Origin of the sequence: Vibrio sp. J2-3(2022) (assembly GCF_021725735.1) — a bacterium.
Classification (GTDB): domain Bacteria; phylum Pseudomonadota; class Gammaproteobacteria; order Enterobacterales; family Vibrionaceae; genus Vibrio; species Vibrio diabolicus.
The window spans coordinates 344982-402652 of record NZ_JAKKCK010000005.1 but is presented as its reverse complement, the minus strand read 5'-3'; the positions used below and the strand labels follow the sequence as shown (position 1 = coordinate 402652).

Here is a 57671-nt window from a genome sequence, read left to right as displayed (position 1 = left end):
TTGCATCTTTTAAAGCCACGATATTATCAAGCTTTGACAAGCGTGCCACTGTTTCTGGCTGCATATCAACAGCAGTACGGCCTGGTACGTTGTATAAAATTAGAGGCACATCACTCGCTTCAGCAATTGCCTTGTAGTGCAAGAACAAACCTTCTTGAGTTGGTTTGTTGTAATACGGTGTCACACTCAGGAAGCCAGCAATACCAGAATCAGCCAGTAATTTGCTAAATGTTACTGCCTCGTGGGTTGCATTTGCACCCGTGCCAGCAATCACAGGGATGCGACCGTCGGCAAACTCAACAGTTTTATTAACGACCTTTACATGCTCTTCAATGGTCAGTGTCGCTGACTCACCTGTTGTGCCTACTGCCACAATACCGTCTGTACCCGCTTCAACGTGGTACTCTACTAGCTTTTGCAGACTGTCAAAGTCTACTTCGCCATCTGCTTTGAATGGCGTAATCAGCGCTACGATACTTCCTGAAAACATGTTTATCTCCCTCATTTAACTCTTTCTGCATGGTACTGTAATGCGATTGAAAAACACAAGAGCGTAAACTCGCTTACAAAGTACAAATGAATGAATAATTATCAGTTGTTAGAGGTCTAGCAACTTAATTGCTCTATTTGGTTTGATTAGCGGCAATATTGATAATCGTGTTGGGCTTCGAGTGACTTTAGAATCTATCAGTGATTTGGAAAATACTGAAGTGCACAAGCCAGGAAAATATACTCTTGGGTTGCGCTCACCAAGTCAGACCTGAGTGAATAAAAAGACCAAACAATACGCAAGCACATCATGCAAACGTTTTATTCCCCCAAATCCCTCGTTTACTGCTTGCCTCCAATCGTTCACCTCAAGAGCCAACCTGCTTTTTTGTAAACTAAAAAAAGAACTGACTCGATATTTCTCCGCAATATCTGTGCTAACATCTCTCTATTGAAGAAAGGACAAGAAGCTCATTTATGAAGCAACATCTGGTACTTACAGCAGTTGGAACGGACCGTCCAGGCATTTGTAACCAAGTCGTACACCTCGTTACTCAAGCCGGTTGTAACATAGTCGATAGCCGTATCGCTATCTTTGGCAGCGAATTTACGCTAATCATGCTCCTAACTGGGAACGCCAGTAGCGTGACTCGAGTAGAAACGCAATTGCCCCTACTTGGCCAAGAGCATGACCTGATTACGATTATGAAGCGTACGGCAGCGCACGAATTGCTCGACAACAGCTACACAATGGAAGTGTTTATTGAGTCTGAAGACCGCCCAGGTCTGACTGAAAAATTTACTAAGTTCTTCGCGGATCAACAGATTGGTTTGGACTCTCTTAGCGCCCAAACTATCAGTAAGTCGAAAGTTCAACTCGATGCCGACCAATTCCACATTGCGATTACCGCATCAGTAAGTGCGGATTGTAACTTAATGCAATTACAAGAAGATTTCGATGAACTTTGTCAGTCGCTCAACGTACAAGGTTCTCTGAATTTCATTAAAAACACACTATAAAGTAAAGGAAATCACCATGAATACGCTGACAGCAGGCTCGCCAGCGCCAGCCTTCTCTTTGCTCGACCAAGACGGAAATACCGTTTCTCTTGAAGACTTTAAAGGCAAGAAAGTACTTTTCTACTTTTACCCTAAGGCGATGACGCCGGGTTGTACTACCCAAGCAAAAGGTCTTCGTGACATCAAAGCTGAACTCGATGCACACAACGTGGTGGTACTTGGCGTAAGCATCGACCCTGTAAAACGCCTAGGCAAATTCATCGAGCGTGATGATTTAAACTTCACCCTGCTTTCTGACGAAGATCATGCCGTTGCAGACCAATTTGGCGTTTGGGGCGAAAAGAAATTCATGGGTAAAGTATATGATGGTCTTCACCGCATTAGCTTCCTGATCAATGAAGAAGGCGTGATCGAACACGTGTTCAACAAGTTCAAAACCAAAGATCACCACGAAGTCGTATTAAATTACCTCAACGAAAACGCATAAGCGCGATCCGTTCTTCAAATAACAAAAAGCCCAGCAAACTGCTGGGCTTTCTTTTGAGCATTGTACTTTGGTAACGCCTACTCTTGTTCGACTGGTTCGTTTTCTTCCGCACTTGGTAAGGCATGCCATACGGCTTTAACTAGTGTCGCCAACGGAATGGCGAAGAATACGCCCCAAAAACCCCACAAGCCACCGAAGACTAACACTGCCACAATGATGGCAACTGGGTGTAAATTTACTGCCTCGGAAAACAGAACAGGAACCAACACATTACCATCCAGCGCTTGGATAATACCGTAAGCAAGCAGCAACCAATAAAACGGAGGTGCGAGACCCCATTGGAACAGACCAACGATGGCGACAGGCACGGTTACAGCAGCCGCGCCGATATAAGGAATTAACACAGATAGACCGACAGCTACGGCAAGCAGCGCCGAATAGCGAAGATCTAAAATGGCAAAAGTCACGTAACTCACGCCACCCACGATTAAAATCTCGAGCACTTTACCGCGAATGTAATTGGAGATCTGCTCGTTCATTTCATGCCAAACTTTATTCGCGAGTTTACGGTTTTTCGGCAAAACACCACTCGCGATTCTTAGCATCTCTTCTTTGTCTTTCAGTAAGAAGAAGATAAGTAGTGGCACTAAAATCAGGTATACCGCTAGCGTCGCAATACTGACTAATGACGCAAGTGAGCCTTTTACTACACTCTCACCAAGTCCCAACGCTTGGTTTTTGGCATTTGTCACCACGGTTTCTACAATTTCTAAGTTTGCTAACTCAGGATGACGTTCTGGTAGCGTGACAATAAACTTTTGTAACCCGTTGTACATGTTTGGAATATCGTTAATTAGATTACCGACCTGAGTCCAAATCGTCGGAACCAAACCAAACAAAGCGATCAACATCAATCCAACGAACATTAAGATCACGATGATGACCGACAAAGTGCGCGGCACGCCCATGCGACACATTTTTACGACTGGCCATTCAAGTAAATAAGCCAAAACGATCGCGACAAGCAATGGCGCAATCAAATGCCCAAAGAAGTAAATGGTGATAAAACCAAACAGCAAGATCGCGACGAGACTTACTGCATGAGGGTCTGAGAAACGTCGTTTATACCAACGACTAACCATTTCAAACATCTTATGCGGATTCCTTATTGAATACAGTCAATGTGTAGTGCTCTGATGTAGATTGGCAATCAACTGAGTACCCTTGGGCACTGAGATAGTTCACAATGTCTCGTTTAGAGCTGTTATCCACCACTTGAATAACAAGTTGATGATACTGCTGCGTTTCTCCTTGAAAGACTTCAGCAGCGTGACGCTTTGCAAGTAACAGTGCCATAGGGCAACGTTGTTCACGCAAATCAAGTAACATGGATTCCATTGTATTGCTCTGCACTTATGATAGGGTTGTATTGTAACGGCTTTTTGAGCTGGTGCTAGCACTTCTGACATGATTTAACCACATGCTGAAATGACTCGGATATAAAATAATTTACGAAACCAATTCATTTATTTCCGGTCTTATTGCTAGCTTATATCCTCGCGGATAACCAAAACGCATGTGGCGCTGTTGAGAGGTTCTCAGCCTCTAACCACATGCTTATGTATTTTGGAGAACCTTTTAAACGTATGTTAAAACGCACTCGCTCGCTAGTTTGCTTATGTCTTGCAGCTGCAATCAGTTCGCCGACAACTTATGCCAATAGCATTGACTTGCCAGACATTGGTACGGCTGCTGGTGGTACGCTCTCAATAGACCAAGAGTTGATTTACGGCGACGCCTATATGCGTATGCTCAGAGCCAGTAAACCTATCGTTAATGATCCTGTTATCAATGAATATATTGACGCTCTCGGGCACAGACTAGTAGCCAATGCGAACGATGTGAAAACGCCGTTTCACTTCTTTATGATTCGCGACCGCAATATTAACGCGTTCGCGTTTTTTGGTGGTTACGTAGCGTTGCACTCTGGGTTGTTTCTTCATGCGCGTTCAGAAAGTGAGTTGGCCTCTGTTGTTGCTCACGAGATTGCGCACGTCACACAACGCCACCTTGCGCGCAGCATGGAAGAGCAAGCACGTCGCTCTCCGGCCACATTGGCTGCACTCGCTGGCGCATTACTGCTTTCGATAGCCTCACCAGAAGCGGGGATGGCTGCAATTACGGCGGCAACCGCAGGTAACATGCAAAGCCAAATCAACTACACTCGCGCAAATGAGAAAGAAGCGGACCGCTTTGGTATTTCGACATTGGCAAAAGCTGGTTTTGATGTTCAAGCAATGCCACGTTTTTTTGGCCGTCTTGCAGATGAATATCGTTATGCGAGTAAACCGCCGCCAATGCTACTGACTCACCCACTACCTGAAGATCGAATTACCGATAGCCGTGCGCGAGCAAGGACCTATCCACCAATGCGAGTTGTGCCTTCAATAGACTATCACCTAGCGCGTGCGCGCATTGTTGCGCGGTACGCCGGCATTGACGGACAAGCTGCTTTAGGCTGGTTTGAGCGAACTCAAAAGAAAGCCTCTGCGGACATCACACCTGCTTTTGACTATGGGCGAGCACTCGTACATTTAGACAGCAAACGCTTGTCTCAAGCGGAACCTATTTTGAAAAAGTTGCTGGAGCAGGACCCAAGTAACCCGTTCTACCTGGATGCTATGACGGATTTATATATCGAGAAGAAGCAGCCAGAAAAAGCAACCGAGATGCTCCGTAAAGCGTTATCTCGGAACCCTCAAAATAAAGTATTGACCATTAACTATGCCAATGCGCTACTTGAGGACAATAAAAACGATCAAGCCACGCGAGTTCTTCAGCGATACACTCATGATTATCCTGAAGATACAAATGGCTGGCACCTAATATCGAAGAGCTACCACGCGCTAGGACGTAGTGATGAAGAGTTGGCTGCGCGAGCGGAAATTTTGGCGTTGCGAGCAAACTGGAATAAAGCGATTCAATATTATAGTGAAGCAAGTAAAATGGCCAAGTTGGGCAGCTTAGAGCAAGCTCGATACGATGCCCGTATTGACCAACTCATGATCCAAAGAGATCGATTCATGGCATTACAATAACGAAATGGAGAAAACCATGTCAGTCGTGATTTATCACAACCCTCGTTGCTCAAAGAGCCGTCAAACACTTGAACTGCTTGAGCAAAATGGTGTTACACCGGAAGTCGTCAAATACCTAGACACACCACTTAACGTAGATGAGCTAAAAGCGCTGTACGCACAACTTGGCTTTTCATCTGTACGTGAAATGATGCGCACCAAAGAAAGCGAATACAAAGAACTTGGCCTAGGCGAAGACTCTGTTAGCGATGAGCAATTGTTCGAAGCAATGGCGAAAAATCCAAAATTATTTGAGCGTCCGGTGGTAGTTGCCAACGGCAAAGCGAAAATTGGTCGACCACCAGAGCAAGTGTTGGATATTCTATAAATGGATTGCCAGATCCTTATTTTGTATTTCAGCCGTCACGGCTCGACAAAACAACTGGCAAGACAGATAGCAAGAGGAGTCGAATCGACTCCTCAATGCCAAGCAATTTTGCGTACAGTTGAAGAATTGTCACCTCACTCACACTCCCCTTCTGATCCAATTGTTACTCTAGAGGAACTGAAAACGTGCGACGGTCTAGCGTTTGGCAGTCCCGTCTGGTTTGGCAACATGGCTGCGCCTTTAAAGCACTTCTGGGATCAGACTACATCTTTATGGGTCAGTGGTGACTTAATCGATAAGCCAGCTTGTGTCTTTACCTCTTCCTCTTCGATGCATGGTGGTCAAGAAACAACGTTACAAAGCATGATGACCCCTTTGTTGCATCACGGGATGATGGTTTTGGGCATTCCTTATGCCGAACCAGAGTTACACACTACGCAGTCCGGAGGCACTCCGTATGGCGCCAGCAGTGTAGGCCATGAGGCAACCCTCAGCAGTGAAGAGATTCGTCTGGCACAACAATTAGGCAAAAGGCTGGCAACTGCAGCGTTAAAACTAAAAGTCTGTTAGTAAAATCAAGGATAGTTAATCGATGTCTGACTCTTTAGACCAAACACCACTCGGTACACAGGCTAAAACCTATCGTTACCTAGCTTTATTTGGCAACTTAGCCTTATTAGCCTGGGTCGCAATTTGGCAGCTTGCGTTGTCCCCTCACCCTCACCTCAGCAGCACAACACTTGCTATTGCTTGGTGTATTCCGCTATTACTTCCGTTGCCTGGTATTTTGGCTGGTAAGCCTTACACTCATGCTTGGGCTAACTTTGTTCTTATGCTGTATTTCTTGCATGCGCTGACCATCCTTTATGTGGATGGTGGAGAACGTTGGCTTGCGGCAGTAGAGTTGCTCCTGACTTCACTCGGTTTCGCTGGCAATATTTTGTTTGCTAGAGCGAGAGGCAAAGAGCTAGGTCTTAAGTTGAAGCGCCTCTCTCAAGTAGAAAAAGAAGAAAAAGCGAAATTCAATAAATAACGCCAATCGCAGTCAATCACTGATCATTGGTTCGAATACTAATTTAGAAAACAAAAAGAGTCGCTATTGCGACTCTTTTTTACGCTTACCACATTGGTGTTTGATCCTTGCGCTTGACGCCTGGAACGCTATCAACGCAATTACGATGCCGAGCGCCACTCGTAGATCAAGTCATACTGTTCTCGGGCAGGCTCCACAATCATCGGCTGAGTTGGGTGCGTTTCGTCCTTTGCTTCCGCCGCGATATCCGCAGGCACTTCAGACTGCACTTTTTCTACCATAGCTGTATCTTTAGCTTCATTCATCGGAGCAATTGGCTCTGCTTCTTGAGTTAAAGCTGGGGCATCAACTTCACCCAAAGGATCTTCAAAAACCATTAATTGAGAAATAGAAGAAGCTTCTTTCTCAAAAGCTTGTTGAGATGCCAAAAGATGGATGTTGAGCGTCAGCTCATCACCTTGGACACGCTTAATTTCCGTACCCGCAACCGAATTAAGTTGTTTTAACGCATTCTCTAAACGGAAGAAGTCCGTGGCAGACGTTACATTAAGGACTTTCACCGCCAACGCTTTTGAAGATTTTCCAGATACTACCACTGCGCTCTTACTCGCGTAGTAGTCAGCGATGCCATCAACCATCTCAGCAATGGCATTGGCGCCTGATGCGGAACCGTTACGCGGAGAGCGCTGTGCTTCAACAATTCTCATTGGTGATTGATCGTATAACGTCCAGCGAATTTGTTCACCTTGAGCGCGCACAACTAAAACGGCATCCGCTGGGTAGCGCTGGCTCGCTTGGCCAATTGGCTCAATAAAGCCGCCCCAAAGATCAGAAACATTAACACCAGTTACATCATCAAAATCACCAACTGGGATCGTAATCGGCAAGCCTCTCGATTTCGCAGCACTGCGAAGTGCTACAACGTTTGAAGATTCAGAATGTTCCCACGCGATGTTACGATCGTAACCCTGTTCTTCAACCATCCAAACTAAAATATTGGCACGATTTGGCGACCAAGATGGCAATTGTGCTTGTGTTAAAAGAGAGCTGATTTGGTCGCTGTTAAACAACATTTTTAAGCTCGCTTTTCCATCAACCTGCCCATAGCTCAGTTGGGAAATGTAACGCGCACTTGAACCAAGTGCCTTTTTAATCACTGGATTGCTTAAAGAGGATTGAGAACCGGTCGCTCGAACAATCACATCCTGCATACCTTGTTGACGAGCCAGAGACTCACCGTCGTTCTGCTCACTGTCGATAACCACTTCGGCACGATAGATATCCACCTGAGTTAATGCATATACTGGTAGGGACAACCAACCTATCAGTAAGAGAGCTAAATAGCGCATAGTTTTTATAATCCTCTGAACAAGAACCCGAATAATAAGCAACTATCAAATCTTGAGCAAGGCAAGTACTGAGTAAATTGTCTGTATTATGACCAGCTTTGTTAACTCGGGTCTCAATGAGCACTCTAGTGTTGTTTTTCATAATAAACTCATTGCTTATCCAGCTATCTCAACAAGTTAGACAGTTCGTTTTTCATCGTCACGCAAGACTCGTAAAAGAGGCCAATTTGCAAGCAACTAACTCTCAAAAACGCTATTTATGGGAAAGATTCAATCGAAAGTTTGATCCATGCAACGTTGTAAACGATTGCAGGATGATAGTATTCGCCGGATTTGTCTGCGTATCTTGAAAATAGGGAATTATTATGAAAAACGCGTTACAAGGCGCTCAAATGCTCTTTGTCGCTTTTGGTGCTTTGGTGCTTGTGCCGCTGCTAACTGGCCTTGATCCAAATGTCGCCCTCTTTGGTGCCGGTGTCGGTACTCTCCTCTTCCAATTAATGACTAAACGTTCTGTTCCCATCTTCCTTGCCTCTTCTTTTGCGTTTATTGCTCCTATTATGTTCGGTATCCAAACTTGGGGTATCGGCGCAACGATGGGCGGCTTAATGGCAGCGGGCCTGGTTTATGTGGCTCTAGGGGCGATGATCAAAGTGCGTGGTGTTGGATTTATCCATAAAATTCTCCCGCCTGTTGTCGTTGGCCCTGTGATCATGGTGATTGGTCTTGGCCTTGCTCCAACAGCAGTGAACATGGCGGTAGGTAAAACCGGTGATGGTGCTGCACAGCTTGTTAATGGTGATGCTGCGATCATCATCTCGGCGGTCTCACTGCTCACAACCATTGTACTAAGCGTGTTTGCAAAAGGCTTTTTGAAGCTCGTTCCAATTGTCGGTGGTATTCTTGCAGGTTACTCTGTTTCTCTATTCTACGGGGTGGTTGATTTCACTCCAGTAGCACAAGCGGCTTGGCTAGCTATGCCAAATTTCACCGCGCCAGAGTTCAACATAAACGCAATCTTGTTCATGATTCCTGTCGCTATCGCACCAGCAGTAGAGCACGTAGGTGACATGCTTGCTATCTCAAACGTTACAGGTAAAAACTACCTGAAAAAACCTGGCCTTCATCGCACAATCGCAGGTGACGGGGTGGCAACTATCGCAGCCTCGATGGTGGGTGCTCCACCAAACACCACTTACAGTGAAGTAACAGGAGCGGTAATGCTAACCAAAGCATTTAACCCTGTGATCATGACTTGGGCTGCGATCACTGCAATCGTACTTGCATTGGTAGGTAAGCTAGGCGCGGTTCTTCAAACGATTCCAGTACCTGTCATGGGCGGTATCATGATTCTGCTGTTCGGCTCTATCGCCACGGTAGGCCTCAACACACTGATCAAGAATAACGTTGATTTACATAAGTCTCGTAACCTAGTGATCGTTGCCGTAACACTTGTATTTGGTATTGGCGGTATGGCTTTCGGTATTGGTGAGTTCAGCCTACAAGGTGTGAGCCTATGCGGTATCGTGGCAATTATTCTTAACCTTGTGCTACCAAACGATTTAGGTGAAAACCACGTTGTAGATAACGCACAAATGGAAGAAGAGAACGCGAAATAGTGCGTCTGCGCTGCTTTACTGAGTGGCACATTTTATTCTTCTCGTATTATAGATATAAAAAAGGCTTGGTTTTCACCAAGCCTTTGTTTTTTCTGTTCAGTCGTAGTAATACATTAAAGAATTACTTAGTACCGAAGATCTTATCACCTGCATCACCTAGACCCGGTACGATGTAGCCTTTGTCATTTAGCTTCTCATCGATGGCCGCAGTGTATAGCTCCACATCTGGGTGTGCTTTTTCTAGCGCTTCAATACCTTCTGGAGCAGCAACAAGTACCAACACTTTGATTTGGTTACAACCTTTCTCTTTTAGAAGATCAATCGTAGCAATCATAGAACCACCCGTTGCAAGCATTGGGTCAACAACAAGCGCAATACGCTCATCGATGTTAGAAGCAAGCTTGTTGAAGTAAGGAACTGGCTCAAGTGTTTCTTCATCACGGTAAATACCAACAACACTGATACGTGCGCTTGGCATGTGCTCAAGAACACCGTCCATCATGCCTAGACCTGCACGTAGGATTGGTACTACGGTTACTTTTTTACCTTTAATTTGGTCTACTTCTACCGGACCGTTCCAACCATCAATGGTCACTTTTTCTGTTTCAAAGTCTGACGTTGCTTCGTAAGTAAGTAGGCTACCGACCTCAGTCGCTAACTCACGAAAACGTTTTGTGCTGATGTCACCTTCTCTCATTAGACCAATTTTATGTTTTACTAGAGGGTGCTTTACTTCAACAACTTTCATGTCCATCTCCGGCTATAGTTGGCAATATTTAAACAAACCTTCAGATTATACATGATTTTCACAGGGATATCAGGATAAATCACTAAAGAAAAAAACGGACGCAAACGTTTGCTATCTGTGTTTAAGCACTGTTAGAATAGCGCCGTTTTCATATCCAACTTAATACCGAGGACTTCCCTGTGAGTGGTAACAACTCTTCTCTTAGCTATAAAGACGCTGGTGTAGATATTGATGCAGGCAACGCGCTTGTGGATCGTATTAAGGGTGCGGTAAAACGTACTCGTCGCCCTGAAGTTATGGGTGGTATCGGTGGTTTTGGCGCGCTATGCGAATTGCCAACCAAATACAAACAACCTGTACTGGTTTCTGGTACTGATGGCGTAGGTACTAAGCTTCGCCTAGCACTGGATATGAACAAGCACGACACTATCGGCATCGACCTTGTTGCGATGTGTGTAAATGATCTTATCGTGCAAGGCGCAGAGCCACTGTTCTTCCTAGATTATTACGCAACAGGCAAACTAGACGTTGATACCGCAGCGGATGTTGTTTCAGGTATCGCTGAAGGGTGTGTTCAAGCAGGTTGCGCCCTAATTGGTGGCGAAACAGCAGAGATGCCTGGCATGTATGAAGGCGAAGACTACGATGTAGCTGGTTTCTGTGTTGGCGTCGTCGAAAAAGAAGACGTGATCGACGGCACGAAAGTCGCTGCTGGTGATGCACTTATCGCTGTTGGCTCAAGCGGCCCACACTCAAACGGTTACTCCCTTATCCGTAAAATCCTAGAAGTATCTGGCGCAGATAAGAACGAAGAACTAGCAGGTCGCACTATCGGTGAGCACCTACTAGAACCAACTAAGATTTACATCAAATCAGCACTTAAGATGATTGAGAAACACGACATCCATGCGATTTCTCATATCACTGGTGGTGGTTTCTGGGAAAACATCCCACGTGTTCTGCCTGAAGGCACAAAAGCAGTTATCGATGGTAACAGCTGGGAATGGCCAGTGATCTTCAAGTGGCTACAAGAGAAAGGCAACGTCGACACACACGAAATGTACCGTACGTTCAACTGTGGTGTGGGTCTAATCGTTGCACTACCTAAAGACCAAGCGGAAGCCGCGGTTGCTCTTCTTCAAGAAGAAGGTGAAAACGCATGGGTGATTGGTCAAATCGCGCAAGCTGAAGCGAATGAAGAGCAAGTTGAAATCCAATAATTTGCAAATCGAGCTCACAAGATAAAAAGAATGAGGACACTAGATGACTAGGTCCTCATTTTGCTATCTAGAACAATAAAAACCATTCTATTAGTAGGTAGTTTAGAAGCTACATAACTCTAACCTACCATACCAAGGCACTCTCGACATCATGAAAAACCATACCCTAAAAAACATTGTGGTCCTCATCTCGGGTAACGGAAGTAACCTGCAAGCTATCTTGGAAGCTTGCGAAAACAGCATGCCAAACGCACGAGTGGCAGCCGTGTTCTCTAACAAAGCAGATGCTTTTGGTTTAGAACGTGCAAAAAACTTTGATGTAGACGGTCACTTTGTCGACCCTAAAGCATTCGACTCGCGTAAAAGCTTTGATGCAGAGCTAATGAGTCAAATCGATGAATACCAACCAGACGTGATTATTCTGGCGGGCTACATGCGTATTCTGAGCAGCGAGTTTGTTTCTCATTACATGGGTAAGATGATCAATATCCACCCTTCTCTTCTACCAAAATATCCTGGGCTACACACACACCAGAGAGCAATAGATGCTGGCGACAAAGAACATGGTACGAGTGTGCACTTTGTAACGGAAGAGCTTGATGGTGGCCCTGTCATACTGCAAGCAAAAGTTCCGGTGTTCGAAGACGATAATGCTAGTGTACTTGCAGCACGTGTGCAGGCTCAGGAGCACCGAATCTACCCTATGGTGGCTAAGTGGTTGGTAGACGAGCGGTTGATCATGAAGGATGGTAAAGCCTATTTAGATGGCGCAGAACTTGGCGCACACGGCTACGCCTCCGATGAGTAGTCCTGAATACCAAACTCCAAACACAAAAGAGCAGCCTGAGAGCTGCCTTTTGTTATTTTGAAACATATAAAACTGATTCAAGAAAGCCGCAGTGCGACTAGAAACCTAAAACCCAACATTCTAAAAAATCCCATAACCACTTGAGTAACACGACACTCGGAAAGTAGATTCTGAATCTGGTTCGTTCCTCACCGTTCAGAATGACGTGGTGTTTTATGAGAAATTTCTATCAGTTCCATCTTTCCGGCAAGCCTTAGCGAGACTAGGAACCTAGAAAGTATGAGAGTTCACCAGTATACGCATTCGGTTAAAAAACGTATAAAAATAAAGCTCGCGATTAAGCGAGCTTTACGAGTTGTTCCGAATTAACCGCTATTCTAACGGCTCAGTTGGCGCCTGATTGCCCGGTTTCGCCGCTGCAAACGGCACATTCACCAGTTCAGAGGCATTGTTTTTCACAAGTTCACCTAGGTGAAACAAGCCGTATTCGCCAGGTTTCATCCGCTGCCAAGCTTCGTTACCCGTTAAAGGTTGAGTCGCGATCACAGAAACAATGTCATGTGGCGTTGTTTCTTCTTGGAAGTTAATTTCCACATCTTCATCAAGCAAAGCGGCTTTACCAAACGGTGCGCGTCTTGTGATCCAATACAAATGATTGGTGCAATACGTCATTACATACTCACCATCACTCAGAAGCATGTTAAATACACCCTTCTCTCTTAGCTCATCACAACATTTAGCAACATATAAGAATACCGATTCCATATCCTTTGGTGGCTCAGGATATCGATCTTCCATTTGCTTCAACAACCAGCAAAATGCCAGTTCACTATCTGTCTCACCGACAGGTCGGTGTCGACCCGTATGTAAGTCTTGATAGCCTGAGAGCTGACCGTTGTGCGCAAACGTCCAATACCTCCCCCACAGCTCACGTGTAAAAGGGTGAGTATTTTCTAAATTAACGCCGCCACGATTCGCCTGTCGGATATGGCTAACGACAGCGCGACTTTTGATGGGATAATTTTGCACTAACTCTGCAATTTGCGACTCACAACTTGGCTTGGGATCTTTGAAAGTTCGAAAACCTTTCCCTTCGTAGAAGGTAATTCCCCATCCGTCACGGTGTGGGCCAGTTCGACCTCCACGCTGCATGAGCCCGGTAAAACTGAAACAAATATCCGTCGGAACATTAGCGCTCATACCGAGCAATTCACACATGATTTAAAAAACTCCCTAACAACACAGCTCGAAAAGGTGGCCGTGAAACGACTATTCCATCTCTTTTTCAATCAACTGAATGATGATATGAATAATCTTAATATGAATTTCCTGAATGCGGTCCGCATAACCAAAGTGTGGCACGCGGATTTCAATATCGGCAAGCCCTGCCATTTTGCCGCCATCTTTGCCTGTTAGCGCAATCGTCTTCATGCCTTTCGCTTGCGCCGCTTCAATCGCTTTAAGGATGTTACCTGAGTTACCTGAAGTCGACAGACCAAACAGTACGTCACCTTTTCGGCCTACCGCTTCTACATAACGGGAAAACACGAAGTCATAACCAAAGTCATTACTCACGCAAGAAAGGTGGCTTGGATCTGAAATAGCAATACCAGCATAGCCAGGACGGTTTTCTCGGTAACGGCCTGTTAACTCTTCGGCAAAGTGCATCGAATCACAGTGAGAACCACCGTTACCACATGACAGTACTTTACCATCTTGCTTGAATGAGTCAGCAATCATTTTCGCCGCTGCTTCGATTTGCGCAATGTTATGGTCATCGCTTAAAAATTTGTTGAGCACTTCAGCAGCTTCGTTTAATTCACTTCTAATCAGATCATGGTACATAAGACGTTCTCTTTATTATTTCGGCTTCAGTCAGTCCTAGATTCACTGAGCAAATTGTTCTGATACCAATTTGGTATCGGACATTTCATAAACCTGAACTCGGGTTTGATTACTCTGAGTTTACCCACAAACGAGAATTAGTGTCGATAGTGAACCAACAGATTTAGATTGGTGATGGTAATAAACTTGTCAACTTGCTCATGAAACCATCACTCAAATCGCAACTTTAGAACTTTAACTCTACTTAGATCACTTTTTATCCAATCTTATGTTTTACATTTCCTTAATATTTTGATTACACTTAAACCAACTGGTTAGACCTCTTACCTAACATACAGACGTACAACACTTATAAAGTCTGAAAAGGAAAATACATATGGACATCTTGCTCTCAATCATCACGATGACGGTCGTGTTAGGCATTACGCTCTACCACCGCATGTCTCTCGTGAAATCTATTAGTTTACTCACAGCAGCTATGTTAGCGCTTACAGTAACAGGCGCGGTTGGCGTTACTGGTTGGACGATTTACGTTCTTGCTGCCGCTGTATTCGCGGTTCCTGGCGTACGTCAGTCTTTGATAAGTCGCAAAGCATTAGCGCTTTTCAAGAAAGTGCTGCCAGCTATGTCTCAAACCGAAAAAGAAGCGTTAGACGCAGGTACCGTCTGGTGGGAAGCCGAGCTATTTAAAGGCAAACCAGAGTGGCAAAAGCTTCACGCAATTCAAGCACCTAAATTAAGTGCAGAAGAACAAGCCTTTTTAGACGGTCCAGTGAATGAAGTGTGTGCCATGGTGAGCGATTTCCAAGTGACTCACGAACTCGCAGACTTACCGCCAGAAGTATGGCAATACCTGAAAGATCACAAATTCTTCGCCATGATCATTAAGAAAAAGTACGGTGGTCTGGAATTCTCAGCATACGCGCAATCACTAGTACTACAAAAACTAACGGGTGTTTCTGGCGTTCTATCGTCTACCGTTGGTGTTCCTAACTCTTTGGGTCCTGGTGAGCTACTGCAACACTACGGTACTGAAGATCAGAAAAACCATTACTTACCGCGCCTAGCTGAAGGTAAGGAAATCCCTTGTTTCGCCTTAACGAGTCCAGAAGCAGGCTCTGACGCTGGCTCTATTCCAGATTACGGTGTGGTTTGTAAAGGCGAATGGGAAGGAAAAGAAGTACTGGGTATGCGCCTGACTTGGAACAAGCGCTACATCACCCTAGCGCCAGTCGCAACGGTACTAGGCTTAGCATTTAAACTTCGCGATCCTGAAGGTTTGCTAGGCGACAAAGAAGATCTTGGCATCACTTGTGCGCTTATCCCAACTGATGTCAAAGGTGTTGAGATTGGTAACCGACACTTCCCGCTCAATGTGCCATTCCAAAATGGTCCAACGCGCGGTAAAGACATCTTTGTTCCTATCGATTTCATTATCGGTGGTGAAAAAATGGCGGGCCAAGGTTGGCGTATGCTGGTTGAGTGTCTATCGGTTGGTCGTGGTATCACGCTACCTTCAAACTCAACAGGTGGCATCAAAACTGCGGCAATGGCAACGGGCGCTTACTCACGCATTCGTCGCCAGTTCAAACAACCTATCGGTCACATGGAAGGCGTAGAAGAGCCATTGGCACGTCTTGGTGGTAATGCTTACGTGATGGATGCAGCAAGCAACTTAACCGTGGCAGGTATCGACTTAGGTGAAAAGCCATCAGTAATCTCAGCTATCGTGAAGTACCACTGTACTCATCGCGGTCAGCAAAGCATCATCGACGCAATGGACATCGTAGGCGGTAAAGGTATCTGTATGGGACCTTCTAACTTCCTAGCGCGTGGTTACCAAGGTGCGCCAATCGCGGTAACGGTTGAGGGTGCAAACATTTTAACACGCTCAATGATCATCTTTGGTCAAGGTGCGATTCGTTGTCACCCTTACGTTCTTGAAGAAATGAACGCAGCATATTCTGACGCTGGCGATGCAGTTGAGAAGTTCGATAAAGCGCTTGCGGGTCACGTGAGCTTTACCATGAGTAACCTCGTACGCAGTATCTGGTTTGGTTTGAGCGACGGTTTAGGTTCTTCATCACCAACCAAAGATGCAACCAAGCGTTACTACCAACAATTGAACCGTTACAGTGCAAACCTTGCTCTGCTATCGGATATCTCAATGGCAGTGCTAGGTGGCTCTTTGAAGCGTAAAGAGCGTCTATCAGCGCGTCTTGGTGACATTCTAAGCCAGCTATATTTAAGCTCTGCGACGTTGAAACGTTTTGAGCAAGATGGCCGCCCAGTCGAAGATTTACCATTAGTACACTGGGGTCTACAAGACAGTTTGAAACAAGCGGAAGTGGCGGTAGACGAATTCTTAGCAAACTTCCCGAACAAAGTGATTGGTCGTGCACTGCGCGTGTTAATCATGCCATTTGGTCGTGTACGCAAAGCGCCAAGCGATAAACTAGACAGCAAAGTGGCACGCATTCTACAAACGCCAAGTGCAACACGTTCACGCATTGGTCGCGGTCAGTACCTAGAGCCAACAGAGCACAACGCAGCAGGTAAGATTGAGCTTGCATTGTCTGTGATTCTTCAAGCTGAGCCTGTGTTTGACAAGGTATGTAAAGCGCAAGGTAAGCGTCGCCCATTCTTACGTTTGGATATAATTGCTCAGGAAGGGCTAGAGCAAGGCTTCATAACGCAAGAAGAAGCCGATCTACTCAGAGAAGCGGAACAGCATCGTCTAGATACAATCAACGTTGACGACTTTGAGCCGGAATTGCTCGCCGCAAAGCCGCTATACCCTCAGATGGATAGCGTTGCCTAACTCTCTAATCTGAAACCATAAAACGGGAGTGACAACTCCCGTTTTTTATTGCTACCAGAATAGCCTTCATAACACCTCACACCACGAAGAACCTCTGCGCAAGCGCAATAAAATCCACGCACTCCGAACCTTCCCCCGATTTCCAGTGATAACTAACTCACAGACGTTCCAAGCAAGCGGTGTATACTTTTAAGTAACTCACTCACATATATGGTAAATCCGTTGGCTAAAATATTATTCGCACAGTGGTTCCCTGGGCTTGTTCAGCTTAAGCATTATCAAAAAGAATGGTTTGTTAACGACTTTAGAGCCGCCTTTTCTGTTGTCGCGGTTGCCCTGCCAGTTGCCATTGCTTATGCACAGCTAACCGGGGTATCTGCAATTGTCGGTCTGTACTCGTGTGTACTGCCAATGTTGGTATACGCCATGATGGGCACATCTCGACAACTCATTGTCGGACCTGATGCAGCAACCTGTGCAGTGATTGCCGCCGTTGTTACGCCGCTTGCCGCGGGTGATCCTACAAAACATTGGCAGTTAGTCATGACCATGACAGCGATGACTGGTATTTGGTGTGTACTGGCCAGTCGTTTCAAGTTAGGGGTGTTTGCAGACTTCCTTTCTCGCCCGATTCTTTTGGGTCTACTCAACGGTGTCGCTCTCACAATTATCGTTGGTCAGTTTGCCAAAGTGGTCGGTTTGAAATACGAACAACGTTATTTGCTGGAACGCTTATGGGAGGCTCCACAACGATTAACCGAGCTTCATTGGCCTACCGTAACTCTGAGTATCGTGACGGTTGTCGTTTATTTACTCACCAAACGCTACCGACCAACTTGGCCTGCTGCCATGCTGGCGATACTCGTGACTACCGCGTCAGTTTGGTTTTTCCATTTACAAGAGATGGGCGTATCCGTAGTTGGGCTCACTCAAGGTGGTTTCCCTCAGTTTCAAACGCCGGAGTTTGAGCTAGGTGAAGTTCGTGAGCTAGTGGTCCCGGCGCTCAACCTTGCGATTGTCAGCTTTGTTAGCATGATGCTCACCGCGCGCAGTTTCGCCGCTAAAAACGGTTATGATATTGATGCAAATAAAGAGTTTCAGGCGTTGGGCTTTGCCAACATTGCCTCAGCGTTTTCGCAAGGTTTCGCGATAAGCGGAGCTGACTCACGCACAGCGGTAAATGATGCAAATGGCGGTAAATCTCAATTAGTTTCGATTGTCGCCGCAATCACCATTGCCATTATTGCGGTATTTATTTATGAGCCTTTACAGTTTATTCCCATCGCATCACTTGGTGTCGTGTTGATCATCGCATCCCTGTCGCTGCTCGATCTCAAAGCCATTTGGAAATTAAAATCTCGTGACAAAGATGCGTTCTATCTAGCAATCATCACTTTTATTTCTGTTTTGATCGTAGGCGTAATACCGGGGATCACTTTGGCGGTACTGCTAGGGCTGTTTCAATTTTTACGTATTGTCATGCGACCGAGTGATCAGCTACTTGGCTTGGATGAAAAAGGCACCATTCGGACCATCGACGACTCAGGAAAAGCTTCGCCTATTCCTGGAATGGTGATTTACCGCTTTAACTCGCCGCTGACTTACTTCAACGCACCTTACTTTAAACGCCGAGTGTTAGAGCAAGTAGAACATCACAAAGACGCAAGTTGCGTTGTCATCGACGCCGTATCGAGCTTTACTCACTTAGATCTCAGTGTGATGGCAACACTGGCAGATATTCACAATACTTTAAAAAAGAGAGGCGTACGCTTAATCCTCGCAGGAAGGAAACGACGCTTACGTCAATGGTGTGAGCTTACTGGTATCAGCACCAGTGAAGGAGGCATCTTACTGCGAGCCGATATGTACCTTGCCATTAAACTTAGTGGCTGTTACATCAGTGCTGTGGGTGAGGGACAAATTCCTACTGTTCAAAAAGAGCCTGATTTAGAGCAGCCACCCAAACCAATTCCAGAAGTGGCTTAAATGGAAATTTAATATAGAAAACAGGAGATTAAACTCCTGTTTTCAAGTGCTTATCTTCACAGCTGAATACGTATTACGCCTTCGGCTTAAACTTTTTTGTCATCCCTTGGCTTTTAGGAGCCACCAGCCTATAACCAAGCTTTTCGTAAAAGACCGGCTCATCAGCAATCATAGAAACGTAAGAGCCTTCAAGTGCAACAGAAGAAAGATAACCGTCGATGTATTCCATGACTTTTCTACCTAAACCGTTACCTTGATAATCAGAATCAACGGCAACGTCGACAATTTCGAAGTTACACGCCCCGTCACCAACAACCCGACCCATTGCAATGAGCTTTCCCTCATCCCGAACAGATACACCATATAACGAATTGGGTAGACCAATTTCAGCAGCTTTCAACGATTTGGGTGATAGCCCGGCTTTGACGCGCATATCACAGTATTCTTTCGGGCTTGGCACGTGTTCTTCATATCTTATTGTCATTATGTACGACTCCTTTGTATCACCTTGGAGCTTACATAACCAAACTGTATAAATAAACAGTTAAACGTTGAAAAGATGCTCCCATTAAGCACACAAAGTATCGGGTCTGGAAAAGAAGCCACCGACAACTCTGACGCCATAATAGATATAAGTTGCTCTGAAGCTAGACATTCCTTTTTCTAAACATGTTTCTCTCAACAACGTATCCGCATGCTTTCGAGCACTTTGTGGCAACACCTCTTCCCTCATGAGTTGGTAAAGAGCATCATGCACTAAAGAAGCTTTCATAATGTTTTTTGTGTCTAACGCTGGCCCACTCGCTCCATCCCATGCATAGCCCTTTTTAATCGTTAACACGCCTTGTTTGGACAAACTAAGAAAAGGGCTGTCATACACCTGACTCACTGAAATGCGAGTCTCAATCTTTTCTTCAGAGTGGAGAGTGTATTTGTACTTCTGACGCTTTTTGTATTTCATAACCTAACAGCCTAGCTAACTTCAGTGGGAGGAACGGAGATGACTCTCAAATTAGAGTTTCTCAGAGAGTTTTTTCAAGTAGGACTTAGCAAGCTCATGGTTATCTCTACTCAACCACTTAATACAATCAAAGAGTTCCCAGATCAGGCCTTGATCACCACTGGTATAAACTGGGAAATCTTCATGCTTTGGCGCAGGTTCATCAGTAACCATGCCCGCAATCACATCAGCTTTATCAAATAAAGTCTTAAATGGCTTAGAAAGTTTGAAGGGCTCACAGAGATCTAAACAATGAATCTCTGCACTGGTTAGGTCATTAAAAATGTATTTTTTGAAACACGCATTTTCGTTGTGCTCTCCCTCAAGGCGATAAAAAATGTCTTTATTAGCTTCAAACTGGATAAAACAAAGCTCTGAGGCTTTATGGAAGTTGTTTTGAGTAAAGACAACAACATCAGCGTCCGAAATACGGTCACCTTTTCCTGATGACAATGAACCAAGCAATACCGCAGCAACAACGTCTTTTTCAGAATAAAAGGCATCATAAGCAGACTCAACCAAGGCCTTTTGTCGTGGTAAATGCTCTAGTTCTAACGCTCCAATTGTCATAACTCACTCCGTCGATACGCACTAAAATCAAGTCGAAACGTAAAGAGTATCATGCGAGCTTTATTATGATTAATCAACGTTAAATCATTGTGTTACTTTAAAATAAAGTGATTAATGACCATAAGAAACATCAAATTCTGTCTCAAACTTAAACTGAAAAAAAACGGAGCCGATTGGCTCCGTTTCTCGCTTTATGTGTTACTACTATTTCTTTGGCACTTCTAACTGCATCTCTGGCATGGCATCGCGTTTCGCTTTAATTTTGCGCCAGACTATCCATGCAATGATCACAATCAGCAGCATTATCACGTTACCCACCGCGATAATAATCATGCTGCGCTTACGCTCAGCCTCCCGCTCAGCGATAATTTGCTTTTCCATTTCAATACGGTGCTGCTCGGCTAATTCAGCTTCTTTTGCAATTCGAGCGGCTTCTAGATCAACTTCATCAACAACACTGAAGGTTTGCTCTGGAATAGGAAACACTAGTGGACGTTGCGTCGCTAAATCAGTGGCAAAGATCTCGCCGCGCCATGCGTACTTACCAAGCTCAGCGTCGTTATTGAGATTCAGCGTGGTTCTCATTCCATCTTTAGAAACCTGCCCTTGGCTGTAGATAACGAAGCCATCGGGTGCATCTTGTTCCACCGTGACTGCGATTGAGCCTGGCGCGATCATACCTTGCTCACCACTCACCACCAATTGGTGTGGTTTGTCAGGATTGCGCGCCTGAATAAAAGTACGAGAAATGGGGTTCGGATAAACCAAGATGACTTGCTCTTGCGCTCGTAAGAATACGCCATTACCAGAGGTGATTCGCGCACGGTACTTACCGGGCTCAACGTCTATTGGTAGTTGGACAGTGAACACACCATCCCCTGCTTTTTCATCCAAGCCGCGGCCATCATCAGCAAACTCACCCACAACCATCGGCACTGGACGTGCTTCTTTGATCAACTCATCTTCATTTTCGACAAACTTGGTAAATGTCACGCGTAGATTCACGCGGTCAAGGAAGTCGCGCAGTACAAGAGGTTTGTCGTCGGAGGTTAGGCGAGCTGTAAACTTAAGCGCTTCCCCATTATATAACCGGTTTGGGAACACATCCGTGCTGAGCTTTAAGTGAGAAATTAAGCGGATGTTATTTTTAGGAGTGACTTTCCCCACAGCCTGCCATGGGCCTGGCATAGGGTTGTCAACGGAGATAATATCGAGTGAGGCTTCTTGGTACCAACGTACATTGTCGTAGGCGTCCCAAGCATAGTACTTTTTACCGTCAGGGCGGACTAAAACAACTGGCTGAGAACTTTGCTCACGATAAACTAAAAAAGTGATCTGCTCGATGGTTGGATCCACTCGAAAGCGATTGTCTAACAAAGACATAGCAGATTCACTCGATGCACTCGATGCACTCGATGCACTCGAGAGACTACTCCATATCGCTAAAAACGCGACCAACAAAGCCCTCAGCATAGCTTCTCCTATTGATGCCAAATACAGTCGTTCACCAACTCTAATCTTTTTTGGTGAGCTTCTAGTTCATCGGCACTTGCGCGCAAAACCTTTAGCGCTTTTCTTCCTTCAATACGACGAATGGTTTCTACCCCACCCTCTTGTTTATTCGCGTTAAATTCTAGACTCGTTTGACCACCCGTCATAAAGAGGTAAACGTCGGCTAGAATCTCCGCATCGAGCAAAGCTCCGTGGAGTGTACGGTGCGAGTTATCAATACCGTAGCGTTCACATAAGATATCAAGGTTGTTTCGCTTGCCAGGGAAGATTTTCTTCGCCATAGCAAGGGTATCGGTCACCTTGCAGTAGTCGTCCGTTTTGCCGATGTTGGGATCGAGCATGCCAAACTCGTAATCCATAAAGCCCGTATCGAAGGGTGCGTTGTGGGCAACAAGTTCTGCGCCTTTAATAAACTCAAGAAACTCTTGGTGCACGCTCGCGTATTCCGGTTTATCAACCAAGAATTCATCCGTAATACCGTGAACTTCAACCGCTTCTGGTTGGATTTCACGATCGGGTTTTAAATAAACGTGGAAGTGACGACCAGTCAGCTTACGGTTGATGATCTCCACGGCACCGATTTCAATAATGCGGTGTCCCATGTAGTGAGGACCACCCTCGCGGTTCATACCTGTGGTTTCGGTATCGAGAACGACAATGCGGTTATATTCAGAATTGCTGCTGGTATTCATAAGGTTATGTATGTCAGACTATGCTTTATTAAATGTTTCGGCTAATAGTACCAAAAAATATGACCAAACACGTTGAGATTTTCACTGACGGTTCTTGTTTAGGTAACCCAGGACCAGGTGGTTACGGCATTGTATTGCGTTACAAAGACGTAGAAAAGACGCTTTCCAAAGGCTACACGTTAACCACCAACAACCGTATGGAAATGTTGGCGGCTGTCGTCGCGCTGCAGACGTTAAAACAACCTTGCAAAGTCACTTTAACGACTGACAGCCAATATGTGCGCCAAGGTATTACTCAGTGGATCCATAACTGGAAGAAGCGTGGCTGGAAAACAGCGGATAAAAAACCCGTGAAGAATGCCGATCTATGGCAAGCTCTAGACAAAGAAACCGCACGCCATCAAGTTGAATGGCATTGGGTAAAAGGCCACGCGGGCCATCGTGAGAACGAAATTTGTGATGAGCTAGCCCGTACTGCTGCAGAAAACCCAACTGAGGAAGATACTGGTTACCAACCCTCTTAACGAGATTCTTTCCTCATAGTATTGCCCTCTCGATTCATCACCCCTAGTGGTGTGAGCTTTTTCTTCAAACGCCAATGCGGTTTGATAGGCTTGAGAGGGTATGTTCGTTTCCTTGCCACAATGTAATACAAACTCCCTGCAGGTGACGCCCAATCACCGAGACTGTTTTCCAACCATGTCCACATCGTGCGGTAGCGCTTCATCGGAAACAGCGCGTAACGGTCGCAATGAATCACTTGATAATTAAGTAACCCTAACCAGTCGTTGATGCGGTTCGACGTAAACATTCGTCCACTCCAAGGCAAATTATGTTTACGCCAAGGAAGCAAACTCGCTAATCCAGTCAAACTTAGTGGGTTAAATCCAGTGATTATCAAATAACCATCATCCATCATCACTCTATCGACTTCCCGTAGCAAACGGTGTGGATCGCTTGCATAGTCGAGCTGATGAGCGAGAATCACAACATCAAAGCTTTTTTCCAAAAAGGGCAATTCGTAACCATCTGCAATCACATTATGCAACGGGTTCTGGATATCTACGTTGACTTGGTGTTGAATGTTACAATTACAGCTGGTTAGCTCACAGCTCAACCCGCCCAGTTTGAGCATATGGTAACCGAAGAGTTTCGGACACCATTCATCAAGTCGGGTCTGGATTGACTCAAGCACCCACGGACCGTTGTTCATTGCTGACCAAGTCGACGGGTGTGGTATAGTTTTGTTGCTGAGTGCTGGTTTCATTAACCACCTGACTAAAATGGGTGACGGAGAACGAATCGTGTTAGAGATCAAAAGCATACCCGCATTTAATGATAATTACATCTGGCTGATACAAAATAGCGATAAACGTTGCGCAGTCGTTGATCCGGGCGATGCGAAGCCAGTGTTAGAATACTTGCAGGCTAACGAATTAACTTTAGAAGCGATTTTAATTACGCACCACCACAACGATCACATTGGTGGCGTTCCAGACTTAGTGCGTGCCTTTCCTGAAGTCGCCGTTGTGGGCCCGAAATCTGAACCAATTCCAACCCTAACCACCCCCATGGAAGAAGGCGACAAACTGGAGTTATTTGGCGAAATCTTTTTGGTGCTAGGTTTACCAGGCCATACCTTAGGTCATATCGGTTACGTTGGAGACGGAAAACTGTTTTGCGGTGACGTGTTGTTTTCCGCAGGCTGCGGTCGTATTTTTGAAGGTACGCCAGAGCAAATGTTTGAGTCACTAAACAAGCTAACGTCTCTACCAGAAGAAACTCAAGTCTTCTGCGCGCATGAATACACCGCGAGTAACGTGGCGTTTGCTTTAGCGGTTGAGCCTGATAATGAGCAGCTCCGTCAATATCGCGATGATGTAAACCGACTGCGAGCTCTAAACATTCCGACACTTCCAACAACAATACGCAAAGAAAAGTGGATTAATCCGTTCTTGCGAACCACCAATCCTGACGTGGTTCAATCTGTTGCTAGTCGCATTAAAAATAGCGATCCATGCTCGGTTTTTACTGCTTTGCGTGAGTGGAAGAACGAATTTTAACCATTTTCTGCTTGTAAGTTTGCAAGACCCCAGTATTATCAGGGGCTGATTTTTCGAGAAGCGCCACCGGCGCTTCTCTTACGTTTGGGGTTGATATAAATCTATTTGAATTTCTCCCCATTGCATAATTTAGAAGCTCTTTGCCTCTATTAATTAGTTAGTGTTTAAAAGATGTCTATTATCTTGCGACTGCCACGCACATTGTGTTGCGCGACAGGCAGGTGAAGATAAAAAGGCCCTAAATAGGCTGAATCCATGCGTTTGAAGTATACCTGGGCGTTGGCGTTGTTATTATCTGGCTGTCAATTGACTCAGTCAGACTCAACGTCTTCTACACCAGAAACCAATAAATCTGAGCAGACTGCAAAACAAAATGCAGCGAAGACTCAACCGGGCAACACATCGTCTTTAGCAAAAAAATCCGCTAACGACGCGCCTAAAGTTCTTTCCCCTCAGGAACAAGAAGATGTATGGCAACGTATCGCCATGCAACTTGAAATGGATATCCCAAACCATAAGAAAGTGGACTACTACCGTACGTGGTATCTAAAGCACCCGAATCACCTTTACACAGTGTCTAAGCGTGCGACTCCTTTTCTATACATGATCACAAAACGTATCGAAGAGCGTGGACTCCCAATGGAGCTTGCTTTGCTTCCTGTGGTGGAAAGCTCATTCGATGCCTTTGCCTACTCACACGGTAGCGCGGCTGGATTGTGGCAATTTGTCCCTGGCACCGGAAAGATGATGGGACTAGAGCAAAACTACTGGTATGACGGTCGCCGAGATGTGGCAGCAGCAACGGATGCCGCACTGGACTACCTTGTACAACTAAACGAGCGTTTTGATGGTAGCTGGGAGCATGCAATTGCTGCTTACAACAGTGGTGGTGGCCGTGTTTCTAGCGCAATTCGTAAGAATAAAAAGCTCGGTAAACCTACCGATTTCTTCTCATTGGACTTACCAAAAGAGACCAGCAGTTACGTACCTAAGCTGCTAGCTTTGGCTGATGTCATCGCAAACCAAGACAAGTACGGACTTAATATTCCTGCGATTCCAAACAAGCCTGTTCTAACGCTTGTCGATCCGAAAGAACAGCTTGACCTGGCCATTGCAGCAGATTATGCCGGCATTGGTGTGAAAGAGTTACAAAGTTACAACCCTGCATACAACCAATGGTCGACTGCGCCTGAAGGTCCGCACCAACTTTTGATTCCGGTAGAGAAAAAAGAGACTTTTCTCACTAAGGTGGAGAAAAACCGTGGTAAAGGGATGAAGGTCGCTCGCTACAAGGTGAAGTCTGGTGACTCTTTAAGTGTGCTAGCTAATAAATACGGCACAACCACAAAAGTGATTCGACGTGCAAACGGCCTGTCGAATAACAATATTCGTATTGGCCAATACCTACTGATTCCGACGTCAACAAAAGACGATGCGAAATACGCACTAACGGCACAAAATCGATTAAGCAAGACTCAATCACGTGCTCGTGGACAACTTAAGCTCACTCATGTCGTTCAGTCTGGAGAAAGTTTGTGGTCAATCGCACGTGAAAATAAAGTGTCGTATAAATCGTTAGCAAAATGGAATGGCATGGGCCCTAAAGATCCATTGCGTGTGGGTCAAAAGCTCGTGATTTGGAAGGACTCAGACAAAGGTGCTGTGATCCGTACCGTTTTCTACAACGTTCGCTCCGGTGACACCATTAGCGGCATTGCAAGCAAGTTCAAAGTAAAAACAAACGACATCGTAAAATGGAACTCGCTACACAAGAAAAAATACTTACAACCAGGTCAAAAACTTAAGTTGTACGTTGACGTAACGAAGGTAAGTGTATGAACCCATCAAGCAACCCACTTGTGATGCTGTTGGACATTTTTCGTTCTCCAACATCTTGCTTTCTAGCGCTTTACCAACGCGGCGGATGGGGATGGCAACCGTTCATCTTCTTGATGCTTAGTCCGTTTTTATTCTGGGGCGCTTACTTTTCGAATGTCGATTTCACGTGGCTTAGTGACCAACTAGCCGCGCAGTTTCAACAAATCGACCCAAAGCAGATTGAGCTATTAGAGCCAAACACGCTAATGGCAAGTGCGATCATCAATGATGTATTCAACCGCTTTGCCACCTTACTGTTGCTTGCGCTTTGGTTCTTTCTTGCAACGAAGGCAAGCAAGCAACAATATGGTTACTGGAAGTGGTTTGCCGCGTCGTGTGCAATCTTATTCCCAGCAGTATTGGGCGATATCGCAAGCTACGCGAGTCTGTTACTCAAGCATGGTCAGGTGATGACTTACGCAGCAGATTTAAACAGCCTCAATGGTCTATTAAAACTGCCGCTTACCAGCGAGTGGTCGCATTTTGCCAGCTCACTACCACTACTGCTGCCTTGGTATATTGTATTGGGCTACGGTGTTGTGCTTACTTGGACTGAGTTTGAACGTGGGCAAGCCTTGGTGATTGCAAGCCTGCCATGGGTATTCTTCTACGTTATTTGGGCGCTTTATATTGTAGTGACCTAAGCTAGTCATCTAACGTAAATGACAGTAACAATGGGTTATGATCGGAAGCGTCGCTCTGCGGCGCTTTCGCGTATTTGAGGGTCAGCCCTCGGTAAAATACGTGATCCAACGGTAATCCCGTTATAAATTGGACTCGATGATCAGGCGAGAACGTCACTTCTTGCAAGTCCGCGGCTTTTAAGGCCTGTCGCATCGCATTAACGCGAGATTCACTCCAACTATTGAAGTCTCCAGCGAATAGGATCGGCCCTGTATGATGCTTTAAAAGCATTTCAAGAGCCGTTAACTGAGAGACATACTCTTGCGTGCCAACCGTGAAGTTAATTGCATGTACATTCACCACAGCGAGTCTCTCGCCATTGCTTAATTGATATTGGCTGTATAGTGCAGACTTGGGTAAACGCAGCCAAGGCTCTTTAGACGTATAAGCACAGGCTTTTTCTGGTTGCCCTTGAGCGATACTAATCACACCCGCACCGCTGCCCAGCGCCTTAAAGGCACTCACTTGGTTGCTGACCCAGTTGCCATCCACCAACCATTGCTTAAAAGATGGTGTCATGCTGGCTTCTTGCAATAACAGCAGCTGCTTATCAGCAGAGAATTCATTGAGTGCGCTTTGCCAATTATTCCGGTTCTGTTTGTAGATATTCCAGACAAGTACATTGATTTCACCGCCCTGATCCAGAGCTTTTGAGCCGCTAAATTCGATACACCTAATATCCTGCGTCAGCTCTGAACCTGTTTGAGTAATGATTTGCGGCTGATCTGGTACGGTGAAAATAACCTGGAAGCCGACCAATACCGCCATAATAAGAAAAGCTAACGCCAGAAAAAAACGCTTAAACATACGACAAACCTGAATATACGCACCCTAAAACTGGAACAACCAACCTCGGGTTATTTGATTTCACTGAAAGTAAAAAACAAAAAAGGAGCCACTTGGCTCCCTTTTAGCATAATAAATACGAGACAGGTAACAAGAAACCTTAGATCGCGTCTTCGTCTTCTTCACCAGTACGGATACGAACCACACGCTCAACATCAGTAACAAAGATTTTACCATCACCAATTTTGCCGGTTTGCGCGGTTTCAATGATCGTCTCTACGCATTTATCAGCCACATCTTCCGTTACAACGATTTCGAGCTTCACTTTAGGCAGAAAGTCCACCATGTACTCTGCACCACGGTAAAGCTCGGTGTGACCTTTTTGGCGACCAAAGCCTTTCACTTCAGAGACGGTCATCCCTGTAATGCCAACTTCAGCTAGCGCTTCTCGAACATCATCCAATTTAAATGGCTTGATAATCGCTTCAATTTTTTTCATGTTCATCCCTTAAGCTTCAATCGATTGCGCTTATTATCGTTTAGCGTTTCGCAACATTCAATGTTTGTCTCTGATCCACCAGCGAAAATCCAGATTGAGCAAATTAACATGGCGAATATCGTGAGTTGATAAAACCCCAATGAGGACTGCTCAATGCCCAATCGTCCAAGCTTTTTCAGACTCGCGTTTACTTCAAACTTGCGTAGTAAGCCGCTAGATTAGCGATGTCTTCATCAGACAACAGTGAAGCTTGAGCTTGCATAACAGCAGCAAGACCACCTGTTCGCTCTTTGTTTTTATAGGCTTTAATTGAACTGATAATGTATTGCTCGTTTTGCCCTTTCAGGTTTGGGTAACCCGGAATGACAGCAATGCCGTCAGCGCCATGACACGCAGCGCATACTCCTGCCTTTGCTTGACCTGCTGTGGCATCTCCCGCAGCTAGAGCCTGCCCACTGAGCATGGTTAGCGCCACCATTGCGCCCATGATTGTTTTCTTCATTGCTTCACCTAATCAATTATTATTTAAGGATTTTTATATTTTATAATCGACATTGTGGCATGAATTTTCATTACCTGCGCCAAATAAGTTCACAATCTTGACCATTAAACGCCTGATCAACGAACAGATCTGCCACAGCAACGACTCGGTCTTGATACATCAAAATCGGAATTTGACGACGCAGCCAGCTTGGCACGTTGTATTCTTGGAACAACTTCTTCAGTTTTCGACTGTGATTACGCGTGGTTGGATGCGCTGATAAGCCTTCCGGATTGAAGGTCACGCGAAGCAATTCTGGCTGACTCGGAAGCGCAATCGTTGCGTTGCTAGAACTCGTCGTTAAGGTCAGCTCCCCTAGCCGCTCTGGAAGCGATAAAACGGTATCGACTTGAATCGTACTTTGCCACTCAGTGACGTCAGCGATTTCCGTTACCCAATAGAGACGATTTCGAAAACGGCGCACTTCACCTTGCTTAAGTTGTAGTTTGGGGTTGGCATCTTGCTGAGCTAATGCGACTTCATTCCAGATAAGATTGAGTTGTACCTGAGTCGGCATACTAGTATTAAGCTTAGCCAGCCACATACGAATCAAGCGCGCACGCGCTAATTCACTGTGCTTAGCCAGTTCTTCAATACTCAAACTTAGATCCGTTTGTAAAGCGCGTTCAAACACCGCGCTCAATAGTTCATCCAATAGCGCTTCTTGTTGAGCACATAAGCTTGCACTGCGCTGAACCGCTTGATGGATACTAGGCCAGCGACCAGACAATTCAGGGATAACACAATGACGAAGAAAGTTACGATCATAACGAGTATCTTGGTTGCTTTCGTCTTCCACCCACTCCAAGCCTAACTTAGTAGCCGCGTCTTCGATGGTCTTCCGCTTGATAGTAAGCAATGGTCGAACTAGGGATCCGCCAGAAAACGGCATACTCTCCGCCATCGAAGATAACCCTTTTGGCCCGCTGCCTCGCTTAAGAGCAAGGAGAAAAGTCTCTAGTTGATCATCAGCATGTTGGCCGGTCAACAGTATATCGCCTTCTTGAATGTACTTAGTTAAGGCTTGATAGCGAGCTTCACGAGCAAGAAGTTCAATACTTTCACCATTGCTTATGTCTAAGCTCACTCGCTCAATCGAGCATGATATGCCCACTTGTTTTGCCCAAAGTAAGCATTTATCGGCCCAATCATCGGCATTCGAGCTCAAACCATGGTGCACATACACAGCGTGACACTCTATCGAATGCGCTTGTTGATAGCGACTGAGTAATTCGAGTAAAAGACGTGAATCCACTCCTCCGCTAAACGCCAAGACAACCTTAGTGCCTGATTGATAGTAGCGGCCGAGAACTTGAGCAAAATGCGGGTAAAGCGATTCCATAAGCGATCCGATAGGTACAAAAAAGGGCTGGACTCTCATCCAACCCTTTCTATTTTAACTGTTATCACTTGAGATATCAGCTAACGCTTAATAGCAATCACCGAAATTAACAGTAACCGTAGCTCATTAGGCGCTGGTAACGACGTTCACGTAGCGTCTCTTCATCCAATTGTTCTAGATCTTCTAGCTGACGAAGTAGTGTTGCTTTCATATTCGCTGCCATTTGAACATGATCGCGATGAGCGCCGCCTAGTGGCTCTTCAATGATTTCGTCGATCAGTTCAAGCTCTTTAAGACGAGGAGCAGTTAGACCCATCGCTTCTGCAGCTTGCGGTGCTTTGTCAGAATCACGCCATAAGATTGAAGCACAACCTTCAGGAGAGATTACTGAGTATGTAGAGTACTGAAGCATGTTCACGTAGTCGCCTACACCAATTGCTAGTGCGCCGCCTGAACCACCTTCACCAACAACGTTACAGATTACTGGCACTTTAAGACCAGACATCACTTTTAGGTTTTTCGCGATAGCTTCAGATTGACCACGCTCTTCTGCGCCCACACCTGGGTACGCGCCAGCCGTATCGATAAATGTGATGATCGGCATGTTGAAACGCTCAGCCATTTCCATCAAACGTAGCGCTTTACGGTAACCTTCTGGTTTTGGCATACCAAAGTTACGTTTCACTTTCTCTTTGGTTTCACGACCTTTTTGGTGACCAATGATCATCACAGGGCGGCCTTCAAGGCGAGCCATGCCACCCACAATCGCTTTGTCGTCTGCAAACGCGCGGTCACCCGCTAATTCATCAAACTCCTCAAAAGCGTGTTGGATGTAATCCAGCGTGTAAGGACGTAGTGGGTGACGAGCCAGTTGAGCTGTTTCCCATGCGCCTAGGTCGCTGAAGGTTTTTTTCTTCAGCTCTAAGCTTTTCTTCTCAAGCTGTTCGATTTCTTTATCCAGGTCAATCGCAGAATCACCACCGTGACGAGAGACATCACGTAATGCTTCAATTTTCGCTTCTAGTTCTGCAATTGGCTTTTCAAATTCAAGAAAGTTTAGGCTCATCTATGAATCCTTGTTTACTCAGCGTCTAACATATTGCGCTGAATTTTTAGTTAAATTCGAGTTCTACCTGGCTTTTGCCAAGCAACTGTTTTAAATCGTCGAGTAATGTATCACTTGGCGTTACTCGCCACTCGGTGCCCAATGTTAACCGCGCTCTGGCGTCGGCACGCTGGTAGTATACATTGACGGGTACGGTTCCGGCTTTGTGCGGTTCTAAAATACGGCTGAACTGCTCAAAAAACTGATCGTTGATCTGATTTGCATCTATCGATACCGACAAACCACGAGCGTATTTCTCGCGCGCACTGCCGAGATCCATAACTTCACGCGCCGACATTTTAAGGCCACCGTTGAAGTCATCAAAGCTGACCTGTCCAGAAACGACCAAAATTCTGTCTTTTTCGAGAAGTTCAGCGTATCGATCCAGCGCATCGGAGAACAACATCACTTCCATGCGACCACTTCGGTCATCCAGTGTCATAATACCAATTCGTGTACCACGCTTGGTCGTCATTACACGAGCGGCAATAACCAAGCCGGCTACCGTGACAGATTGATCGCGGCGAGTGGGCGTTGCGTCTTTTAGTCGACAACTGGTGTATTTGTTTAGTTCCTTTACGTAGGCGTTAATTGGGTGCCCTGTCAAATATAGACCTAGGGTATCACGCTCGCCCTCTAACCACACTTTTTCTGGCCAAGGCGGAACCTGCGTATACTTATGCTCTACTTCTTCAGGTGCATCCGTTAGCACACCAAACATATCCGTTTGACCAAACGCCTCAGCTTGGTGATGTTGACTTGCTGCTTTTACCGCATCATTGAGTGACGCCATCATCGCCGCGCGGTGTGGGCCTAGTCGATCCAACGCGCCCGCGTAAATCAGCTTCTCTATCACTCGTTTATTGACGCGTTTTAGATCAACTCGAGCACAGAAATCAAATAGGTCTTTAAAGTGACCACCTTTATTTCTCGCCTCAAGAATCGCATCGATAGGACCTTCACCTACCCCTTTTATCGCACCAATACCGTAAACAATTGCGCCATTTTCATCAACATTAAAGCGATATAGGCCAGAGTTGATGTCTGGTGGCAGCACGGTGAGCTTCATACGGAAACACTCATCGACCAAGCCAACGACTTTTTCCGTGTTATCCATATCGGCTGTCATTACCGCAGCCATAAATTCGGCAGGATAATGTGTTTTCAACCAAAGAGTTTGATAAGAAACCAATGCATAAGCAGCAGAGTGCGATTTATTAAAACCATAACCAGCGAACTTCTCTACCAAGTCGAAGATTTTCATCGCCAACTCGCCATCGATACCGTTCTTTATCGCACCTTCTTCAAAGATAGCACGTTGTTTTGCCATCTCTTCTGGCTTTTTCTTACCCATTGCACGACGGAGCATGTCCGCACCACCTAGCGTGTAACCCGCTAAGATCTGCGCAATCTGCATTACCTGCTCTTGGTACAGGATGATGCCGTAGGTTGGATCAAGCGTCTCTTTTAGCGACTCGTGTTGCCACTTTTCATCTGGATAAGAGATCGCCTCTCGGCCATGTTTACGGTCGATAAAGTTATCTACCATGCCCGATTGCAAAGGACCCGGACGGAAGAGTGCTACCAATGCGATAATATCTTCGAAACAGTCTGGCTGAAGTCGTTTGATCAGCTCTTTCATGCCTCGAGATTCAAGCTGGAATACTGCTGTCGTTTCAGAGTTTTGCAACAAACGGAAAGAGGCTGGGTCTTCTAACGGTATGGATTCAATTTGAACCGGTTCTTTACCTTCTCGCTCTAGACGTGGGTTAATCAGCCCTAACGCCCAGTCAATAATGGTTAAGGTACGTAAACCCAAGAAGTCAAACTTAACTAGGCCAGCGGTCTCAACATCGTTTTTATCAAATTGAGTAACCGGAAAGTGACCTTCAGCGTCTGCATAAATTGGCGCAAAATCGGTAATTGTTGTAGGTGAAATTACAACACCACCAGCGTGTTTACCGGCGTTTCGCGTACAGCCTTCCAAAATATGACACATGTCGATGAGTTCTTTAACTTCCTCATCGGCCTCATACAATTCAGGTAGTGCAGGTTCAGCTTTAAACGCCTTATCTAGCGTCATGCCTGGATCGGGCGGGATCAGCTTTGAAATACGATCAACAAAACCAAATGGATGGCCCAATACGCGGCCAACGTCACGGATTACCGCTTTTGCCGCCATGGTACCAAACGTGATGATCTGAGACACCGCGTCGCGACCATACATTTCTGCAACGTGGTCAATAACCTGGTCACGTTTATCCATACAGAAATCGACGTCGAAATCGGGCATCGAAACACGTTCTGGGTTCAAGAAACGTTCGAACAGCAAGTCGTATTCTAGTGGATCCAGATCGGTGATTTTTAATGCGTAAGCCACCAAAGAGCCGGCACCGGAACCACGTCCAGGACCTACAGGAATTCCATTATCTTTTGACCACTGGATGAACTCCATTACGATCAAGAAGTAACCAGGGAATCCCATTTGGTTGATAACATCTAGCTCTATCTGAAGACGTTCATCATATTCAGGGCGGCGACGTTTCCTCTCTTCCTCATCTGGAAATAGGAACTCTAAACGCTCTTCCAAGCCCTCTCGGGATTTCATGACTAAGAACTCAGTCTCTTTCATCCCTTCAGTTGGGAAGGCCGGTAGGAAGTATTCCCCTAGGCGCACAGTCACGTTACAACGCTTCGCTATCTCGACACTGTTTTCTAACGCTTCAGGAATATCAGCAAACAGCTCGCACATTTCTTCTTCTGTACGAAGATATTGCTGCGGACTGTAGTTTTTTGGCCTACGCGGATCTTCTAATGTGTAACCATCGTGAATCGCTACGCGTATTTCATGAGCATCAAATAGGTCTGGACTCAGGAATACAACTTCATTGGTCGCCACTACTGGCAAGTCTTGCTGCTCTGCCAATTCAACTGCAAAGTGAAGATAAGTTTCTTCATCTGGACGACCGGTACGAAGTAACTCAAGATAAAAGCGATCTGGAAAATACTGTTTATAAAAATCAACACACCCTTGCACTATTTGACGGTTGCCTTTCAAAAGGCCGCGACCAATTTCCCCGCTTTTACCGCCGGATAATACAATCAAGCCTTCAGACATTTCAGCCAACCAGGCTTTATCAATCACAGGGTGGTGTTGAACATGTCCGCGTAAGTACGCTTTTGATATCAATAACGTCAGGTTCTTATAACCCACATTATCCGCCGCAAGCAAAGTCACTTGTGTCAGCTCTTCACCAAACTCGTCCGACTGCATTTTAAAGTCAGCACCAATGATCGGTTTAACACCACTGCCATGCGCCGTACCGTAAAACTTCACCAAACCACATAGGTTGGTAAAGTCGGTCAACGCCATTGCGGGCATGCCGAGCTCAGCAACTTTCTTTACGATTGGCGGAACTTTGTTGAGGCCATCCACCATCGAGAAGTCACTATGAACACGCAGGTGGATGAATTTGGGATCTGACATTAACAGGTACCGTGTAACTCTATTTTGTTGGGGATTCTAACCTAAAGAGGTTGGGTTTATAACACCAATTAGATCGTTTGATTATTCTATGCCTAACGCTTTTTTTACTGGTTTGAAACTCTTTCGGTGTTCACTGATCACTCCGTGTTGCTCAATCGCTTCAAAGTGCGCTTTAGTTGGATAACCTTTGTGCTTCGCGAAGCCAAATTGTGGATGAAGTTTATCCAACTCTTCCATCTCTTGGTCACGCACGACTTTGGCAATAATGGAAGCCGCACTGATTTCGGCAACGCGTAGATCGCCTTTTACTACAGCTTGAGCATCCATTGTCAGCTCTGGACAACGGTTACCATCAATCAACACCAAATCAGGTTGAACCTGTAACCCCGCCACTGCACGCTGCATCGCAACCATGGTCGCCTGCAAAATATTCAGTTGATCAATTTCTTCAGGAGAACAACGCCCGACCGCCCACGCCAATGCTTTTTCTTTAATTTCAGGAAGCAGCGCCATGCGTTTCTTTTCGGTCAATTTTTTTGAATCGTTCAATCCTTCAATAGGATTGTTAGGATCAAGGATAACCGCAGCGGTGACGACGTCTCCCACCAAAGGGCCACGTCCTACCTCGTCGACTCCGGCCACAAGCTGATAACCTTGCGGATATTCAAACGGAGGGAGTTCAACTTTGGTTTTGGTCGCTTTTGGTTTAACAGCCATGATAAATCTCTATTTCTCAATCAATTTTAGAACCGCGTTTGCGGCTTGTTGATCCGCATCTTTACGGATCCAATGATGCATTTCCGTAAACTTATCTAACATCGGTTTATTGTCGCTTTCCAATAAGCGAGAAACCTCAGTAAACAAATTGTCTGGTGTGCACTCATCTTGTAGATATTCTTTGACGAGCTCATCATCCGCTAAGATATTCGGCAATGACACATACTTCGTTTTCAATAGACGTTTAGCTAAGAAAGCAGTAAATGCATTCACACGATAACCCACCACCATTGGACGCTTGAGAAGCATACACTCCAACGCTACGGTACCAGAGGCCAGCATCACGGCATCGGATGCGGTGATGACGTTACGTGCGGTGTCATCAACTAACTTGAAGTCCAACTCTGGTGCGAGCTCTTTCCATGCTTGTTCAAACTGCTCACGGCGTTTTTGATTAACAAGTGCGACAACAAACCCCAAGTCTGGAAATTTTTTATGAAGTAACTTGCAGGTTTCAATAAATGGCTCAGAGAGCATTTTTAACTCGCTACCACGACTGCCTGGCAGGACAGCAAGCCACTTTTTATCTTGTTCTAAACCAAGCAACTCACGTGCAGGCGCTTGTTCTGATTCAAGTGGGATGGAATCAGCCAAGGTATGACCAATGAACTCGCAAGGTACATTAAATTTGTCGTAGAACGCTTTCTCAAACGGAAGAAATGCTAGCACCAAGTTCGTTGCCGCTTCTATTTTAAAGATGCGCTTCTGACGCCAAGCCCAAACAGACGGACTCACGTAATGAACGGTTTTAATGCCCGCTTGCTTGAGGTCAAGCTCCAGGCGCAAGTTGAAGTCAGGAGCATCTATCCCGATGAAAACATCAGGCGGATTCTGAGTAAAATACTGAACGAGCTCAGCTTTCACTTTAAGAAGTCTCGGTAAGCGGCCTAAAACCTCGACTAACCCCATCACCGCAAGCTCTTCCATATCAAACAGAGACTCGCAACCTTGGGCTATCATTTTCGGACCGCCAATGCCTACGAACTCTGCGTCTGGATATTGCTGCTTTACTGCTTTGATAAAGCCTTCACCTAGCGTATCGCCAGACAATTCTCCGGCAATGATGCCAATACGTAATGGTCTTTCCATATCTACTTCGCTATTTTTCCTGTGCGCTATGGATAACGGTTTGCCTTATCCATAAAACACAAAAAGATCGTAACCTCAAATTCGGTCACGATCTTTTTATTTATTGGTTCATTCGCCAATTAACGAATAATGCCACGTTCCGTCGTTTCCAGAATATCTGAGAAACGCTTCACAGCCGGCCACTCTTGAGCCATTTCTGCAAGAATCGGTTTCACTTCTTCTAGCGTTTTACCAGAGCGGTAGATTTCTTTATACGCTTTTTGCAGCGCACGAATCTCTGGTTTCTCAAAACCATTGCGCTTCAAGCCAACTAGGTTCAAACCAAACGGCGTAGCATGGTTACCTTGAGCAAGAACGTAAGCAGGTACGTCCTGAACAACCGCAGAACAACCACCAACGTATGCATAAGCGCCTACCGTACAGAATGGGTGAATCGCAGACAGTGCCATCACACCGGCATAATCATCAACAGTAACGTGACCACCAAGAATCGAGTTATTACCGATATGAGTGTGGTTACCAATAACAACATCATGCGCAACGTGTGCATTCACACACAATAAGTTGTCATCACCAATGATCGTGGTTGCTTTGTCTTGCACTGTGCCACGGTGAACTTGGACCGCTTCACGAATGACGTTACGATCACCGATAACCACAGTTGTGTCTTCACCACCGTATTTTTTGTCTTGGTTTTCTTCGCCAATGACAGCATGCGGGAAAATACGGTTATCTTTGCCAATAGTCGTGTGACCTTTGATCACAACGTGAGACATCACTTCTGTGCCTTCACCAATTTCAACCGTAGAGGTGATGTACGTAAAAGGACCTACTGTTACGTTAGCACCAATTTTGGCGCCCTCTTCTACCACCGCTGCCGGGTGGATTTTAGCGGTTTCATGAATCATATTAAAACTCTCGACGAGCACACTTCAGTTCTGCAGAACATACCACTTCGCCGTCAACTTTTGCTACACCGCTAAATGCAGCAATGCCGCGACGTTCTTTCAGAAATTCTACCTCAATAACCAATTGGTCGCCCGGAACCACTGGTTTACGGAATTTCGCGCCGTCTACGCTTGCAAAGTAGTACAGTTCATTTTCTGTTGGTGCACCAAATGATTTAAATGCAAGTAAGCCTGTTGCCTGAGCCATTGCTTCTAAAATCAAAACACCTGGGAATACTGGTAGTTGAGGAAAGTGACCTGTGAACTGAGGTTCGTTAACCGACACGTTTTTAATCGCGTGAAGGTACTTCTCTTCTTGGAAGTCTATCACTCGGTCGATCAATAAGAATGGGTAGCGATGAGGTAGTAGCTCTTGAATTTCAGAGATGTTCATCGTTTTCTTTTCAGTAGTCAAAGTCGTCTTCCTATATCAATTTTTTGCCGCCAAGATGGCAAACGTGGCAACAGGTCGTAAAGCCGAATCGCTTTGCAATATACTAGCAAAATACGCACCATCTTGGAGTTAAATCTACTTAGAGCGCGTCATTATAGAAGAAAAAGACCCGCATTTCGCGAGTCTTCGTACAGAATATGGAACTAGAGCCTGTTAGCTTTCACGTTAAATACAGAGCGAAAGATAACTTGTTCTAACTTTCTTCTTTCTGTTCCAGCTGTTTTTCAACCGCTTTCAGGCGCTTATTCATCTCATCAATACGGTGAACTCGAGTTGCAGTTTTACGCCACTCTCTGTTCGTTTGTAGTGGAATACCTGATGAGTAAAGGCCTTTTTCTTCGATACTGCGCATTACCATGCCCATACCTGTAATCGCCACACCATCTGCGATAGTGATATGGCCATTCAGAACAGACGCGCCGCCAATCTGGCAGTACTTACCAATTTTTGTACTGCCCGCGACAATAGTACCACCAGGCATCACGGTACCATATCCGATCTGCACGTTGTGCGCGATTTGAAGTTGGTTATCCAGAATGACATTGTCTTCAATGATAGTATCTTCGAGTGCACCGCGGTCAATCGTAGTACAAGCACCAATCTCAACGCGGTTACCGATACGCACTGAACCAAGCTGAGGAATTTTAATCCACTCGCCTTTGTCATTCGCATAACCGAAGCCATCAGAGCCAATGACGGTGCCCGATTGAACAAGACAGTCATCACCCAATGACACTTCATGATAGATAGTGACATTAGCCCAAAGCTTGGTGTTATTCCCTAGCTTGGCGTTCTTACCGATAAAACAACCAGCGCCAACGCTTACGTTGTCGCCGAGTTCCACGCCCGTTTCAATCACGGCGTTAGCGCCGATTGTAACGTTCTCACCCATCTTAACGTCAGCGGCAATCACAGCACTTGGTGCAATATCGTCTGCCGGTTTTGGTGTGGTATCCATCGCTTGGACCACACGAGCAAATGCGACATAAGGGTCCGAAACCACTAGCGCATTTCCAACGCATTGCTCTTTATGCTCAGCCTTTACCATAACAACGGTAGCTTGGCACTCAGAAAGGTGTTTTGCGTATTTTGGGTTAGACAAGAAGGTTACATCACCTTCTTGTGCTTTATCCATTGGGGCAACACGGCTTACAACGAGAGACTCGTCACCAAACAGCTCACCCCCGGTAATTGTCGCCAATTCGGCTAATGTTAATGTCTTCATAACTTCTTATTTTAGAGCTTTAATTACGTCTTCAGAGATATTGTACTCTGGCTTGCCGTACTGCAAAGCAGAGATATCAATCACAAGATCGTAACCATTTTTGTCTGCGACTTTCTTAACTGCATCTTGAATCGTTTTGAAAAGCTTCGCTTTTTCTTCAGCTTCACGACGCGCACTTGCTTTTTCAAGTGCTTGTGCTTTCACTTTGTACTCGCTGTCTAGCTTCGCGATATCGATACGTAGCTTTTCAACTTCGTCTTGACCCAAAAGCTCGCCGTCACGTTGTAGCTTCTCAATCTTTGTTTTAGCTTGTGCTTGGATTGACTTCAGTTCATCAGCTTTGCTTTTGAAGTCTTTCTGCATTTTTTGTAGTACAACTTCACGTTGAGGAAGAGCTTGGAAAACTTGAGCTGTATTTACGTAAGCAATTTTCTGTGCAGCTTCTGCCGCATTTGCAAACATTGAAGAGCTCAGTACAAGAAGGCCAATCCCAGCCGCTTTGATCATTTTATTCAAAATATTTTCCTCTTTAGAAAGTTCTACCGATAGTGAATGTGAAGAACTCTTCATCATCGCCATCAAATTTCTTAATTGGTTTCGCTAGTGAGAAGACTAGTGGCCCCATTGGAGACATCCACTGCAACGCCGCACCGTAAGAAGAGCGGTAGTTGGTTGGATCTGAGTAATCGTAGTAGTAACGGTCACCATATTCCGCACCTGAATCGCGGTAGTCAAACTCCGTATCCCAAACACTTGCCATATCAAAGAAGATACTGGTACGAATTTGGTTTTGTACTTCTTCTGATGCAAATGGTGTTGGGACAATCAACTCAACACTTGCTAGCGCTACGGCGTTACCACCAACAGAGTCATCTGTTGCTGTATCTGCGCCATTGTTTGAACCAGATGTATCACGGTAAACCGCTTTAGGACCAACAGAGTTTGAGCCAAAGCCACGAAGCGATGTAAAGCCACCTGCGTAGTAGTTTTCGTAGAATGGGAACAAGTTATCGTTACCATCCGTTTGACCGTAACCATTACCGTAACCTAAGCGGCCACGGAACAAGAGGGTAAACTCGTGCTTTTTAGTCAATGGCACATACTGACGAACATCGTACTGCATTTTGAAATATTGAACGTCAGAGCCAGGTACGGTCATTTTATAGAATGCACGTTGATGGTTACCTGCTGTTGGGAAATAGCCACGGTTTAAGTTATTACGTGTCCAAGAGATATTGAAGTCGAAGTCGTTTGTGTTCAACGCTCCACTAGAATCAATGTTGTCTGCTTGTGCTCGTAAGAACTGCTCTACCTGCAAGTAAGGCGATAAGTTACCGATCTTGTTGTGCGTATAACCGACACCGAATTCAAAACGGTTCAACTCATCGAATGGGAAGCCCCACGTTAAGCTCGCGCCATAGCTTTCGTTGGTATAGTCAACGATATTGGCTTCTTTCGCTTCAAATTCGTTATAGAAAACCTTACCACCCAAGCTTACACCGTCTAAGTTCCAGTACGGATCACGGTAATCAAGACTGATGTTTTTCTGGTAGTCATTCATCATCGCGTTGATACCAACACGGTTACCACTACCAATGAAGTTATCTTGTTGCAGGCCAACCTGGAAGCTCACACCCGATTCTGTGCCGTAGCCAACACCGAAGTTAACGCTACCAGAGTTTGCTTCTTTGACAGAGTAAACTAGGTCAACTTGATCATCACTACCAGGAACTCGAACCGTCTGTACTTCAACATTTTCAAAGTAGCCCAAACGATTTAGACGAGTTTTACCCGTTTCAATCGATTTCGAGTTCAACCAACTGCCTTCCATCTGACGCATTTCACGACGAAGGACTTCATCTTTGGTTGAGTTATTACCCGTGAAGCGAATGTCACGAACATAAATTCGGTTACCCGGATCTACGTTAACGACCAAAGAAACTTCTTGATTCTCGTCGTCAAACTCAGGAATGGTATTCACTTGAGGATAAGCATAACCGGACTCACCAAGCACACGCTTAATCCCTTCTTCCATTGAAGTAACCAACGAGCCGTTGTATGTCTCATTGTCTTCAAATGGCACAAGTCTTTCGAACGTCGCTTCCTCGCCAATCAAATCACCACGGAACTTCACGTCCTTAACGGTGTAAACCTCGCCCTCTTCTAGACCAAGAGTAATGTATACCCCTTTCTTGTCAGGAGAGATTGCAACTTGTGTCGAATCAACGTTAAATTTTAAGTAACCACGATCCAGGTAGAATGATTTGAGTGCTTCAATATCACCTGCAAGGACTTGCTTTTGATACTTTTCATCAGAAAGGAAATTCCACCACGGCACATCAACATTTAAGTTAAAGCGCGAAAGCAGCTCTTCATCACTGAACACTTCATTACCGATAAAGTTGATTTGCTGAATTTTTGCCGACACGCCTTCAGTAAAGACAAACTTTAGGTCAGAACGGTTACGTGGCAGTGGAGTCACCACAGCTTTTACTGTGGCGTTGTATTTACCTACGCTGTAGTAAAAGTCTTCTAAGCCTTTTTCAATGTTGCTTAGCGTGGTGCGGTCAAGCGCTTCGCCTTCACGAACACCAGATGCGTTCAGGTTTTCTTGTAGCTGCTCGTCCTTGATTGCTTTGTTACCAGAAAATGAGATGCTGGCAATGGTAGGACGCTCTTTGACTTGAACCATCAGAACGCCGCCGTCACGTAACACTTTCACATCTTCAAAGTTACCAGATGCATACAGTGCACGGATAATCTCTGCAACATCGCCTTGGCCAATGGTATCACCGACACGAACAGGCATTTTCAACAACGCAGCACCCAGTGCTACACGCTGCAATCCATCGATTTCAATATCTTGAACTACGAAGTTCTCTGCTCCATTTGCAGATACACTGGTCGCCAGTAAACTTGCAAATAGAATTCGCTTAATCGCCATACTTGTTCTAATTATTCCTTGCTACTGCTTTTGTCTCTGAACTATCACAGACGAGTAAAATCATTAAATAGCGCTAACGCCATGAGCGAGAAGATGATCGCACCACCAATTCTAAAGCCCATTTCCTGCACTCTCTCAGGAACGGGACGTCGAATGACTGCTTCAATTGCAAAAAATAACAAATGACCGCCATCCAACATTGGTAAAGGAACGAGATTAATAATACCTAGGTTAACACTAATTAGAGCGAGAAAACCTAAAAAGTAGACCAAGCCATAATCAGCCGTCGCACCTGCGCCTTTGGCTATTGATATTGGACCACTCAGATTATTCAGACCAACGTCACCAACAATCAGTTTCTTAAGCATGCTGATTGTCAAGCCAATGACTTGGCCGGTTTTGTCTACCGCCTTACCTACTGACTCGAATACACCAAACTGAAGGTCGAAGCGATAACTTTCTGGCCATTCTGCGACTTTAGGTGCAATACCTGCAAAACCAACGACTTCTTTGTTAGCTAGCTCACGGCTACCAGGCGTCAGCGTTAATGTTTGCTCATAGCCCTGACGCAATACCGTTAATTCAATCGGTGTATCAGGATTAGAGCGAACCGCTTCAACAACCTGCTTCCACTCCGTGACGCGTTGTTCACCAATAGCGACAATCTCATCACCTGGAAGCACACCTGCTTTTTCCGCCGCTCCACCTTGCGAAACCTGTTCGATAACGCGATACACCTCCGGTGTATACGGCGCAAAACCTAATGACTGCATCGCAGACTGAGTTTCAGGGTCGAACTCCCATTCGCGCAGATCGAGCGTTTTCGTTACTTCTGAACCAACTTCATTCGCTGACGTCAGTGTTACTGTCATCAAATCATCGCCAATATGAGAAATCAATCCCATATTTACCGATTCCCAATCCGGAGTTTTGATACCAGATATCGATTTAAGTTCCATTCCTGATTCAATTCCTGCTTCTGCGACGATCGAATTGGGCGTAACTTCACCAATTACTGGCTTAACTGCTGGGATACCAATAAGAAATACGAGCCAATAGGCGAAAATTGCGAAAAGGAAATTAAAGATAGGGCCTGCCGCAACAATAGACGTTCGCTTCCATAGCGGCTTCTTATCAAACGCTAAATGCTTCTCATGTTCTGGCACCTCATCAACACGGCTATCAACCATTTTTACATAGCCGCCGAGAGGGATCATTGAAATACTGTACTCCGTTCCGTCTTTGCCTACCTTACTCCAGATAGACTTGCCGAAACCGATTGAAAACTTTTCAACTTTCACGCCGCAACGGCGAGCAACCCAAAAGTGCCCAAACTCGTGCACAGCGACAAGAATGCCCAGTGCGACGATAAAAGAAATGAGATTCCACAATATACCAGTCATCAGCTACGCTCGCGTATGGTTTCTAGGGCAATAGTTCGTGCCATTCTATCTAGCTCTAACAAGCTTTCCAAGCTATTCGCATTCTCAGCTTTGCAGCTTGCATTGATTTTATTCAACACAGACTCATTGATGCGAGCGATATCCGTAAAACCTAGGCTGTTATTTAAAAATGCATCAACAGCGATTTCATTCGCTGCATTCAGTGCCGTTGTTGCATGTTGACCTTCATAACAAGCGTCAATTGCTAGTTTTAAACATGGGTAACGAGCAAAATCAGGTTGCAAAAACGTCAATTCGCCAATTTGCGTGAAGTCTAGTGGCTTAACCCCAGCTTCAACTCTTGATGGGTATGACATAGTCAGTGCAATAGGGGTCGCCATATCCGGCTCACCCATTTGTGCCAAAACCGAACCATCGCGGTATTGAACCATTGAATGAATAACAGACTGCGGATGAATAATAACCTTTAGCTGCTCGCGAGCCGCATTAAACAACCATTTAGCTTCGATATACTCTAGGCCTTTGTTCATCATCGTGGCTGAGTCAACGGAAATCTTTGGTCCCATCGACCAGTTTGGATGAGCGATCGCCTGTTCAGGAGTCACCTTTTCCAGTTCTGCGATGTCAGTGTAACGGAAAGGACCACCAGAACCAGTCAGCAAAATATGAGAAATGCCATGTTCTTGTAAATTACAACGACCTAAATTGGTTTGTACTTGCTGTGGTAAGCATTGGAAAATAGCATTGTGTTCACTATCGACGGGAAGTAGCTCCGCACCAAACTCTTCTACGGCATCAATAAATAACTGGCCTGACATTACCAGCGCTTCTTTATTTGCCAACAATACTCGCTTACCAGCTTTCACAGCAGCCATGGTAGGCAGTAGACCAGCCGCTCCGACAATAGCAGCCATCACACTGTCAACTTCGTCCAATGAAGCAATATGGCATAGAGCATCCACACCACCTAATACTTCGGTGTTTGGAGAAACCAAATGTAACTCAGATTGGAGTTGAACCGCTGCGGCTTTGTCCGCCATGACCGCGTATTTAGGTTGCCACTGACGACATAGCCCGATCATCTTTTCAACGTTGGTGCTTGCCGCTAAGGCAACGACAGAAAACAGCTCTGGGTTTTGTTCGACCACTTTAAGCGTGCTTGCACCAATGGATCCAGTAGCACCAAGAATCGTTAACTTTTGCATGTTGTAAGACCGTTAGAAAGCTCAGGAGCGACAATGCCGCTCCTGATAAATTAGAATACGTAGTAAAGAAGAGCAAAAACTGGGAATGCTGCGGTTAGGCTGTCAATACGATCGAGCACACCGCCATGTCCTGGGATAATGTTGCTGCTGTCTTTAATGCCTGAGACACGCTTGAACATACTTTCCACCAGATCGCCGAGCACTGATATAACAACAGTAACCAACGTAATCAACACCATATGGACAGGACTGGAGAACTGAATATCAAACCAATCAGCAAATGCCCACGCCACGATCAATGCCGTGATAATGCCGCCAATAAGCCCTTCAATGGTTTTATTCGGACTGACATGTGGCGCCATTTTACGTTTGCCTAAGCTTTTGCCTGCAAAGTAAGCACCGCTATCTGCAGCCCATACCAAGAAACAAACGTATAACACGAGCTTTGCTCCGTGGTATGGATCTACCGTAATGTCATGAGCTCTAAGAATAACTACACTCCAAAGGAATGGAATTAATGTCAGAAAACCAAACACATGGCGTAAAACAAAATTATTTTGCCAAGATTTCGTCGTTTTGGGATAAGTAATCGCCATTAAGCTAGCAATAATCCACCAAACAAAACCAAGGCCCAGCACAACATAATGAGGCGTTGCTAAATGGTTGAGGCTATGTGCGTCAGGCGAAATATATAGAAAACTAAGTCCGGTAACAATGACTGCCGGAACGAGGGCAGCAAAGCGAGAGTTGCTTCCTGTAAATTGAGTCCACTCCCAAAAACCTAATAGGGTAATTGCAGTTAAAGCGGCAATAAAGCCCATTAGGGGTAATTTAAAAATGCCTAAAATAACCAGGGGAGCTAAAATTAGTGCTGTTATTATTCTCTGTTTCAAACTAACTAGTCCTTATTGAGCTGCCATCAATGCCTTTATTTGTTCCCCTGTACAGCCAAAACGACGCTCTCGATTGATAAACCAAGTTACAGCTTCAACTAAGCTGTCTTCGTCGAATTCCGGCCAATACTCGGGTGTAAAGTACATTTCTGCATAAGCCATTTGCCACAACATAAAGTTGCTGATGCGACACTCTCCACTGGTACGAATCAAAAGATCCACTTCAGGTAAGTCTGCCATGGTCAAATGCTCAGTGATTAGCTGCTCATTGATATCCTCTACACGAATCTCACCGTTACGTGCTTTTAACGCTAACGTTTTGGCCGCTTCTGTGATGTCCCACTTACCGCCATAATTGGCTGCAATGTTGATCACCATCCCCGTGTTACCTGCCGTTAGATTTTCGGCTTCTACAATCTTCTTTTGTAGACGCTCACTAAATCGACTGGTATCACCGATCACGCGCAACCGTAAATTATTTTTGTGTAGTTTTTTTACTTCACTAGACAGGACCGTGATAAACAGTTCCATCAAAAGACCCACTTCTTCCTCCGGACGACGCCAGTTTTCACTACTAAAAGCAAATAGCGTCATGGCTTTAATGCCAAGCTTTGAAGCAGCAGCCACGGTCTTACGAACGGCATTAACGCCTTTTTTGTGACCAAATACGCGAGGTTTTCCTTTGGACTTAGCCCAACGGCCATTACCGTCCATAATGATGGCAATATGCTTAGGAAGGGAATCAGAGAAGGCTTGAGAATTTTGCATAGGGAGTTAATTGAGTTCCATCAGTTGGATAGACTAACATAAAAAAACGCTGAGCTGTGAGCACAGCGTTTTCCAACAGTGATGTGTGTGGGAGTATTAAACTTCCATCAACTCTTTTTCTTTTGCAGCAAGAACTTCATCGATCTTCTTAACTGCAACGTCAGTTAGTTTTTGAATTTCGTCTTGTGCTTTACGATCTTCATCTTCAGAGATTTCTTTATCTTTTAGAAGCGCTTTTAGATCGTTGTTTGCGTCACGACGGATGTTACGAACAGCAACACGACCACCTTCAGCTTCACCACGAACAATCTTAACTAGGTCTTTACGACGCTCTTCCGTTAGTGGTGGAAGTGGAACACGGATGATAGTACCAGCAGACATAGGATTTAGACCAAGATCAGACGTCATGATCGCTTTTTCTACTTTCGGAGTCAGCTCTTTATCGAAAACCGTGATTGCAAGTGTACGTGCATCTTCAGCAATAACGTTTGCTACTTGGTTTAGAGGTGTTGCTGCACCGTAGTATTCTACAGAAATACCAGATAGTAGGCTTGGGTGTGCACGACCTGTACGAATTTTAGAAAGGTTGTTCTTAAGCGCTTCAACGCTTTTATCCATGCGCTCTTGCGCGTCTTTTTTGATTTCGTTAATCACAGTTTCACCTTAAAAATGTCATCTTTCCTGAAGAAAGCCTAAAACGGTTGAGCAAAGCAAACGCCACCCTAACGCTTTGGGTGGCACCTTGGGACAAGCTTATTCGTTGATTAGCGTGCCTTCTGCTTCGCCCATAACCACGCGACGTAGTGCGCCTGGCTTGTTCATGTTAAATACGCGGATTGGCATTTTGTGGTCACGAGCTAGCGTAAACGCCGCCAAGTCCATCACTTTCAGCTCTTTATCCAGAACTTCTGCGTAAGATAGCTTATCATACAGCTCTGCGTCTGGGTTTGCTACAGGGTCAGCAGTAAATACACCATCAACTTTCGTCGCTTTTAGTACAACATCCGCTTCGATTTCAATACCACGTAGGCAAGCAGCAGAATCCGTTGTAAAGAACGGGTTACCCGTACCAGCAGAGAAGATGACAACACGGCCTTGGCGAAGCTCACGGATCGCATCAGCCCAATTATAGTCGTCACATACGCCTTTTAGAGGAATGGCAGACATAACGCGCGCATTCACGTATGCACGGTGAAGAGCATCGCGCATCGCTAGGCCATTCATTACTGTAGCAAGCATACCCATGTGGTCACCAACTACGCGGTTCATACCAGCTTCAGCAAGGCCTGCACCACGGAACAAGTTACCGCCACCGATAACTACACCAACCTGAACACCCAGTTCAACCAGTTCTTTCACTTCTTGTGCCATGCGATCAAGGACCGCAGGATCAATACCAAAACCGTCTTCACCTTGAAGAGCTTCACCACTCAGTTTTAATAGAATACGTTGATACGCTGGTTTAGGGTTCGTAGTCATGGAGTTTACCTTCCAAAGAGAGTTGTTGATTAACAGTCATGAATAGACACAAATTCAGTTATGGCTATTCATCACGGCTAATCGTTCACTGCTCATAAAAAGACCGCAGCCAAGGCTACGGTCTAATCTTTATACAGTCTCTAAGGATTAACCTTTTTGAGCTGCAGCAACTTCTTCAGCGAAGCTCATTTCTTCTTTCTTCTCGATACCTTCACCTACTTCTAGGCGAACGAATGTAGAAACTGAAGCGCCTTTTTCTTTCAGCATTTCACCTACAGTTTTCTTAGGTTCCATGATGAAAGCTTGACCTGTTAGAGAGATCTCGCCAGTGAATTTCTTCATGCGGCCAACAACCATCTTCTCAGCGATTTCAGCAGGCTTGCCTTCGTTCATTGCGATTTCAACTTGAACCGCTTTCTCTTTTTCTACTACGTCAGCTGGTACGTCTTCTGGGTTAACGAACTCAGGCTTAGAAGCAGCAACGTGCATTGCAACGTGCTTAAGAGTTTCTGCGTCGCCTTCACCAGCAACAACAACACCGATTTTCTCACCGTGACGGTAAGAAGCAATTGCAGTGCCTTGAACGTATTCTACGCGACGGATAGTGATGTTTTCACCGATTTTAGCTACAAGAGCTACACGTGCGTCTTCGAATTGTGCTTGTAGCTCTTCAACAGTCGCTTTTGAAGCTAGAGCTGCAGCTGCAACTTCTTCTGCGAATGCAGAGAAGTTACCGTCTTTAGCAACGAAGTCAGTTTGGCAGTTAACTTCAAGAAGAACAGCAACGCCGTTTTCTTCTTTGATGATGATTGCGCCTTCAGCTGCAACGTTACCAGCTTTCTTAGCTGCTTTCGCTGCGCCAGATTTACGCATGTTTTCAATTGCTAGTTCGATGTCAGCGTTTGCTTCTACAAGCGCTTTCTTACATTCCATCATGCCAGCGCCAGTACGCTCGCGAAGTTCTTTAACTAGAGCAGCAGTTACAGTTGCCATTCTGTATTCCTCGTTTGATTCGAAATAAGGTAAAAAACAGGGGCCTAACATTGTCGGCCCCCATTGCTAACTATAACTTAGTTTATGCTACACAAAGGTTTCACATAGACCAAGTGTGACACAGAGCCGCTATTATTCAGCTTCTACGAAACCGTCTTTTTCAGCAACTGCAGCTACGTCTTTGTTACGACCTTCAGATACTGCTGAAGCAGCAGCGTTCAGGTATAGCTGTACAGCGCGGATCGCGTCGTCGTTACCTGGGATTACGTAGTCAACGCCGTCTGGGTTAGAGTTAGTATCTACCACAGCGTATACTGGAATACCTAGGTTGTTAGCTTCTTTAATTGCAATGTGTTCGTGATCAGCGTCGATTACGAATAGAGCGTCTGGTAGGCCGCCCATGTCTTTGATACCACCAAGAGATTTCTCTAGCTTCTCCATTTCGCGAGTACGCATTAGAGCTTCTTTCTTAGTTAGTTTGTCAAAAGTACCGTCTTGAGATTGAGTCTCTAGATCTTTTAGACGCTTGATAGACTGACGAACTGTTTTGTAGTTTGTAAGCATACCGCCTAACCAGCGGTTGTTTACGTAAAACTGGTTGCTTGCGATTGCAGCTTCTTTAACAGCTTCAGATGCAGCGCGCTTAGTACCTACGAATAGAACTTTACCTTTCTTCTCGCCAACTTTAGCTAGTTCAGCTAGAGCGTCGTTGAACATTGGTACAGTTTTTTCTAGGTTGATGATATGAACTTTGTTACGAGCGCCAAAGATGAATGGCTTCATTTTTGGGTTCCAGTAACGAGTCTGGTGACCGAAGTGAACACCAGCTTTTAGCATATCGCGCATTGATACAGTTGCCATTTTAAATTCCTCTATGGGGTTAGGCCTCCACATTCCCCATAACTCCGACCAAGCTTCTGCTCAGCACCCCGGAATATGTGACGGAATGTGTGTGATTTAAAGATAAAAGGTTATTCGGATGAAGCTTGCTTCGCCGCTTAGCTTTGCTGAGCGAAGAGAACAGTCCTCTATTCCGGCGCGCTTTATACCATATTTTAGCTCACTGTGGCTAGTAAAAATTATTTCTTCACCGTGCCACTTTCTCCTATTTATAAGCAAAACTTTAAACATACGATCGAATTAAGAATGATGCATATTCCTATCTAACTTGGGTTAACGCCCCGATGTCTGATAGAATGCGGCCATTCGCACGTTTACGTGCTTAGGAATAAGTAGAGAAAGCCAATGTCAATCAAGATTAAAACTGCTGAAGAAATAGAACGCATGCGCATTGCGGGCAAGCTGGCCGCAGAGATTCTAGAAATGATCGAACCACACATCAAAGTTGGTGTGACGACAGAAGAGTTGAACAAAATCTGTCATGAGTACGCTCTAGAAAAAGGCGCATACTCTGCTCCGCTTGATTACCATGGTTTCCCTAAGTCGATTTGTACTTCAATCAACCATATCGTATGCCACGGTATTCCAGCAGAAAAAGACGAAATCGGTAGCAACGGTCAAATGAAACCAGCGGTACTAAAAGATGGCGACATCTTAAACGTTGATATTACCGTAATCGTTCCAAATGACGAAAATGCGGATCTGAGCGTGCGTCCTCAAGGTTACCATGGTGACACTTCTAAGATGTTCCTAGTCGGTGATGTTTCACCTGCAAACAAACGTCTATGCATGGTTGCTCAAGAAGCACTGTATGTTGGTATGCGTACCGTTAAGCCAGGTTCAACAGTTGGTGACATCGGTACAGCTATCGAGAAGTACATCAAAGAGAACAACAAAAACAACCCTCGCAACAAGTTTTCTATTGTGAAAGACTTCTGTGGCCACGGTATCGGCGATGAGTTCCATGAAGAACCACAAGTGGTTCATTACAAGAACAAAGACCGCCGCGTACTAAAAGAAGGCATGTGCTTTACTATTGAGCCGATGATTAACGCAGGTAAATTTGGTTGCTCTGTTGACGCTCAAGACGATTGGACCGTTTACACAGGCGACGGCAAGAACTCTGCGCAATGGGAACATACCATTGTTGTAACAAAAGAAGGTTGTGAAGTACTGACGCTTCGTAGCGACGATACGATTCCTCGCCTAATGAAAAACGCGTAAAGCTGACGACCACTCGTTGTTTACTATATCCCTGCTTCGGCGGGGATATTTTTTATCTGCCACAAATTTGTTAGATTGTAACTAGATTAGCTTGCACGGATGGCAAATATGACACTTCAGTCCCCTCTTACCTTTTCCGATGAACAAATCAATATCGGAGAGCTCAAACAAGAGTTAGAGAAATTTAGCTCCGATCAAAACCAAGAGTTTCTCAATCATCATCCGGTAACAAGCTTGGTTTTAGCCAGGGCAGAATACATGGATCTGCTTCTGAATCGTTTGTGGCAACATTTTGGCTTCAAAGATATTTACAACATTTCCCTAGTTGCCGTGGGTGGCTATGGGCGTGGCGAGCTACATCCGCTCTCCGATATCGATATTTTGATTCTGTCGAACAATAAACTGCCGACCGCGTTAGAAGCAAAAATCAGCGAATTCATTACGCTGTTGTGGGATTTAAAACTCGAGGTCGGACACGCTGTTCGCACCGTTACTGAATGTGCTGAAATTGGTAAAGCCGATCTAACGGTCGCGACAAACCTCCAAGAAGCGCGTCTACTGTGTGGCAGCGAGGATACCTTTCAGGCACTGAAGAAAGTCGTATTATCAGACTCCTTTTGGCCAAGTGAAACGTTTTACCGCGCGAAAATTCAAGAGCAGCGCGAACGCCATGCCCGTTACCACGATACGACCTACAACTTAGAACCAGACATTAAGTCGACCCCTGGCGGGCTGCGCGATATTCATACATTAAGCTGGGTCGCCCGACGTCACTTTGGTGCCACGTCATTGCTGGAAATGAGCCGATACGGATTTTTAACTGACGCAGAATACCGAGAATTGGTTGAATGTCAGGACTTCCTTTGGCGAGTGCGTTTCGCTCTGCACATGGAGCTTCGCCGCTATGACAACCGCTTGACCTTTGCCCATCAAGCACAAGTTGCGGAAAATCTAGGCTACGTCGGTGAAGGCAACCGAGGCGTAGAAATGATGATGAAAGAGTTCTACCGCACACTTCGTCGTGTGGCAGAGCTCAATAAAATGCTACTCAAACTTTTTGATCAAGCGATCATTAATGGTGGGGCGACAGAAAGTGCCGAGATTCTCGATGCCGACTTCCAACGTCGTGGCTCTTTGATTGAAGCGCGGAAACCCGCATTGTTTCAAGCTCGCCCAGAAACTATTCTGGATATGTTCTTACATATCGCGAACGACTCAACCATTGAAGGGGTGAGCCCACCAACACTACGTCAGCTGCGCACCGCGCGCCGTCGACTCAACAAATTTTTGCACACCATTCCTGCTGCGCGTGAAAAGTTCATGGCGTTATGTCGTCACCCTAATGCTCTGCATAAAGCATTCAGCCTGATGCACCGATTAGGGGTTATGGCGGCCTATTTACCGCAATGGAGCCAAATTGTTGGTCAAATGCAGTTTGACTTATTCCACGCCTACACGGTTGATGAGCACAGTATTCGCTTACTGAAACACATTAATACCTTTAGTGACCCAGAAAATCATGCGAAGCACCCTATTTGTTGTGACGTCTACCCACGGATGCAAAAGAAAGAACTGCTGATTATTGCCGCTATTTTCCACGATATCGGTAAAGGACGTGGCGGCGATCACTCTGTTATAGGCGAAGGTGAGGCTTACGACTTCTGTATTGAGCATGGCTTATCAAAGCCCGAGGCCAAACTTGTCGCTTGGTTGGTAAGGCATCATCTATTAATGTCCGTCACCGCACAGCGCCGAGACATTTATGATCCCGATGTAATTACCGAATTTGCCAAAAAAGTCAGAGACGAAGAATCTCTCGATTATCTTGTGTGCCTGACAGTTGCAGATATTTGTGCAACCAACCCAGAACTTTGGAATGCTTGGAAACGAACCTTACTCGCAGAGCTGTATTACTCTACACAACGTGCTTTACGTAGAGGGCTAGAGAATCCTGTCGATGTGCGTGAGCGAATTCGCCACAACCAACAAATGGCCTCTGCAATGTTGCGCAAAGAGGGGTTTGCCGCGCGCGAAATTGAAGTATTGTGGCAACGCTTCAAAGCTGACTATTTCCTTCGTCATACCCATACGCAAATCGCGTGGCACTGCGAACACTTACTTCGTATGGAAGATCCGACTAAGCCTTTGGTGTTGATCAGTAAAAAAGCCACTCGTGGCGGCACTGAGGTGTTTGTATATACGAAAGACCAGCCAGCTTTATTTGCGACGGTCGTGGCGGAGTTAGATAGGCGTAATTTTAATGTACACGACGCGCAAATCATGACCAGCAAAGATGGGCACGTGATTGATACCTTTATGGTGCTCGATCAACATGGCGAAGCGATTGATGAGTCCCGTCATGCCGCGGTGATTAAGCACCTCACCCATGTACTGGAGGCGGGCCGACCAACCAAGATTAAAACGCGCCGTACTCCGAACAAACTTCAGCACTTTAATGTGAAAACCAAAGTCGACTTCTTACCAACCAAAGGTAAAAAACACACTTTAATGGAGTTTGTCGCGCTAGACACACCGGGGCTGTTGGCCAAAGTAGGCCGTACGTTTGCTGATTTAAATATCAACCTTCACGGTGCCAAAATCACCACCATTGGTGAGCGAGCAGAAGACTTGTTTATTTTAACCAGTGATGCAGGGGGAAGATTAAGTGAAGAACAGCAAGATGAGCTAAGAGAGAGATTGATCGAAAAGTTATCTGATGAGGTCGCAGCTTAGATCAAACCTGCCAATCTTTTCGGTTCAGGGCGAGAGCGATCTTGCCCACAAGTTAAGCATTTTGGCTAAATATCAGCTATCTAGCTCATACATTGGCTGCTACAGTTATATCAATATCAATTCGATGTAATAGAGGTAGCCTATGTATCCCCACCTCACTGGTTTGGGTATTCACGACCCTAAGCAGATTGAACGTTATTCCCTACGCCAAGAAGCACACAAAGACGTGCTCAAGATCTATTTCCACAAGCAAAAAGGCGAGCTGTTCGCCAAAAGCGTTAAATTCAAATACCCGCGCCAAATCAAAAATGTTCTTGTGGACAGTGGCAGTCACAAATATAAAGAAGTAACGGAAATCAACCGTAACCTCACATTGGTCATTGATGAACTGAATAAGATCACTAAGCCAACGAAACAACCTGAGGTTGATGTCAAAGAGAAAATTCTCTCAGACCTTCGTCATTTAGAAAAAGTTGTTTCGAGCAAGATCGCAGAGATCGAGGCGGATCTCGAAAAACTAAAGTAAAACGTTAAGTCTTAAATATTAAAAAAGGGTTAGCATTGATGCTAACCCTTTTTATTTGTACTCAATCATTATCTAGATCTAACTGCGCCGATTATCGGTTGATCATCGATTCATCCCACTCAAATCGAGTAAACAATTGCTGCCAAGTCTCATCAATATTGGCCGTCATGACAATCTCTTGATCGGTAAATGGATGGACGAACCGTAACTCTGAAGCATGCAGTAGCAAACGATGAGAATCAAACTCTGTGCGATACAGCTTGTTGTGCTTTCCATCCCCGTGCGTTGTATCACCCACGATCGGATGGCGTAGATGTGCCATATGACGACGAAGTTGGTGCTTACGCCCCGTTTTAGGTTTCATCTCAACTAAGCAATAACGCGTTGTAGGAAATTTACCCGTCGAATAGGGAACTTCCACCTTAGCCAACGGTTTATATTCCGTCACCGCTTCTTGCGCTTCTTTTTCTTGTGAAGCGAACTTATCCGCAATCTTGTCTAACTCGACTTTGAGCGCGTAATCTAAGACGCCCTCTTCCTCAATCCAACCGCGTACTATTGCGTGGTATGTCTTTTCCATTTTATGTTCAGCAAACATCGGCATGACTTGTGACGCGACTTCACTCGACAAAGCAAACACGAGCACACCAGATGTTGGACGATCCAGACGATGCAATGGGAACACATGCTGACCAATTTGGTCGCGCAAAGTTTGCATGACAAATTGAGTTTCGTGTTTATCTAACCAACTGCGATGCACTAACATGCCGGCAGGCTTGTTGACCGCTACAAAATATTCATCCTGATAAACGATCTCCAGCTCAACTGGTTCTGAAGATCGCGCTATTTCTTGTTCTAGCATTCGTTTACTTACACAGTTCGTCAATGGTTCGGATTGTAACAAGCAGCTCTGCGAACTGCGGTTCCTGCTTCCACGCTTCTGAAAAATAGGGATCGAGAGAAAACCCTCTTGGCAATGGTTGGTTGTTTTCCACTAGCACGTGCATTCTGTCTATAAAGATCCACTGCAACCACTCATGAGGATGCAACGTATCAATCGCAAATGGCTCCACGCTTTGTAAGGCTTGCTCTGAAGGCCTAGCGTGTTGCCACAACTTATGTTCTTTAAGCTGCGTTTCAAGTTGGTGAAGTAAGTCGACCAATTGAGTATTTGTTACCATTAATTCTATCTCGAACCTTGAATTAGCCGAGAATGATACCATTTCTTGTGAAAAGAAAGTTAGGACGTCGTATTTAATGGAAAACATTCAAACCCTCACTCAACTGTTGAACAACAGCCGCTGTGATTATCAAATCTTCGATCTTGGTCGTCGTATCAAAACCATCGCTAAGAAAGAGTTTGCCGATGTAGAAAAAGGTCAAGCACCGTACCCATTCCCAATGCAGCGTAAAGCACACCTTGCCATCGCTTATTGGAATGAACAAAAGCAACCTTGGATTTGGTTTCTAAAGTTTGAATTGGACGAGCGCGGTTTGTTAAAGCAAGCGGATATCGGCAATTTCATTAAATACGTAGTGGAAGCCATGGGAACACGCCTCAATGATGATATCACTGAAGATCAACAGCAAAAGCTGTCTAATAACCCATATACGTTCAAACCTTCCGAAGACAAAATGGCCGTGTTTCATAGCCAGGTCCGCGCGAATCTCGATCTTCCTACCAGCCAATATTATGAGCACACTCAGCATTACTTTTCAGGTGGCTTAGGCTGGGATAATTGGCAAACCGTAGGTCTGCAAGGGATCACCGACATGGCCGCTCGTTTGGACAAAGAGCAAAACGGGGTAATGATACGCAAAGCGTTGAACCACCTACCGAATGAACCACTTTATGCTCTGTTGGGTGCGCTTGAGCATGTAAAGTTACAAGAGCGTTTAGCTGAGCGTATCGCCGACAAAGCACAACAAGAAATCGCAAGTAGCGAACCGGATCTCTTCCTACTTTCAGCACTTATTCGAGCTTTGGCTGGCGCACCAACAGCCATTGCCTCTCCAGTGTTAGAAGAGATATTACAAAGCCCTCGTTTAAGCCATCAGGAAGTACTGATTGGCGTGGCTGGCCGAGCTTGGCACTTACTAGCCAATGAAAAGGTAGCAGAACAGTTTTTGCTGCGTTTAGCTCAAACCGGTAATCAAGCCCTATTTAATCAGTTATTTGCCGATTTAGTGATGCTACCAGAGTTAAGAATGGTGCTATTGCCCTTGCTACATTCAAATCCATCTGAAGAACTAGCAAACGCGCTAGTAAGCTTACAACAAGCAACAAAGGGATAATAAAGGTTCAGGGATGATTGGTGATCTTTTAGCAATTTTAGGGCTATGCTTTTTCTGTTATCTGTTTTGGCAACAACGTCGTCAAGCCGAACTCGCAAAAGTGGCAATCACGCGTAAATGTGAGCAATTGGATCTCCAATTAATCAGCATCGCCTTTGGTGCCCATAAACTAAAAACGCCAGACGGAGTCTGGCGTTGGCATACGGTGTATCAATTTGAGTTTTCATCGCTTGGTGACGATTGCTACCAAGGAGAGCTAACTATGGTCGGTTTCAGGCCGCAGAACTTTCACCTACCACCGCATCGCTTGTAAATTCCATTTCAAAGTAAGGACCATATAGATCCTTACTTTCTTTTGTTTCAACAAATCCCAGTTTTTTCAGCACCGCCATAGAAGCTTGATGGTTGCTATTCACGTTAGCTTTCACCTTATGTAGCCCCAGCTCACGGCACGCCTTGGGGAAAAACGCTTTTAGAGCTTCTGTCGCTAACCCTTTACCCCAATAAGATTTATCAAAAATAAACCCTAACTCAGGCTCGGAATCGAGATGGGAAATGAACACGTGCCCCATATAGTCACGACTGGTGCTCTCTAGCACCGCCATACTATAAATATTTTCATCATCCAGTATTTTCTCAAACATCTGTTTGGCAGACGCGACAGTATACGGACCGTTCATTTCAGCACGGTTTTTCGCACAGCAATTCAGCATGACGAACTCTAGTTGCAACGACTCATTGTAGGGTAGAAGAAGCATTCTTCTGGT

Annotated in this window: 57 protein-coding genes (1 of these 57 only partly in view); 20 read left to right on the top strand and 37 right to left on the bottom strand. The window is 45.3% G+C overall.

Translation table 11 applies throughout. The features are described 5' to 3' along the window. Positions 1-490, bottom strand: the 5' portion of a protein-coding gene (dapA, locus tag L3V27_RS19060) for a 4-hydroxy-tetrahydrodipicolinate synthase (protein ID WP_054867202.1). 389 nt of this gene lie to the left of the window's left edge; the window shows 490 of its 879 coding nt (coding positions 1-490); the start codon lies at positions 488-490; the stop codon falls past the left edge of the window. Positions 491-966: 476 nt separating this feature from the next. Between dapA and L3V27_RS19055 the strand changes: the two genes are divergently transcribed. Beyond that, on the top strand, positions 967-1509 hold the full coding sequence (locus L3V27_RS19055; RefSeq protein ID WP_237312526.1) for a glycine cleavage system protein R: 543 nt from the start codon (positions 967-969) through the stop codon (positions 1507-1509). Positions 1510-1525: 16 nt separating this feature from the next. After that, a complete protein-coding gene (gene bcp, locus L3V27_RS19050; protein ID WP_005380418.1) occupies positions 1526-1996 on the top strand; it encodes a thioredoxin-dependent thiol peroxidase in 471 nt (156 codons plus the stop codon). Between the two features lie 77 nt (positions 1997-2073). Here the strand turns inward: bcp and L3V27_RS19045 are convergent, their stop codons facing one another. Together L3V27_RS19045 and L3V27_RS19040 are read right to left on the bottom strand one after the other, a co-directional pair. After that, positions 2074-3147: an AI-2E family transporter gene (locus tag L3V27_RS19045; protein ID WP_237312523.1), complete on the bottom strand. Its 1074-nt coding sequence runs from the start codon at positions 3145-3147 to the stop codon at positions 2074-2076. Between the two features lies 1 nt (position 3148). Continuing rightward, entirely contained in the window at positions 3149-3385 is a 237-nt protein-coding gene (locus L3V27_RS19040; protein WP_046875522.1) for a sulfurtransferase TusA family protein, read from the bottom strand. 257 nt (positions 3386-3642) lie between these two features. Between L3V27_RS19040 and L3V27_RS19035 the strand changes: the two genes are divergently transcribed. From L3V27_RS19035 to L3V27_RS19020, 4 genes are read left to right on the top strand one after another with little or no spacing between them, the layout of a single operon-like run. Continuing rightward, positions 3643-5094, top strand: a complete 1452-nt coding sequence (locus tag L3V27_RS19035) for a M48 family metallopeptidase (protein ID WP_012841513.1) — start codon at positions 3643-3645, stop codon at positions 5092-5094. A gap of 16 nt (positions 5095-5110) precedes the next feature. After that, positions 5111-5461 (top strand): arsenate reductase (glutaredoxin), encoded by a 351-nt coding sequence (gene arsC, locus L3V27_RS19030; protein ID WP_005380410.1) that lies wholly within the window; start codon positions 5111-5113, stop codon positions 5459-5461. After that, a complete protein-coding gene (gene wrbA, locus L3V27_RS19025) occupies positions 5462-6031 on the top strand; it encodes an NAD(P)H:quinone oxidoreductase (protein WP_012841512.1) in 570 nt (189 codons plus the stop codon). Positions 6032-6053: 22 nt separating this feature from the next. Continuing rightward, positions 6054-6494 (top strand): DUF2069 domain-containing protein, encoded by a 441-nt coding sequence (locus L3V27_RS19020; RefSeq protein ID WP_012841511.1) that lies wholly within the window; start codon positions 6054-6056, stop codon positions 6492-6494. A gap of 140 nt (positions 6495-6634) precedes the next feature. Here the strand turns inward: L3V27_RS19020 and L3V27_RS19015 are convergent, their stop codons facing one another. After that, positions 6635-7843 (bottom strand): DUF2066 domain-containing protein, encoded by a 1209-nt coding sequence (locus L3V27_RS19015; RefSeq protein ID WP_237312522.1) that lies wholly within the window; start codon positions 7841-7843, stop codon positions 6635-6637. A 365-nt stretch (positions 7844-8208) separates the two neighbouring features. Between L3V27_RS19015 and L3V27_RS19010 the strand changes: the two genes are divergently transcribed. After that, entirely contained in the window at positions 8209-9462 is a 1254-nt protein-coding gene (locus tag L3V27_RS19010; protein ID WP_053809782.1) for a uracil-xanthine permease family protein, read from the top strand. A gap of 121 nt (positions 9463-9583) precedes the next feature. Here the strand turns inward: L3V27_RS19010 and upp are convergent, their stop codons facing one another. Beyond that, positions 9584-10210 (bottom strand): uracil phosphoribosyltransferase, encoded by a 627-nt coding sequence (upp, locus tag L3V27_RS19005; protein ID WP_041852906.1) that lies wholly within the window; start codon positions 10208-10210, stop codon positions 9584-9586. Positions 10211-10389: 179 nt separating this feature from the next. Here upp and purM point away from each other — a divergent pair, with 179 nt between their 5' ends. After that, positions 10390-11430 carry a phosphoribosylformylglycinamidine cyclo-ligase gene (purM, locus tag L3V27_RS19000; RefSeq protein WP_054867197.1) on the top strand — a complete coding sequence of 347 codons (1041 nt, stop codon included), beginning with the start codon at positions 10390-10392 and terminating at the stop codon, positions 11428-11430. A gap of 151 nt (positions 11431-11581) precedes the next feature. Continuing rightward, positions 11582-12238 carry a phosphoribosylglycinamide formyltransferase gene (gene purN / locus L3V27_RS18995; RefSeq protein ID WP_237312520.1) on the top strand — a complete coding sequence of 219 codons (657 nt, stop codon included), beginning with the start codon at positions 11582-11584 and terminating at the stop codon, positions 12236-12238. A gap of 372 nt (positions 12239-12610) precedes the next feature. Here the strand turns inward: purN and L3V27_RS18990 are convergent, their stop codons facing one another. Continuing rightward, positions 12611-13456, bottom strand: a complete 846-nt coding sequence (locus L3V27_RS18990) for a class II glutamine amidotransferase (protein WP_006741678.1) — start codon at positions 13454-13456, stop codon at positions 12611-12613. Between the two features lie 51 nt (positions 13457-13507). After that, entirely contained in the window at positions 13508-14083 is a 576-nt protein-coding gene (gene lpcA / locus L3V27_RS18985; protein WP_005380392.1) for a D-sedoheptulose 7-phosphate isomerase, read from the bottom strand. 376 nt (positions 14084-14459) lie between these two features. Here lpcA and fadE point away from each other — a divergent pair, with 376 nt between their 5' ends. Both fadE and L3V27_RS18975 read left to right on the top strand, forming a co-directional pair. Beyond that, positions 14460-16904 (top strand): acyl-CoA dehydrogenase FadE, encoded by a 2445-nt coding sequence (gene fadE / locus L3V27_RS18980; RefSeq protein WP_237312519.1) that lies wholly within the window; start codon positions 14460-14462, stop codon positions 16902-16904. A gap of 210 nt (positions 16905-17114) precedes the next feature. Further along, positions 17115-18890 carry a SulP family inorganic anion transporter gene (locus L3V27_RS18975; protein ID WP_046875514.1) on the top strand — a complete coding sequence of 592 codons (1776 nt, stop codon included), beginning with the start codon at positions 17115-17117 and terminating at the stop codon, positions 18888-18890. Between the two features lie 73 nt (positions 18891-18963). Here L3V27_RS18975 and L3V27_RS18970 read toward each other — a convergent pair whose 3' ends face one another. The 5 genes from L3V27_RS18970 to dnaQ form a co-directional block, all read right to left on the bottom strand. After that, a complete protein-coding gene (locus tag L3V27_RS18970; protein WP_017633770.1) occupies positions 18964-19374 on the bottom strand; it encodes a GNAT family N-acetyltransferase in 411 nt (136 codons plus the stop codon). An 84-nt stretch (positions 19375-19458) separates the two neighbouring features. Further along, complete coding sequence (locus L3V27_RS18965; protein ID WP_225462203.1) at positions 19459-19851, bottom strand: DUF1353 domain-containing protein; 393 nt, start codon at positions 19849-19851, stop codon at positions 19459-19461. A gap of 51 nt (positions 19852-19902) precedes the next feature. Next, positions 19903-20460: a hypothetical protein gene (locus L3V27_RS18960; protein ID WP_225462202.1), complete on the bottom strand. Its 558-nt coding sequence runs from the start codon at positions 20458-20460 to the stop codon at positions 19903-19905. Positions 20461-20664: 204 nt separating this feature from the next. Further along, positions 20665-21933: a TIGR03503 family protein gene (locus tag L3V27_RS18955; protein WP_237312518.1), complete on the bottom strand. Its 1269-nt coding sequence runs from the start codon at positions 21931-21933 to the stop codon at positions 20665-20667. An 8-nt stretch (positions 21934-21941) separates the two neighbouring features. Beyond that, positions 21942-22664 (bottom strand): DNA polymerase III subunit epsilon, encoded by a 723-nt coding sequence (gene dnaQ, locus L3V27_RS18950; protein ID WP_005380385.1) that lies wholly within the window; start codon positions 22662-22664, stop codon positions 21942-21944. 59 nt (positions 22665-22723) lie between these two features. Between dnaQ and rnhA the strand changes: the two genes are divergently transcribed. Beyond that, positions 22724-23188, top strand: a complete 465-nt coding sequence (rnhA, locus tag L3V27_RS18945) for a ribonuclease HI (protein WP_012841509.1) — start codon at positions 22724-22726, stop codon at positions 23186-23188. On the opposite strand, the gene L3V27_RS18940 is transcribed toward rnhA, so the two are convergent. Next, positions 23185-23931, bottom strand: a complete 747-nt coding sequence (locus tag L3V27_RS18940) for a class I SAM-dependent methyltransferase (protein ID WP_012841508.1) — start codon at positions 23929-23931, stop codon at positions 23185-23187. The two genes, rnhA and L3V27_RS18940, sit on opposite strands and share 4 nt — an antisense overlap. Before the next feature lie 37 nt (positions 23932-23968). Between L3V27_RS18940 and gloB the strand changes: the two genes are divergently transcribed. The 3 genes from gloB to L3V27_RS18925 all read left to right on the top strand — a co-directional run bounded on the left by gloB (position 23969) and on the right by L3V27_RS18925 (position 27249). Further along, positions 23969-24727 (top strand): hydroxyacylglutathione hydrolase, encoded by a 759-nt coding sequence (gene gloB, locus L3V27_RS18935; protein WP_006741673.1) that lies wholly within the window; start codon positions 23969-23971, stop codon positions 24725-24727. 255 nt (positions 24728-24982) lie between these two features. Beyond that, complete coding sequence (locus L3V27_RS18930; protein WP_053809792.1) at positions 24983-26566, top strand: LysM peptidoglycan-binding domain-containing protein; 1584 nt, start codon at positions 24983-24985, stop codon at positions 26564-26566. Then, complete coding sequence (locus L3V27_RS18925; protein WP_046875508.1) at positions 26563-27249, top strand: YIP1 family protein; 687 nt, start codon at positions 26563-26565, stop codon at positions 27247-27249. The genes L3V27_RS18930 and L3V27_RS18925 overlap by 4 nt, the downstream gene beginning before the upstream one ends. Position 27250: 1 nt before the next feature. On the opposite strand, the gene L3V27_RS18920 is transcribed toward L3V27_RS18925, so the two are convergent. The 21 genes from L3V27_RS18920 to rpsB form a co-directional block, all read right to left on the bottom strand. Then, positions 27251-28096: an endonuclease/exonuclease/phosphatase family protein gene (locus L3V27_RS18920; protein ID WP_006741670.1), complete on the bottom strand. Its 846-nt coding sequence runs from the start codon at positions 28094-28096 to the stop codon at positions 27251-27253. Positions 28097-28235: 139 nt separating this feature from the next. Further along, entirely contained in the window at positions 28236-28574 is a 339-nt protein-coding gene (gene glnB, locus L3V27_RS18915) for a nitrogen regulatory protein P-II (protein WP_005436810.1), read from the bottom strand. A 187-nt stretch (positions 28575-28761) separates the two neighbouring features. Beyond that, entirely contained in the window at positions 28762-29076 is a 315-nt protein-coding gene (locus L3V27_RS18910) for a cytochrome c (protein WP_012841507.1), read from the bottom strand. A gap of 70 nt (positions 29077-29146) precedes the next feature. Beyond that, the gene (gene tilS / locus L3V27_RS18905) at positions 29147-30457 is read right to left on the bottom strand and encodes a tRNA lysidine(34) synthetase TilS (RefSeq protein WP_109169619.1); all 1311 of its coding nucleotides are present in this window, start codon (positions 30455-30457) and stop codon (positions 29147-29149) included. 106 nt (positions 30458-30563) lie between these two features. Continuing rightward, positions 30564-31523, bottom strand: a complete 960-nt coding sequence (accA, locus tag L3V27_RS18900; RefSeq protein WP_005380365.1) for an acetyl-CoA carboxylase carboxyl transferase subunit alpha — start codon at positions 31521-31523, stop codon at positions 30564-30566. A 46-nt stretch (positions 31524-31569) separates the two neighbouring features. Next, complete coding sequence (gene dnaE, locus L3V27_RS18895; protein WP_237312517.1) at positions 31570-35049, bottom strand: DNA polymerase III subunit alpha; 3480 nt, start codon at positions 35047-35049, stop codon at positions 31570-31572. 81 nt (positions 35050-35130) lie between these two features. Next, positions 35131-35766, bottom strand: coding sequence for a ribonuclease HII (rnhB, locus tag L3V27_RS18890; RefSeq protein ID WP_145473570.1), 636 nt, complete (start codon positions 35764-35766; stop codon positions 35131-35133). Between the two features lie 9 nt (positions 35767-35775). Then, positions 35776-36915, bottom strand: coding sequence for a lipid-A-disaccharide synthase (gene lpxB / locus L3V27_RS18885; protein ID WP_145532693.1), 1140 nt, complete (start codon positions 36913-36915; stop codon positions 35776-35778). A gap of 119 nt (positions 36916-37034) precedes the next feature. Continuing rightward, positions 37035-37823, bottom strand: a complete 789-nt coding sequence (lpxA, locus tag L3V27_RS18880) for an acyl-ACP--UDP-N-acetylglucosamine O-acyltransferase (protein WP_237312516.1) — start codon at positions 37821-37823, stop codon at positions 37035-37037. A 1-nt stretch (position 37824) separates the two neighbouring features. Continuing rightward, a complete protein-coding gene (fabZ, locus tag L3V27_RS18875; RefSeq protein ID WP_005380349.1) occupies positions 37825-38277 on the bottom strand; it encodes a 3-hydroxyacyl-ACP dehydratase FabZ in 453 nt (150 codons plus the stop codon). Between the two features lie 232 nt (positions 38278-38509). After that, positions 38510-39541 carry a UDP-3-O-(3-hydroxymyristoyl)glucosamine N-acyltransferase gene (gene lpxD, locus L3V27_RS18870; RefSeq protein WP_237312515.1) on the bottom strand — a complete coding sequence of 344 codons (1032 nt, stop codon included), beginning with the start codon at positions 39539-39541 and terminating at the stop codon, positions 38510-38512. A gap of 6 nt (positions 39542-39547) precedes the next feature. Continuing rightward, entirely contained in the window at positions 39548-40057 is a 510-nt protein-coding gene (locus tag L3V27_RS18865; protein WP_005391804.1) for an OmpH family outer membrane protein, read from the bottom strand. 13 nt (positions 40058-40070) lie between these two features. Then, entirely contained in the window at positions 40071-42485 is a 2415-nt protein-coding gene (gene bamA / locus L3V27_RS18860; protein ID WP_005391802.1) for an outer membrane protein assembly factor BamA, read from the bottom strand. A 44-nt stretch (positions 42486-42529) separates the two neighbouring features. After that, the gene (gene rseP, locus L3V27_RS18855) at positions 42530-43888 is read right to left on the bottom strand and encodes a sigma E protease regulator RseP (RefSeq protein ID WP_124008424.1); all 1359 of its coding nucleotides are present in this window, start codon (positions 43886-43888) and stop codon (positions 42530-42532) included. Next, the gene (gene ispC, locus L3V27_RS18850; RefSeq protein ID WP_048625887.1) at positions 43888-45093 is read right to left on the bottom strand and encodes a 1-deoxy-D-xylulose-5-phosphate reductoisomerase; all 1206 of its coding nucleotides are present in this window, start codon (positions 45091-45093) and stop codon (positions 43888-43890) included. Before ispC ends, rseP begins: the two co-directional genes overlap by 1 nt. Positions 45094-45143: 50 nt before the next feature. Then, positions 45144-45986 carry a phosphatidate cytidylyltransferase gene (locus L3V27_RS18845; protein ID WP_048625888.1) on the bottom strand — a complete coding sequence of 281 codons (843 nt, stop codon included), beginning with the start codon at positions 45984-45986 and terminating at the stop codon, positions 45144-45146. A 12-nt stretch (positions 45987-45998) separates the two neighbouring features. Continuing rightward, positions 45999-46754, bottom strand: a complete 756-nt coding sequence (locus L3V27_RS18840; RefSeq protein ID WP_006741661.1) for an isoprenyl transferase — start codon at positions 46752-46754, stop codon at positions 45999-46001. Positions 46755-46850: 96 nt separating this feature from the next. Then, positions 46851-47408 carry a ribosome recycling factor gene (frr, locus tag L3V27_RS18835; protein ID WP_005380330.1) on the bottom strand — a complete coding sequence of 186 codons (558 nt, stop codon included), beginning with the start codon at positions 47406-47408 and terminating at the stop codon, positions 46851-46853. Between the two features lie 99 nt (positions 47409-47507). Continuing rightward, positions 47508-48233, bottom strand: coding sequence for a UMP kinase (gene pyrH, locus L3V27_RS18830; protein WP_005380329.1), 726 nt, complete (start codon positions 48231-48233; stop codon positions 47508-47510). Between the two features lie 147 nt (positions 48234-48380). Then, entirely contained in the window at positions 48381-49226 is an 846-nt protein-coding gene (gene tsf / locus L3V27_RS18825) for a translation elongation factor Ts (RefSeq protein ID WP_237312514.1), read from the bottom strand. A 132-nt stretch (positions 49227-49358) separates the two neighbouring features. Further along, on the bottom strand, positions 49359-50087 hold the full coding sequence (gene rpsB, locus L3V27_RS18820; protein ID WP_012841501.1) for a 30S ribosomal protein S2: 729 nt from the start codon (positions 50085-50087) through the stop codon (positions 49359-49361). A gap of 384 nt (positions 50088-50471) precedes the next feature. Here rpsB and map point away from each other — a divergent pair, with 384 nt between their 5' ends. From map to L3V27_RS18805, 3 genes are all read left to right on the top strand, one after another. Beyond that, a complete protein-coding gene (map, locus tag L3V27_RS18815; protein ID WP_005380326.1) occupies positions 50472-51350 on the top strand; it encodes a type I methionyl aminopeptidase in 879 nt (292 codons plus the stop codon). 108 nt (positions 51351-51458) lie between these two features. Next, positions 51459-54083: a bifunctional uridylyltransferase/uridylyl-removing protein GlnD gene (gene glnD, locus L3V27_RS18810; protein ID WP_053809800.1), complete on the top strand. Its 2625-nt coding sequence runs from the start codon at positions 51459-51461 to the stop codon at positions 54081-54083. Between the two features lie 142 nt (positions 54084-54225). Next, complete coding sequence (locus L3V27_RS18805; RefSeq protein WP_005380322.1) at positions 54226-54609, top strand: DUF3461 family protein; 384 nt, start codon at positions 54226-54228, stop codon at positions 54607-54609. Between the two features lie 91 nt (positions 54610-54700). Here the strand turns inward: L3V27_RS18805 and truC are convergent, their stop codons facing one another. Both truC and L3V27_RS18795 read right to left on the bottom strand, forming a co-directional pair. Beyond that, positions 54701-55471, bottom strand: coding sequence for a tRNA pseudouridine(65) synthase TruC (gene truC, locus L3V27_RS18800; protein WP_046874970.1), 771 nt, complete (start codon positions 55469-55471; stop codon positions 54701-54703). 4 nt (positions 55472-55475) lie between these two features. After that, on the bottom strand, positions 55476-55790 hold the full coding sequence (locus tag L3V27_RS18795; protein ID WP_237312513.1) for a YqcC family protein: 315 nt from the start codon (positions 55788-55790) through the stop codon (positions 55476-55478). Between the two features lie 76 nt (positions 55791-55866). On the opposite strand from L3V27_RS18795, the gene L3V27_RS18790 reads away from it, so the two are divergent. Beyond that, complete coding sequence (locus L3V27_RS18790; protein ID WP_237312512.1) at positions 55867-56904, top strand: DUF3549 family protein; 1038 nt, start codon at positions 55867-55869, stop codon at positions 56902-56904. Positions 56905-56917: 13 nt separating this feature from the next. Further along, positions 56918-57217 (top strand): DUF3301 domain-containing protein, encoded by a 300-nt coding sequence (locus tag L3V27_RS18785; protein WP_012841498.1) that lies wholly within the window; start codon positions 56918-56920, stop codon positions 57215-57217. Here L3V27_RS18785 and L3V27_RS18780 read toward each other — a convergent pair. Beyond that, positions 57177-57662 carry a GNAT family N-acetyltransferase gene (locus tag L3V27_RS18780; RefSeq protein WP_080936742.1) on the bottom strand — a complete coding sequence of 162 codons (486 nt, stop codon included), beginning with the start codon at positions 57660-57662 and terminating at the stop codon, positions 57177-57179. The two genes, L3V27_RS18785 and L3V27_RS18780, sit on opposite strands and share 41 nt — an antisense overlap. Positions 57663-57671 lie beyond the last annotated feature (9 nt).

Coding starts and splice junctions, on each gene's coding strand:
- L3V27_RS19055 (WP_237312526.1), top strand. CDS start 967: ATGAAGCAACATCTGGTACTTACAGCAGTTGGAACGGACCGTCCAGGC.
- bcp (WP_005380418.1), top strand. CDS start 1,526: ATGAATACGCTGACAGCAGGCTCGCCAGCGCCAGCCTTCTCTTTGCTC.
- L3V27_RS19045 (WP_237312523.1), bottom strand. CDS start 3,147: ATGTTTGAAATGGTTAGTCGTTGGTATAAACGACGTTTCTCAGACCCT.
- L3V27_RS19040 (WP_046875522.1), bottom strand. CDS start 3,385: ATGTTACTTGATTTGCGTGAACAACGTTGCCCTATGGCACTGTTACTT.
- L3V27_RS19035 (WP_012841513.1), top strand. CDS start 3,643: ATGTTAAAACGCACTCGCTCGCTAGTTTGCTTATGTCTTGCAGCTGCA.
- arsC (WP_005380410.1), top strand. CDS start 5,111: ATGTCAGTCGTGATTTATCACAACCCTCGTTGCTCAAAGAGCCGTCAA.
- wrbA (WP_012841512.1), top strand. CDS start 5,462: ATGGATTGCCAGATCCTTATTTTGTATTTCAGCCGTCACGGCTCGACA.
- L3V27_RS19020 (WP_012841511.1), top strand. CDS start 6,054: ATGTCTGACTCTTTAGACCAAACACCACTCGGTACACAGGCTAAAACC.
- L3V27_RS19015 (WP_237312522.1), bottom strand. CDS start 7,843: ATGCGCTATTTAGCTCTCTTACTGATAGGTTGGTTGTCCCTACCAGTA.
- L3V27_RS19010 (WP_053809782.1), top strand. CDS start 8,209: ATGAAAAACGCGTTACAAGGCGCTCAAATGCTCTTTGTCGCTTTTGGT.
- upp (WP_041852906.1), bottom strand. CDS start 10,210: ATGAAAGTTGTTGAAGTAAAGCACCCTCTAGTAAAACATAAAATTGGT.
- purN (WP_237312520.1), top strand. CDS start 11,582: ATGAAAAACCATACCCTAAAAAACATTGTGGTCCTCATCTCGGGTAAC.
- L3V27_RS18990 (WP_006741678.1), bottom strand. CDS start 13,456: ATGTGTGAATTGCTCGGTATGAGCGCTAATGTTCCGACGGATATTTGT.
- lpcA (WP_005380392.1), bottom strand. CDS start 14,083: ATGTACCATGATCTGATTAGAAGTGAATTAAACGAAGCTGCTGAAGTG.
- fadE (WP_237312519.1), top strand. CDS start 14,460: ATGGACATCTTGCTCTCAATCATCACGATGACGGTCGTGTTAGGCATT.
- L3V27_RS18975 (WP_046875514.1), top strand. CDS start 17,115: ATGGTAAATCCGTTGGCTAAAATATTATTCGCACAGTGGTTCCCTGGG.
- L3V27_RS18970 (WP_017633770.1), bottom strand. CDS start 19,374: ATGACAATAAGATATGAAGAACACGTGCCAAGCCCGAAAGAATACTGT.
- L3V27_RS18965 (WP_225462203.1), bottom strand. CDS start 19,851: ATGAAATACAAAAAGCGTCAGAAGTACAAATACACTCTCCACTCTGAA.
- L3V27_RS18960 (WP_225462202.1), bottom strand. CDS start 20,460: ATGACAATTGGAGCGTTAGAACTAGAGCATTTACCACGACAAAAGGCC.
- L3V27_RS18955 (WP_237312518.1), bottom strand. CDS start 21,933: ATGCTGAGGGCTTTGTTGGTCGCGTTTTTAGCGATATGGAGTAGTCTC.
- dnaQ (WP_005380385.1), bottom strand. CDS start 22,664: ATGAATACCAGCAGCAATTCTGAATATAACCGCATTGTCGTTCTCGAT.
- rnhA (WP_012841509.1), top strand. CDS start 22,724: ATGACCAAACACGTTGAGATTTTCACTGACGGTTCTTGTTTAGGTAAC.
- L3V27_RS18940 (WP_012841508.1), bottom strand. CDS start 23,931: ATGAAACCAGCACTCAGCAACAAAACTATACCACACCCGTCGACTTGG.
- L3V27_RS18930 (WP_053809792.1), top strand. CDS start 24,983: ATGCGTTTGAAGTATACCTGGGCGTTGGCGTTGTTATTATCTGGCTGT.
- L3V27_RS18925 (WP_046875508.1), top strand. CDS start 26,563: ATGAACCCATCAAGCAACCCACTTGTGATGCTGTTGGACATTTTTCGT.
- L3V27_RS18920 (WP_006741670.1), bottom strand. CDS start 28,096: ATGTTTAAGCGTTTTTTTCTGGCGTTAGCTTTTCTTATTATGGCGGTA.
- glnB (WP_005436810.1), bottom strand. CDS start 28,574: ATGAAAAAAATTGAAGCGATTATCAAGCCATTTAAATTGGATGATGTT.
- L3V27_RS18910 (WP_012841507.1), bottom strand. CDS start 29,076: ATGAAGAAAACAATCATGGGCGCAATGGTGGCGCTAACCATGCTCAGT.
- tilS (WP_109169619.1), bottom strand. CDS start 30,457: ATGGAATCGCTTTACCCGCATTTTGCTCAAGTTCTCGGCCGCTACTAT.
- accA (WP_005380365.1), bottom strand. CDS start 31,523: ATGAGCCTAAACTTTCTTGAATTTGAAAAGCCAATTGCAGAACTAGAA.
- dnaE (WP_237312517.1), bottom strand. CDS start 35,049: ATGTCAGATCCCAAATTCATCCACCTGCGTGTTCATAGTGACTTCTCG.
- rnhB (WP_145473570.1), bottom strand. CDS start 35,766: ATGGCTGTTAAACCAAAAGCGACCAAAACCAAAGTTGAACTCCCTCCG.
- lpxB (WP_145532693.1), bottom strand. CDS start 36,915: ATGGAAAGACCATTACGTATTGGCATCATTGCCGGAGAATTGTCTGGC.
- lpxA (WP_237312516.1), bottom strand. CDS start 37,823: ATGATTCATGAAACCGCTAAAATCCACCCGGCAGCGGTGGTAGAAGAG.
- lpxD (WP_237312515.1), bottom strand. CDS start 39,541: ATGAAGACATTAACATTAGCCGAATTGGCGACAATTACCGGGGGTGAG.
- bamA (WP_005391802.1), bottom strand. CDS start 42,485: ATGGCGATTAAGCGAATTCTATTTGCAAGTTTACTGGCGACCAGTGTA.
- rseP (WP_124008424.1), bottom strand. CDS start 43,888: ATGACTGGTATATTGTGGAATCTCATTTCTTTTATCGTCGCACTGGGC.
- ispC (WP_048625887.1), bottom strand. CDS start 45,093: ATGCAAAAGTTAACGATTCTTGGTGCTACTGGATCCATTGGTGCAAGC.
- L3V27_RS18840 (WP_006741661.1), bottom strand. CDS start 46,754: ATGCAAAATTCTCAAGCCTTCTCTGATTCCCTTCCTAAGCATATTGCC.
- pyrH (WP_005380329.1), bottom strand. CDS start 48,233: ATGACTACGAACCCTAAACCAGCGTATCAACGTATTCTATTAAAACTG.
- tsf (WP_237312514.1), bottom strand. CDS start 49,226: ATGGCAACTGTAACTGCTGCTCTAGTTAAAGAACTTCGCGAGCGTACT.
- rpsB (WP_012841501.1), bottom strand. CDS start 50,087: ATGGCAACTGTATCAATGCGCGATATGCTAAAAGCTGGTGTTCACTTC.
- map (WP_005380326.1), top strand. CDS start 50,472: ATGTCAATCAAGATTAAAACTGCTGAAGAAATAGAACGCATGCGCATT.
- glnD (WP_053809800.1), top strand. CDS start 51,459: ATGACACTTCAGTCCCCTCTTACCTTTTCCGATGAACAAATCAATATC.
- L3V27_RS18805 (WP_005380322.1), top strand. CDS start 54,226: ATGTATCCCCACCTCACTGGTTTGGGTATTCACGACCCTAAGCAGATT.
- truC (WP_046874970.1), bottom strand. CDS start 55,471: ATGCTAGAACAAGAAATAGCGCGATCTTCAGAACCAGTTGAGCTGGAG.
- L3V27_RS18795 (WP_237312513.1), bottom strand. CDS start 55,790: ATGGTAACAAATACTCAATTGGTCGACTTACTTCACCAACTTGAAACG.
- L3V27_RS18790 (WP_237312512.1), top strand. CDS start 55,867: ATGGAAAACATTCAAACCCTCACTCAACTGTTGAACAACAGCCGCTGT.
- L3V27_RS18785 (WP_012841498.1), top strand. CDS start 56,918: ATGATTGGTGATCTTTTAGCAATTTTAGGGCTATGCTTTTTCTGTTAT.
- L3V27_RS18780 (WP_080936742.1), bottom strand. CDS start 57,662: ATGCTTCTTCTACCCTACAATGAGTCGTTGCAACTAGAGTTCGTCATG.